The organism is Nonomuraea phyllanthi (genome assembly GCF_006334985.2).
GTDB lineage: Bacteria > Actinomycetota > Actinomycetes > Streptosporangiales > Streptosporangiaceae > Nonomuraea > Nonomuraea phyllanthi.
The window spans coordinates 1-57,470 of record NZ_VDLX02000033.1 but is presented as its reverse complement, the minus strand read 5'-3'; the positions used below and the strand labels follow the sequence as shown (position 1 = coordinate 57,470).

Here is a 57,470-nt window from a genome sequence, read left to right as displayed (position 1 = left end):
AGCAGGACGACGCCGGCCGCGGTGGAGACGAAGCGGAAGGGACCCTCACCATGGCTGCGCCGAGAGGCGGACCGGCGCGTGGCCGGCCCGCCGTCACGGGTCTTCAGATGGGTGGTCATCGGGGTGTCAGGAGATCGCCTCGACAGCGGTACGGACCTTGGTGAGCAGCTCGCCGGCCAGCGGGGCGTAGCCCAGCTCGGTCAGCGCCGCCTGCCCCTCGTCGCTGGCGGTGTAGGTCAGGAACGCCTTGACCACCTTGGACTCCTCGGCGGACAGGCCCTTCTCGCAGGTGATCTCGTACGTCACCAGCACGATCGGGTAGGCACCCGGGGTCTTGGTGGCGTAGTCGATCGACAGGGCCAGGTCGTTGCCGGTGCCCTTGATCTCGGCCGTCTCGACGGTCTTGGCCGCGCTCTCCGCGGTCAGCTCGACGTACTCGCCGGCGCCGTTGGCGACCTTGGCCTTCTGCAGCGAGGAGTTCTCGGCGTACGAGAGCTCGACGTAGCTGATCGCGCCCTCGGTGTCCTTCACCGACGCGGAGATGCCGTCGGAGCCCTTGGAGCCCTGGCCCTTGGCCTCGGCCGGCCACGCCTTGGCCGGCTCGTACGGCCAGCCGTCGGCGGCCGTGGCCTTGAGGAACTTGGTGAAGTTGTCGCTGGTGCCCGACTCGTCCGAGCGGTGGAAGGCCTGGATCGGCGTGGCGGGCAGCGTGGCGTCGGGGTTCTCGGCCTTGATGGCGGCGTCGTCCCACTTGGTGATCTTGCTGTTGAAGATCCCCGCGAGCGTCTTGGGCGACAGCTGCAGACCCTCGACGCCGGGCAGGTTGTAGACGACCGCGACAGGACCGGTGACCATCGGGATGTTGATCGCCTTGCCGGTCTTGCAGCGGGCGTCCGCCTGAGCGGGCTCGTCGTCCTTCAGCGCCGAGTCGGAGCCGGCGAACGCGACCGTGCCCTGGATGAACGCCTGCACGCCCGCGCCCGAGCCGCTGGGCTGGTAGTTGAGGGTGACACCGGGGTTCGTGGCCGTGAAGTTCTTCGTCCACTCGGTGATCGCGTTGGCCTGGGCCGAGGAGCCCGCGGCGTTGATCGTACCGCTCAGACCATTGTCATTGCCCGCGGCGGGCGCACTGGCGGCCGTGGTGCCGGCGCCGGTGGTGTTGTTGTCGGTGCCGCACGCAGCGAGGGAGAGCGCGCCGACGACGGCGACGGCGGCGAGCCGGCCTGCATACTTCACGGTTGGGTTTCCTCCCACTTGATCCTTAGTCGCCATGAAGCTATGCAGCGAAGGTGACTTGGACCCCCTGACAAGGGTGAACGTTCGGTGAACGCGCCCGGTCGCGGCCATGATGGGAGTTATGACGTATCGCGTATGCCTGGTGTGCATGGGGAACATCTGCCGGTCACCCATGGCGGAGGTGGTGCTCCGCCGGGCGCTCGCCGACCGCGGGCTGGCCGACCGGGTCACCGTCGACAGTGCCGGAACCGGCGGCTGGCACGCCGGCGACCCGATGGACGAGCGGGCGCTGGCCATCCTGAGCGAGCACGGGTACGACGGCACGGCCCACCGGGCCAGGCAGTTCACCCGCGACTGGTATGACCGTTACGACCTGGTGCTGGCCATGGACCGGGACAACCTGGCCAACCTGCGGCGGCTGGCGCCCGACTGGGTGGAGGTGCGGTTGTTCCGCTCGTTCGATCCGGCCGCCGGGGAGGGGGCGGAGGTGCCCGACCCCTACTACGGCGGCAGTGAGGGTTTCGAGGAGGTGCTCGCGCTGGTCGAGTCCGCCGCCGCGGGCGTGGCCGAGCACATCGCCGATGAGATCGACTGAGAGCCTGGGCTCGTCGCACGGGTGGCGGCGGGTGCGCGGCGTGCTGGACGACGGGCGCGAGGTGTTCGCCAAGACCGGGGCGGCCTCGGAGGTCTTCGCCTCGGAGGCGGCCGGGCTGCGCTGGCTGGGCGAGGCCATCGCGGTGCCCGAGGTGGTGGAGGTGGGTCCCGACCGGCTGGTGCTGTCGTGGGTACGCGAGGAGGCGCCCGGCGCGGCGGCGGCCGAGCGGTTCGGGCGTGCGCTGGCCGGGATGCATCGGGCGGGGGCCGGCGGGTTCGGCGCGCCGTGGCCCGGGTTCATCGCCGAGCTGCCGATGGACAACTCGCCCGCGCCCGACTGGCCGTCCTTCTACGCCTCCCGCCGGGTGCTGCCCTTCCTGCGGCAGGCCCGGCTGCCCGCCTCCGACGTGGCGCTCGTCGAGCGGGCCGTGGAGCGGTTCGCCGCGGTGGCGGGGCCCGCCGAGCCGCCCGCGCGCATCCACGGCGACCTGTGGAGCGGGAACGTGCTGTGGTCCGGCGGGTCGGCGGTGCTGGTCGATCCGGCCGCGCACGGCGGGCACCGGGAGACGGACCTCGCCATGCTGGCGCTGTTCGGGCTGCCGTACCTCGACCGGGTGCTGGGGGCCTACCACGAGGAGTTCCCGCTGGCGGAGGGGTGGCGCGCGCGGGTGCCGCTGCACCAGCTGCATCCGCTGCTCGTGCACGTGGTGCTGTTCGGCGGGTCCTACCGCGAGGGGCTCATGGACGCCGTACGGCGGGTGCTGGCGCTCTGAGACGCGCCGGGAGGCTGCCCGGCGCGCTGAAGGGAGGCGCGGCTATCGCGGGATGCCGTTGAGGCGGTCGATCACCTCGTCGTGCAGGATGCCGTTGGTGCAGACCAGGCTGCCGCCCTCCAGCCCGCGCACCCCGGCCACGTCGGTCCAGCGGCCCCCGGCCTCCTCGACGATCACCGTCAGCGCCGCCATGTCCCACGGCGACAGCTCGGGCTCGGCCGACAGGTCCACCGATCCCTCGGCGACCATCATGTGCGACCAGAAGTCGCCGTACGCCCGGTTGCGCCAGCAGACACGGCCGAGGTCGAGGAAGTTGTCGAGCCGGCCGGTCTTCTCCCACCCGCCGAAGCTGGAGTAGGAGAACGACGCGTCCTCCAGGGACGACACCGAGGAGACCCGCATCCTGGACGCCTTGGCCAGGCTCTTGCCGGTCCACGCGCCGCCCTCGGTCGCCGCCCACCAGCGCCGGCCGAGCGCCGGGGCCGACACCAGGCCGACCACGACCCGGCCGTACTCCATGAGCGCGATCAGCGTGGCCCACACCGGGACGCCGCGCACGTAGTTCTTGGTGCCGTCGATCGGGTCGATGATCCACGAACGGGCGCCCCAGCCGGTCTTGCCGAACTCCTCGCCCACCACCGCGTCGCGCGGCCTCGCACGGCGCAGCGTGCCCCGGATGGCCTCCTCCACGGCGCGGTCGGCGTCGCTGACCGGCGTCAGATCGGGCTTGGTGTCGACCTTGAGGTCGACCGCCTTGAACCGCCGCATGGTCAGATCATCGGCGGCGTCCGCCATGACATGCGCGAGGCGAAGATCATCGCTATAACCCTGCACGGTCGCCAACGCTACCGGAATTGTCCCCAGTGCTCCGGCTTCCGGTCGGGGGTAAAGCGGACTTTTCCGTGAGACTGGGCAAGAACTGCTGTTTCGCCGTCAAGGTAAAAGGGCGTCCAGACAGCCCAGATCGGTCATTCCACTGTTTGAGTTACGGGCCCGTGGAAAATGTGGGTCAGGGCGTGTCGTCCAGGGTGCCTTCGCGGCTGGAGAGCAGGCGGCGCAGGGATTCGAGCCGGGCCGGGTCGGCGTTTCCGGCGGCGACCCAGGCGTCAAGGGCGCACTCGGCGCCGAGGTGGGTGCAGCCCTTCGGGCACTCCACCGTGCCCTCCACCAGGTCGGGAAAGGCGGCCAGCACGGTCTCGGCCGACACGTGCGCCAGGCCGAAGCTGCGCACGCCCGGCGTGTCGATGATCCAGCCGCCCTCCGGCAGCTCCAGCGCGACCGCGGAGGTGGAGGTGTGGCGGCCGCGGCCGGTCACGGCGTTGACCTGGGCGACGGCCCGGTTGGCATCCGGCACCAGGGCGTTGACCAGGGTGGACTTGCCGACGCCCGAGTGGCCGACCAGGACGCTGACGCGGCCCGCGAGGTGGTCGTGGAGCTCCTCCAGCGAGCCGCCCTTGTGCACGACCACGTGGGCGATGCCCAGGGGCTCGTAGAGGGCGACCAGCTCGTCGGGCGGGGCGAGGTCGGACTTGGTGAGGCAGAGCAGGGTGTCGATCTCGGCGTCGAAGGCGGCCACCAGGATGCGGTCGATCATGCGGGGCCGCGGCGGCGGGTCGGCCAGGGCGGTGACGATGACGAGCTGGTCGGCGTTGGCCACGACCGGGCGCTCGATGCCGTCGGTGTCGTCGGTGTCGTCGGCCGAGCGGCGCAGCATCGACGTGCGCGGCTCCACGCGTACGACTCTGGCCAGGGTGTCGGGGCGGCCGGAGACGTCGCCCACCAGGGCCACCCGGTCGCCCACGACGATGCCCTTGCGGCCCAGCTCCCTGGCCTTCATGGCCACCACGAGACGTCGTTGCGCCTGCTGGCGGCGTTTCTGCGCCGAGCCCTTCGGGCGCTCGGGCTCGACCAGCGTGGTGTAGCGGCCACGGTCGACGGCCACCACGAACCCCTCGACGGCGTCCTCGTGGGCAGGGCGGATCCGGGTCCGCGGCCTGGAGCCCCTGCCCGGCCTGACCCGTACGTCGTCCTCGTCGTACTCCCGCCTCTTCAGCGGTCTGCTCCCATGTGCTCGCTCACTTCCCCGGGCACGCGGACATGGCGCCGTGCCGGTGGATCTCGTGGTCGCCATGCGGGCGGGGGACCCTCGTGCGCCGCCCTTTTCCGACGTGCCCGGCGATTCCCCCGCGAAACTCCCCCGCGAGACCGGCCATGGGACCCGCCGTCATCGGGCGTCCAGCATCGCCGTCCACATCTGGACGAAGTCGGGCAGGGTCTTGGCGGTCGTCGCGATGTTCTCCACCTCGACGCCGGGCACCCGGAGGCCGATCACCGCCCCGGCCGTGGCCATGCGGTGGTCGTCGTAGCTGTGGAAGGTGCCGCCGTGCAGCGGGCGGGGGCGGATGACCAGGCCGTCGTCGGTCTCCTCCGCGTCGCCGCCCAGGCGGCCGATCTCGGTGGCCAGCGCGGCCAGCCGGTCGGTCTCGTGGCCGCGCAGGTGGGCCACGCCCCTGATGCGGCTCGGCGTGCTCGCGAGCGCGGCCAGGGCGGCGATGGTCGGGGTCAGCTCGCCCACCTCGTGGAGGTCGGCGTCGATGCCGGCGACCTCGCCCGACGCGCGCCCGGTGACCACCAGGTCGGCGCCGTCGGGGGAGCGGGTGACGGTGGCGCCCATGGCGGTCAGCAGGCCGCGCAGGGCGTCGCCCGGCTGGGTGGTGGCGGCGGGCCAGGCCGGGATGGTGACCGTGCCGCCGGTGACCAGGGCGGCGGCGAGGAACGGGGCCGCGTTGGACAGGTCGGGCTCAACGGTCAGGTCTCCGGCCGCGATCGGGCCCGGCTCGACGCGCCACACGTCGCGCTCGCCGTCGTCGACCGTGACGCCCGCCGCCCTGAGCATCTCGACGGTCATCTCGATGTGCGGCTGCGAGGGCACGGGCGGGCCGACGTGGCGGATCGTGATGCCCTTCTCGAACCGCGGCGCCGTCAGCAGCAGCCCGGACACGAACTGCGACGAGCCCGAGGCGTCCAGCGTGACCTCGCCGCCCGCCAGCGGCCCGGTGATCGTGAACGGGAGCGCGTCGTTGTCGACCCTGGCCCCGAGCGAGCGCAGGGCGTCGAGGATCGGGCCCATCGGTCGCTTGCGCGCGTGCGGGTCGCCGTCGAAGGAGACCGGGCCGTCGGCCAGCGCGGCCACCGGCGGGACGAACCGCATGACCGTGCCCGCCAGCCCGGCGTCGATGCGCGCGCCGCCCCGGATCGGGCCCGGCGTCACCCGCCAGTCGACCCCCGCGCCGCTCTCGCCCTCGGACACCAGCGTGGCGCCCAGGGCGCGCAGGGCCGACACCATCAGGTCGGCGTCGCGGCTGCGCAGCGCCCGGCGCACCACGCCGGGGCCGTCGGCGAGCGCGGCCAGGACGAGCGCGCGGTTGGTCACCGACTTGGAGCCGGGCAGAGACACGGTGGCGGTGACGGGAGCGGTCGCCGCGGGCGCGGGCCAGTGCGGAACGGACATGGTCAAAGACTACTGGGAGTGGCGGACCGGGTGAGAGGCGCGCGGAGGCAAACATGCGAGCGAAAGCCGTACGTGGCAGTGTGGGGTCATGTGCGGTAGATACGCCTCGGCGCGCAAGAAGCACGAGCTGCTGGAGGAGTTCCAGGTCGAGCAGGACGCCGACGCGGACAAGGAGCTCGGCGCCGACTACAACGTCGCGCCCACCAAGAACGTCTACGCGGTGCTCAGCCGGGTGCCCGAGCAGGCCGACCGGGCGGTGCGGCAGCTGCGGATCATGAAGTGGGGCCTGGTGCCCGCGTGGGCGAAGGACCCGTCGATCGGGTCGCGGCTGATCAACGCCAGGATCGAGACGGTGGCCGAGAAGCCGTCGTTCCGCCGCGCGTTCGCCAAGCGCAGGTGCCTGCTCCCGGCCGACGGCTACTTCGAGTGGATGCCCGTCGAGGGCGAAAAGAAGAAGAAGCAGCCGTACTTCATCCATCCCGAGGACGGCGGGGTGCTGGCGATGGCCGGCCTGTACGAGTTCTGGAAGGACCCGTCGCGGGCTGACGACGACCCGCACAAATGGCTGGTGACCTGCACCGTCATCACCACGGACGCGGAGGACGAGCTGGGCCGCATCCACGACAGGATGCCCATGATGATCGAGCCGGAGCGCTGGCAGGAGTGGCTCGACCCCAAGCTCACCGACGTCGAGCAGGCTTCGCGGCTGCTGGTGCCCGCCGACCAGTCACGGCTCACGGCGTACCCGGTCTCGACCGACGTCAACAACGTCAGAAACAACGGCCCGGACCTCATCAAACCGCTGCCGGAAGAGGAGGAGGGCGCCCTTTTCTAAAGGTGTAAGAAGCACGGTAAGTGGGCATTCGGTGAGGAAAGCGATGCATCCGTTTACTCGGTGTCACCGCCAATAAATGCCCCTAATTGCGCCGGGCGGGACAACCGGGGAGTCCTCGCCGCGGGTTGCCGTGATTCACCCGGAGGTGCGGATTCGTGGACGTCACGACCGCTCGTGAGCGGCTGCAAGACATGCTCGCGGAACTGGACCGATCGATCAGGGTCCTGCGGGGCGATCCCGTCGGCGTACGCGAGCGATCGGCGGCCGACGCGGGCGCCGACCTGACCGACAACGACCGCGCGCAGGCCATGCTGACCGCGGCCACCGCGCAGCGCCGGGCCGTGGTCGAGGCGATGAGGCGGCTGGAGGACGGCGTGTACGGCCGGTGCGTCGACTGCGCCCAGCCGGTGCCGGAAGGGCGGCTGGAGGCCCGCCCCGAGGCCGCCCGGTGCGTGCAGTGCCAGGGCAAGCGGGAGCGGCGCCGCTGAGGTGCCGGACGAGCCGGCGGACACGAAGAACGCCCGCTCGCCCGGAGGTCAGTGCTTGCGGCAGCTGGCGACCAGGTGGATGCCGACTGTGTCGTCGTCGTCCGGGTGGGCCTCCAGCTCCGTGCGTACCAGATAGTTGAGCGCCCGCGCGTCGGACCCGAGCACGTGGTCGACCGTGGACGGCGACAGCACCGTGCGCGGCCGCATCCACTCCACCTCCAGCCCGGCGCCCACCAGCAGCTCCCGCAGCTGCCCGCTGCTGAAGCAGCGCGTGATGCTGCCGTCGGGCCACGGCACCAGCATGACCTCGCCGGTCTGCCGCAGGTGCTGCCACTGGCCCTGCTCGGCCAGGATCGCCATGCCGAGCACCAGCGAGTCGACGCACACCAGCGCCCGCCCGCCCGGCCGCAACACCCGGGCCACGTCGTTCATCGCCGACTCGGCCATCAGTTCGATCGACAGCGCCCGCTCCTCGGCGAGCACCGCGTCGACGCTCGCGTCGGGCAGGAACGCCAGGTCGTCGGCGCGTACGTGACGGACCCGGTCGGCGTCCCGCAATCGGGACTGTCCTTCGGCGGTGCGGCGGAAGTCGAGCACCTCGATCACCTTGTGCCCCGCCCTGGCGGCCTGGCCGGACCAGCGTCCCCGGCCACCGGAGAGATCAAGGATGACGGAGGGTTGGCCAGGGAGCCATCGGTTGAGTTGTTCGGCGGCGACGGCGCGATAGAAGGTCCAGTACGGCCCGAGCGTCCCTGAGCCGTTCAGTTCCTCGGCCGGAATGGGCAGCACACGCGACTCCTGGGTCCGGAAAAAGGGCTACCAGCCGGTACGTATGGACGTTCCCCGCACCGGGTCCTTCGTACCTTCTATCTTGCGGGAACAGACAAGGGCGCGGGTGTGTTGCGACGAGCATGCTCACTGTTGTAAGACCCCTCCCCGCCGACCGGCGACTCACCGGCCAGCGGGTATCCTCCCCTGAGTACGGTGTTCCGCAACAGCCGGCCACCGGTGATCTTAGGGGGGTGGGTCCGGTGCCCGCGACAGGCGCGGAGACGCTGGAGCAGCGAGGCGAGCGATTCGAGCGCGACGTGATGCCGTATCTCGAGCAGCTCTACTCCGCCGCGCTCCGGATGACCCGGAATCCCGCGGACGCGGAGGACCTGCTGCAGGAGACCTTCGCCAAGGCGTTCGCGTCGTTCCATCAGTTCCAGCAGGGCACCAACCTCAAGGCGTGGCTCTACCGGATCCTGACGAACACGTTCATCAACAGCTATCGCAAGAAGCAGCGTGAGCCGAAACAGTCCGGCACGGAGGAGATCGAGGACTGGCAGCTCGCGCGGGCCGAGTCCCACACCTCGAGCGGCCTGAAGTCCGCCGAGGTCGAGGCGCTCGAGCACCTGCCCGACGGCGACATCAAGCAGGCGCTGGCGGCCCTGCCCGAGGAGTTCAGGATCGCCGTCTACCTGGCCGATGTCGAGGGCTTCCCCTACAAGGAGATCGCCGACATCATGGGCACTCCGATCGGCACCGTGATGTCGAGACTGCACAGGGGGCGCAGGCAGCTCCGGGGCCTCCTTGAGGACTATGCTCGCGAGCGGGGCCTGGTCCCGGCGGAGGGATCGAAATGAGCTGTGGCAAGCCGCATGACACCGACTGTCGTGAGGTGCTCGACAAGGTCTACGCCTATCTCGACGGCGAGCTGACCGAGACAGACGTCGTGGAGATCCGCGTCCATCTCGACGAGTGCGGCCCGTGCCTCAAGGAATACGACCTCGACAAGGTGGTCAAGGCGCTCGTCCACAAGCACTGCGGCTGCGACCCGGTCCCGGCGGACCTGCGCTCCAAGGTGCTGGCCCGCATCGCGCAGGTAAGGTCGGAGCTGTCCGACTAAGATTCACTCCATGCGTGTGTTGGTGACCGGAGGCGCCGGCTTCATCGGGTCCAATCTCGTCGACCGGCTGCTCGCCGAGGGCCATCACGTCGACGTCGTCGACGACCTGTCGTCGGGTTCCACCGCCAACCTGACCGGGGCGGCCGAGAGCGACCGGTTCCGGCTGCACGTGCTCGACGTGCTCCATCCCGACCTGAGCGGCCTGGTGGCCGAGCTGCAGCCGGAGGTCGTCTGCCATCTGGCCGCGCAGATCAGCGTGCGCAAGAGCGTGGCCGACCCGCGACACGACGCCAGGGTCAACGTCGAGGGCATCGCGTCCGTGCTGTCCGCCGCCCAGGAGGGCCGCGCGCGCAAGGTCGTGTTCGCCTCCTCCGTGGCCGTCTACGGCCGGCCCGCCACGATCCCCGTGCCCGGCGACGCGTCCCCCGACCCGCGCTCGCCGTACGCCGCGTCGAAGCTGAGCGGCGAGACCTACCTCGCCGCGTTCCGCGCGCTGCACGGCATCGAATACACCACGCTGGTGCTCTCCAACGTCTACGGCCCGCGCCAGTCGCCCGACGGCGAGGCCGGCGTGGTCTCCATCTTCACCGACGCGCTGCTCAACGGCACGCCCACGGTCGTCTACGGCGACGGCTCCCAGACCCGCGACTACGTCTACGTCGACGACGTGGTCGACGGGTTCGTCCGGGCGTGCGGCCAGCGCGGCGACGGGCGCAGGTTCAACCTCGGCACCGGCATCCAGACCACCGACCGCAGGCTCCACTCGCTGATCGCCGACGCGGCGGGCGCCCCCGACCACCCGGGCTTCGCGCCGCCGCGCCTCGGCGATCTGCCGGCCATGGCGGTCGACCCGGTGCCCGCCCACGAGGAGCTGGGCTGGGAGCCGCAGACCGACCTCTCGACCGGGGTGAAGAAAACAGTCGAATGGGCGAGAAATCATCGCATGTCGTAGTGGCATGATTACGCTTTGCTTGCGATTTCCGACTCGGCCCGTACGGCCACGCCGTCTTCTGTAGCGTGAGCTACCAGTAGACGACGTGGAGGCGTGTGGATGTTCAAGGTAACGGTCGCCCGGCTGCTCACGGCCATCCTGTTGGTCACTCCGGTGATCATGCTGATCGGGGGAGCGCTGCCCCCAGGGGTGTCCTGGACCTGATCTCCGTAGGGGGCCGCAATGCGTGACCTGCCGTGGCCAGCAAGGGTCTATCTGGTCGCCGTGATCGGGGCGGCGGCCGCTCTCATCGTGCGCAGCGTGGTCGTGTCCGGGGCCCCCGTGGCCCCGGCCGACCTCGACGTCCTGCTCGTGCTCGCCCTGCTGTTCCTGGTGTGCGAGTCGATGCCGACGCTGCTCAACGTCGAGCAGTTCGCCGTGTCGGTCAGCTTCTCCGCTTCGCTCGCGGCCGTGGTGCTGCTCGGCCCTGAGGGAGCGGCGCTGGTGGGGCTGACCGCGGTGGTGAGCGTGCGCCCCGGGCTGCCGCTGATCAAGCGGCTGTTCAACGGCGCCCAGTTCGCCATCTGCGGCTACGTGGCCGGGTGGGTCTACGAGGCGTTCGACGGCCAGGTCGGGGTGCCCCAGGTCAACGCGTTCGACGACCTCATCGGCCCCTACGCGGCGGCCACCGCCGTGTTCGTGCCGCTCAACATCGTGCTCACGCTGACCATGATCGGGCTGGCCACGCGGGTGCGGGCCACCGAGGTGCCGATGCGCGGCATGGGCCAGTTCCTGCTGTCCTACCTGGGCTACGGCACGTTCGGGCTGCTCGTCGCCGGGCTCTGGGCGACCGTGCAGTCGATCTCGGCGGTGCTCGTGCTGCTGCCGCTGTTCGTGGCGCGGTGGGCGTTCGGCCAGTATCACGCGCAGCAGCGCTCGTACGACGCCACGATCGCGGCGCTCTGCCAGGCCGTGGAGACGAAGGACTACTACACGAGGGGCCACTGCACGCGGGTCTCGCTGGCCTCCTCGATGATCGCCCAGGAGATCGGCATGGGCCCCGAGCGCGTGCGGGCCATCCGCTACGCCGGCATGCTCCACGACGTGGGCAAGCTCGGCGTGCCGACCAAGGTGCTGCAGAAGGACGGCCCGCTCACCGAGGAGGAGTTCGCCGCCATCCAGCTCCACCCCATGCGCGGGCTGGAGATCGTACGCGGCATCGGGTTCCTCGACGAGGCGTACGCCGGGATCATGCACCACCACGAGCGCCACGACGGCACCGGCTACCCGATGGGGCTGGCAGGCGACGAGATCCCCGAGTTCGCCAAGGTGATCGCGGTGGCCGACGCGTTCGACTCGATGACCTCCGACCGCTCCTACCGCGGCGCCAGGCCCGTCCCCGAGGCGCTCGCCGAGCTGCGCAAGACGGCCGGCACCCACTTCGACCCGGTCATGGTCGCGGCCTTCATCCGCGCCCTCGACCGGGAGCCGTGGCAGCCGCCGCGCCGGGTGGAGGCGCCGCCGCCCGACGAGAAGCCGATCAAGGACCACGACGATCCGACCATGCCCATCGAGGTCGTGACCGGGCAATGATCACCACAGAGCGGCCGAGGCGCGCCGAACACTCCCTGAACACGGTTCTGCGCCGGTTCGACTCCGGCCAGCTGCTGCTCATCTGCGCGGCGGGGCTGGTCGCCGTCGCGGGCATCGGCCACACCGCCGCCGTCGGGCTCGACCGCGCCGAGATCGCGCTCGGGTTCGGCGCGCTGATCGCGGTCGGCGAGCTGGCCAGGCTCACCATGCCGGGCAACAGGGAGGTCGCGCCCATCGGCGCCGCCGCCGCCCTCGGCTACACGCTGCTGCTCGACCTCAGCCAGCACCCGTTGCGCCACTCCGCGCTGCAGGTCGTGGCCGTGATCGCGGTCGGGATGCTGGCCGGGGCGCTGCCGCACCTGGCGGTCGGCCGCCCGCCCCGGCTCGACGCGATGGCGCGCCGGCTGCTCACCGGCGCGCTGCTGGCCTTCGCCTTCCGGCCGCTGGCCGGCCCGCTCTTCGAGCTGACGAAGCCGCCGACCAGCACCTGGTGGCCGGCGCTCGTCGTGATGGTGGCGCTCATCGCGCTCACCCTGATGATCGACGTGCTGATCGCCGCGCTGCTGCGCGCCGAACAGCTGCGCACCGCGTTCAGGGTGGCCGTGCGCGACGAGCTCAACATGGCCTTCCCGCTGGGCGCGGCCGTGGCCTCGTCGGGCGTGCTGCTGGCGCTGGCCACGCACAGCATGGACCTCGTCGCGCTGCTGGTCTTCGCCGCGCCGCTGCTGGTCACGCAGGTGGCCTTCAGGAAGTACGCCGGGATCCGCGCCACCTACCTGCAGACCGTGCGCGCCCTGTCGCGGGTCACCGAGGTCGGCGGCTACGTCGAGCCGGGGCACTCGCGCCGGGTGAGCCGCCTGGCCGTGGCGATCGGCCGGGAGCTGGGCATGGCCGAGCCCGAGCTGCTGGAGCTGGAGTACGCCTCGCTGATGCACGACATCGGCCAGCTCTCGCTGCGCGACCCGATCCCCGGCGGCGCCACCGTGCTCACCGAGCCCGAGCAGGCGCGGCGCATCGCGGAACTGGGCGCCGAGGTGATCAGGCAGACCGGCGTGCTCGACCGGGTGGCCGACGTGGTCAGGCGGCAGTGCGACCCGATCAGCGACGACCCGCCGCTGTCGAGCCGCATCATCAAGGTCGCCAACGCCTACGACGACCTCGTGGGCCCCTCGACCGACCGCGACCGCGCCGGCGCCGCGCTGGAGCGCATCCGGCAGTCGTCCGGCAGCGCGTACGACCCCCACGCGATCGAGGCGCTCACCCGGGTCATCGGCCGCGGCCGGGTCTAGCTCGTACAACCGTTCCCGGAGTTCCTCCCGCTCACCTTTGTGGGGTTCCTACAGATCGCGCTCGCCGGATCGGTGGTTTCGGTGGAAAGGAGGCGAGCCGGTCACGGCCTTAGGGTTGTCGAGTGCTTACTGAGACGCTCGGACCTGTCCTGATCGCCAACCGAGGGGAGATCGCGCGGCGGATCATCCGCACGGTCAAGCGGCTGGGGCTGCGCGCCATCGCCGTGCACTCGGAGGCCGACGGCGACCTGCCGTTCGTGCGCGAGGCCGACGAGGCCGTGCTGATCGGCCCCGCCAGCCCCGCGCAGAGCTACCTCGACGTCGGCAAGGTGCTGGAGGCCGCCCGCGCGACCGGCGCCAGGGCGATTCACCCGGGATACGGGTTCCTCGCGGAGAACTCCGCGTTCGCCAGGGCCGTCATCGACGCCGGGCTGGTGTGGATCGGGCCCGCGCCCGAGGCCATCGACAAGATGGGCGACAAGATCAACGCCCGTAACCTCATGGAGAGCGCCGGGGTGCCGGTCGCCGCGGGCACCCGCGAGCCGGTCACCGACCTGTCGCTGGCGCTCAAGGCCGCCGAGTCCATCGGCTACCCGGTCATGGTCAAGACCGCGGGCGGCGGTGGCGGCATCGGCATGAGCGTGGCCCACGACGACGAGGGCCTGGCCAAGGCGTTCGAGCAGGCGGCCAGGGCGGCGGCGAGGTTCGCGGGCGACGCGCTCGACGGCCCCGCCGTGCTGCTGGAGCGCTACATCGAGCGGGCCCGCCACGTCGAGGTGCAGATCCTCGGCCTGCCCGACGGCCGCGTGCTGGCGCTCGGCGAGCGCGACTGCTCGGTGCAGCGCCGACACCAGAAGGTCGTCGAGGAGTCGCCGTCCCCGGGCATCACCCCCGAGCTGCGCGAGCGCATGCTGGCCGCCGCGGCGCGGGCCGGCGAGGCCGTCGGCTACCTCGGCGCGGGCACGGTCGAGTGCCTGGTCGACGCCGACGCGCAGGACTTCGTCTTCCTGGAGATGAACACCCGGCTGCAGGTGGAGCACCCGGTCACCGAGCTCGTCACCGGGCTCGACCTGGTGGAGCTGCAGCTGCGCGTGGCGGCGGGCGAGAGCCCCGAGGTGCGGGCCGCGACCTCCGGGCACGCGATCGAGTTCCGGGTCTATGCGGAGGACCCCAAGCGGTTCTTCCCCGGCCCCGGCACGATCACGACCTGGGAGGAGCCGGAGGGCGAGGGCGTGCGCGTCGACTCGGGCTACGCTGCGGGCAACACGGTCACGCCGTTCTACGACCCGCTCATGGCCAAGCTCTGCGTCTACGGCGAGACCCGCGCGGAGGCGCTGGAGCGGGGACGCAAGGCGGTCGACGCGTTCGTCGTCGAAGGCCCCAAGAACAACCTGCCGTTCTGCGCGGAGCTGCTGGACAACGCCGAGTTCGTCACGGGCGACTACGACACGGGCCTGATCGCGCGTATGCGGGGTCTAAGGTGAACACATTGGTGAAAGAGGGGAGTTCCGGTGGCTGAGGTACGCGCCGAGATGGTGGCGAACGTGTGGAAGGTCGTCGTCAGCGAGGGCGACACCGTCTCCGATGGCGACACGCTGGTCATCCTCGAGTCGATGAAGATGGAGATCCCGGTGATGGCCGAGGACGACGGCGTGGTGGCGCAGCTCAAGGTGGCCGAGGGCGACGTGATCCAGGAAGGCGACCTGATCGCCGTCATCGAATAGCAGCCCGCTCCCTCGCCCTCGCCAGGAACGCGGCGCGATCGACCACGATGCGTTCGATGGTGCCGCGGCCCACGACGGAATGCCGGTCGTGGGCCTCGAAGGCGAAGACCAGCCGCCGCCCGTCGACCTCCGTGAGCTCGACCCCGATCTGCACGTGCGTGCCCAGCGGGCTGGCGGCCAGGTGCTCCAGCTCCACCCGGGTGCCCACGGTCGTCTGGCCAGGCTCCAGGTGCTGCTCCACGGCCCTGACGGTCGCCGCCTCGGCCAGCGCGAGCAGGCGGGGAGTGGCGAGCACCGGCACGTCCCCGCTGTGCATCCGCTTCGCGGTGTCCTCCATCTCGACCATGATGAGCTGCTGGGAGCGAAGGCCCGGAGCGAGTGTCATGGGAGCAGCCTACTCAGGGACCGCTGACTTCCCGGAAACGCGGACAAGTGCGAGCATAAGGCCGCAGGATAGGGTTTGTACGGCTTGAGGCATATAAGTGGCATGTGAGACAGGTGAGTCGTACACTCTCGGAGTTCCGTGACCACTGTGTTACCTGTCCGCGACACAAGTTCGCTTTGTTGGAGAGCCGCGGGGTGCGAGAGGTTACAGACGTAGGGGGGTAACGGGGGAGACATGGTGGCCCAAGGGACGACGCTGGCGGGGCGTTATCGGCTGGATACCCGCATCGGCGCCGGTGGCATGGGCGAGGTGTGGCGCGGCGAGGACATCGTCCTGGCCCGCACCGTCGCCGTCAAAGTGCTGCTTCCCGGCCGTACGGAGGACCCCGGGTTCGTCGCTCGCTTTCAGGGGGAAGCGCGGGCGATGGCCACGATCAACCACTCCGGCGTCGTGGACGTCTACGACTACGGGGTCAGCGGCGACACCGTCTACCTCGTGATGAAGTTCGTCGACGGCGAGCCGCTCGACCGCTTACTGTCCAGGCTGGGCCGGATCCCGCCACAGCCGGCCATGGAACTCATCGCCCAGGCCGCGTCGGCCCTGCAGGCCGTCCACGACCAGGGCATCGTGCACCGCGACGTCAAGCCGGGCAACCTGCTCGTGCAGCGCGACGGCACGCTGGTGCTGACCGACTTCGGCATCGCCCGCTCCGACATGGCCAACCGGCTCACCGACGCCGGCATGGTGCTCGGCACCGCCGCCTACTGCGCCCCCGAGCAGGCCGAGGGCGCGCCCGTCACGCCCGCCGTGGACATCTACGCGCTCGGCGTGGTCGCGTACGAGTGCCTGGTGGGGCAGCGGCCGTTCGACGGCGACAGCGCCGTCACGATCGCGCTCAAGCACATCCGCGAGACGCCGCCGCCGCTGCCCGCCGAGATCCCCCCGGCGGTGCGCACGCTGGTCGAGGTCGCGCTGTCCAAGGATCCGGCCAGGCGCTACCCGTCGGCCAGGGCGATGAGCGAGGCGGCCAGGGCCATCGCCAACGGGCAGACCCCGGCGGTCCCCGAGCAGGCACTGGCTCCCGCGCCGTCCACCGGGACCGTGCCACCGGTGGAGTCGTACCAGACGGGGATGCACCAGGCGCGCCCGCAGGAGGAGACCACGACGGTCTCCGACCGGCGCGGGGGCGGCCGCCGGGCCGCCAAGGCTCCGCGCAGGACCGGGTTGATCATGGGTGTCGCCGCCGCGGTGGTGCTCGGCGCCGGCGCCACGGCGATCGCGCTCACGGGCATGACGCCCGGGCCGGTCATGGTCACCGAAGCTCCACAGGGCAACCGCGAGGACATCCCCGAAACGACCGCGCCGCCCACGAAGACTCAGGAGCCCACGGAGGAGCCGACGCGGGAACCCGAGCGGACGATCACCCGTCCGACGACCCGGGTCACGGAGCCGAAGCCGACCAGGGAGCCGACGAAGACGCCGACCAGCACGCCGAGCGTCACCAAGACGCCGACCAGTACGCCCTCGGGCACCCCCAGCAGCACTCCCACGCCGAGCGTCAAGAAGGTGCGGATGCCGAAGGTGGTCGGCCTGCCGTTCCTGCAGGGCCAGGAGCGGGTGGCCGCGGCGGGGTTCGAGGACATCAAGCCCGACGACAGGACCTCCACCCGCAACGGCATGCGCTGCGGCAAGATCAGCGAGACCAGGCCGGGCGCCGGGACGGCATGGGACGTGACCAAGGAGGTGACGCTCGTCGTCGTCGACGGCGTGTGCCCGGAGAACAGCCCGAGCCCGTCCGTCAGCGCCACGCCCAAGTCGTAGGGCTCACACCCCCGTCGTGTTGCGGGGGTAGGCGACCTGCGGGTCGGTCGCGATGTTCACCATGTAGGGGATGCCGGAGTCGAACGCCCTGCGCAGCGCCGGCCCGATCTCCGACGGCTTGGTGACCAGCTCGCCGCCCCCGCCCAGTGCGGTCACGACCTGGTCGTAGCGGCACTGCGGCTGGAGCTCGGCGGCCACGTCGTAGCCGTACAGGAGCTGCATGGGGTGCTTCTCCAGGCCCCACATGCCGTTGTTGCCGCAGACCATGACGACCGGAAGGCGGTGGCGGACGAGGGTGTCGACGTCCATCAGCGAGAAGCCGGCGGCGCCGTCGCCGAGCAGCAGCACCACCTGCGAGGACGGCCTGGCCAGGCGGGCGGCGATGGAGTAGCCGAGGCCGGTGCCGAGGCAGCCGTAGGGGCCCGGGTCGAGCCAGTTGCCCGGCTGCTTCGGCTCGACGTACTTGCCCGCGTAGGAGACGAAGTCGCCGCCGTCGCCGATCACCACGGCGTCGTCGGCCAGGACCCTGCCCAGCTCGCCGTACACGCGCATGGGGTGGATCGGGTCGGACTCGGAGGCCAGCAGCTCGGCGTCCTTCGCGGTGGCCGCGGCGGCGGCGTCGGCCAGCTTCGACAGCCAGGAGGAGTAGGCGTCGGGCTTGACCCCGGCGTCGCCGCAGGCGGCGCCGAGACTCCACAGCACCACCGACAGGTCGCCCGCGGCGGACGCGGCCGGCTGCATGTGGGTGGCCAGCTGCGAGGGCGCGTCGGCGATGTGCACGACACGGGCCAGCGGCGCCCCCTCCTTGCCGCCGAACCAGCCGTAGCCGAGCCGGAAGTCGAGCGGGGTGCCGACCACGATGACCAGGTCGGCCTGGCCGAAGGCGAGGCCCCGGGCGCGGGTGACGAGCAGCTCGTGGCCCGAGGGCAGGATGCCGCGGCCCTGGCCGTTGGGGATGACCGGCAGCCGCCAGGTCTCGGCGAAGTCGCGGGCGGCCTCCTCGGCGCGGTCCATCCACACGTCGGAGCCGAACACCAGCACCGGCCGCTCGGCCTCGGCCAGCAGGCGGGCGATGGAGGCCAGGTCGTCGGGGTCGGGCTCCAGCGGCGACGGCGACTGCGTGCGCACCTCGTGGGCCGGCGAGGGCGAGAACAGGTGGTCCATGGCGACGTCGAGGAAGACCGGGCCGCGGTGCGGCGCGACCGCCGTGCGGAAGGCCACCTCGACGTCCTGGCCGACGGACTCGGCGTCGGTCGCGGTGAACGACAGCTTGGTGATCGGCTTGAGCAAAGGCGGGTGGTCCAGCTCCTGGAGCGCGCCGCTGCCCCAGCGCGACTGGGGTGCCCGGCCGCCCATGACGACCACGGGGGAGCCGTTGAAGTGGGCGGTCGCGACACCGCTGACGCCGTTGGTGATGCCGGGGCCCGCCGTCAGCACGGCCAGCCCGGGACTGCGGGTCAGCCTGGCCGTCGCCTCGGCCGCGAAGACCGCGCTCTGCTCGTGGCGGACGTCGAGGATCCGCATGCCCTCGTGCACGGCGCCGTCGTAGAGCGGGAAGACGTGCCCTCCCGAGAGGGTGAACATGGTCTCGACGCCGTAGGCCTTGGACACGGCGACGGCGGCGTCACCGGCGTGCTTCGCAGACTCCATGCCCGGAACTTACCAACCCCTCACCAGAGTAAACAGATCTCAAGGATCTTCACTCACAGCAGACGAACACGTGGCCGCTGGGCGCCCTCGCGAGGATCTTCCGCTTCGCCTCGGGGCGCTGCTCGATGTTGACGTCGGTCTCCGCCGCCTCCACCGTCGCGTCATAGGCGGCCGGCGGAACCTCCAGGACGACGTCGCCCGCCGTCCGCACCACCGCCTTGACGTCGGTGGGCACGCTGGTGAACGACAGCTTCACGTCTCCCGCGCCGACCTCCACGTCGGCCCGCTCGACGTCGAGCCTGTACGCAGCGACGCTCCCCGTGCCGCTCCTGGCCCAGAAGGCGCCGGTGATGTCGTCGGCCTCGATGTCGCCGGAGACGGAGGACAGGCGCAGCTTGCCGAAGAGGTCGCTGACGGAGAGGTTGCCACCGGTCGTGTCGGCCTCCAGGTCGGTCTCGGGCGGGATGAACACCAAGTAGTCGGCCCGGCAGACGGGGCCGCCGGGCTGGTCGGAGCCGGGGCACACGGCGCCGAGCCGCAGGGTGCCGGTCTTGGCGTCCCAGAGGTCGGTGACGTCCGGGCGGCCCCGCGACCACCGCAGCACCCTCTGGACCAGCAGGGCGCCTGCTCTGCCCGGAATGATGTCCAGGCTCACCTGGTCGCCCGCGGCGACCTCGATCCGCAGGCTCTTCCCGTCGAAGGGGATGGAGCGCTCCGCGACGTCCGTCGGCGTCCTGGCGTCGGCGAAGGTGCGCCAGAGCCCCATCGTGGACAGCAGCAGCGCGACCACGGTCGCCAGGGCGCCCGCCACCCGCCAGGCGGTTCTCACGGCAGGCTCCTGATCTTGAGGAACTGCAGCACGGCCAGGACCCGCCGGTGGTCGCCCTCGGCCGGCGACAGGTCGAGCTTGGTGAAGATGTTGCCGATGTGCTTGCCCACCGCGCCCTCGCTGAGCACCAGGGCCTGGCCGATGCCGGCGTTGGAGCGGCCCTCCGCCATCAGTTTGAGCACCTCGTGCTCCCTGGGCGTCAGCCGTTCGAGCGGGTCGCTGTTGCCGCGCAGCAGGAGCTGGGCGACCACCTCGGGATCGAGCGCGGTGCCGCCGGCGGCCACCCTGCGCAGCGCGTCGATGAACTCCGTCACGTCGGCCACCCGGTCCTTGAGCAGGTAGCCGACGCCGCCCGTCGCCGCGGAGGCGAGGAGCTGGGCGGCGTAGCGCTCCTCGACGTACTGGGAGAGCACCAGGACCGCCAGGCCGGGCTGCTGGCGGCGCAGCACGAGCGCGGCCCGCAGGCCCTCGTCGGTGTGCGTGGGCGGCATCCTGACGTCGGTGATGACCAGCTCGGGCCGGTGCTCCTCGGCCGCCCGCAACAGCCCCTCGGCCTCGTCCACGGCGGCCACCACCTGCATGCCGGAGGCGTCCAGGAGCCGGATCAGACCCTCGCGCAGCAGTACGGAGTCCTCGGCCAGCACTACTCGCACGGCAGGTCCACCTCGATCGTCGTCGGGCCGCCCAGGGGGCTGGACAGCCGGAGTCTCCCGTCCACCGAGTCGACCCGCTGGGCCAGGCCGCGCAGCCCCGTGCCGCCGTCCATCCGGGCGCCGCCGCAGCCGTCGTCGTAGACGAGCACGTGCAGGCGCTCGCGCTCGCGCCGCACGCTCACCTCGGCCTTGGTGGCCGCGGCGTGCTTGGCGATGTTGGTCAGTGCTTCGGACACGATGAAGAACGCCACCGCCTCGATGGTCGGAGTGACACGCCGCTCGATGTCGACGTGGAGTTTCACGGGGAACGGCGCGCGGGCCGCCACGCCGGACAGCGCCGCGTCCAGGCCCTGGTCGTTCAGCACGGCCGGGTGCAGGCCGCGGACGAAGTCGCGCAGCTCCTTCAGCGCCTGCTTGGCCTCCTCATGGGCCTGCGCGATGGCCTCGCGGGCCGGCTCGGGCAGGTCGGTGAGGGTGGCCCTGGCCAGGCCCAGGTTCATGGCCAGGGAGACCAGCCGCTGCTGGGCGCCGTCGTGCAGGTCGCGCTCGATCCTGCGCCGTTCGGCGTCGGCCGCGTCGATCACGCCCGCCCGGCTCTCGGTCAGCGTCTCGATCCGCTGGCCCAGCTCCGAACGGCTCGGCCCGAGCAGCGTGCGCGCCACCGACAGGTCCAGCGCCGCCATGCCGCGCGCCAGCACCGGCGCGAGCAGCAGCAGCACGAACCCGATCACCATGTAGACGGCGATCACCTTCCCGTTCCTGAGGTCGAACACGAACTCCAGCGGCGGCGGCTGGAACTTCTTCGGCAGGAACGCCAGCAGCCCCACCACCGCGCCTCCCCACGCCAGCGCCACGAGCAGCGCGCCCGCCACGCCCACGAACGGGGACAGCAGGTGGTAGCCGATCTGCCGCCACGTGGCCGGGCTGCGCCAGCTGCTCGGGGAGCGCACGGGCGGGATACGCGCGTCGAGGAACGCCTCGAACCTGGAGCGCTGCACCCCCGTGAACCGCGGCACGCTGCGCATCAGCAGCGGCGGCCACGCGACCAGGAGGACTGTCAGCCCGCCGAGCAGCACGGCGACCGGCAGCCCGATCATCACGTGGGACGTGTCGAGCCAGGCGCGGGCCGACCACGGGCGGGGGACCTTCATGCCCCCACGGTATTGAGCCGGGTGCGGGTCGCGAAATGGGCCTGGTGTGGGGGTGGATGGTGGGGTTTTCCCCACCCCTCACAAGGCCGCCCTGAACCCGGCGGGGTCGAACCCGCCGCCCAGCATGGCGCCGAGCCCGTCATGCGCGACCTCGGCGAACTCCTCCCGGCCGAGCTCCCCCGCCCCGTCCGGCAGCACGCCGGCCAGCGGCCGGGCGGCCAGCATCTCCAGGTCGGCCACGCAGCTCCGCTCGGCCACCCCCGGCTCGGCCGGCCACCGCCCGATCACCACCCCGACCGGCTCGACGCCCCGATGGGCCAGCGCCTCCAGCGTGAGCGCGGCCTGGTTGACGGCCCCCCGCCCGACCCCCACCACGACGAGCACCTGCGCGCCCAGGGCACGCGCGAGGTCGGCCACGGTCCCGCCGTCCTCGTCGAACCGCTCGAGCACCCCTCCCGTGCCTTCGACGACGACCAACCGGCTGCTCTCGGCCAGCTCCCTCACCAGCCGCCCGACATCGAGCAGGGACACGGGGGCCGCTCCGCTCACCCGTGCGGCGGCGGCCGGTGACAGCGGCTCGGAGAACCGCCGCGTCTCGAAGGTGGTGGTGACCCCGGACAGCTCGATGACACGATCGACGTCTCCGACCTCGTCCGGGCAGGCACCGGTCTGCGCGGGCTTCACCACGGCGACCGAGGACCCGCGCCGCAGCGCCAGCGCCGCGAGCGCCGCCACGACCACGGTCTTGCCCACCCCGGACCCGGTCCCGGTGACGACGAGCACACTCATGCACCAAGCCTAGAAGCCACCGAAGAACAGAACCCGCAAGCCGAGGGCGCCGAAAGAGCAGAACCCACAACGCGAGGCCTCCCGCAGGGGAGGACCCGCAACGCGAGGCCCCACCGAGGACAGAACCCACAACGCGAGGCCCCACCGAGGACGGAACCTGCAACGTGAGGGCTCACCGAAGAAGCCGGCCCACGTCTCGCTCGTAACGGCGAGCGCCACGTGAGCCTTCACGACCGGCCATGACAGAGGGCGACCACCTACGGCGCGTGCGGTCAACCCGGCTCTGCCGTAACCCTGAATCCTAAGGACGCCTAAGACGGGTGACGAACTTGTAGCGGTCGCCGCGGTAGAGGGATTGGGCCCATTCGACGGGATGGCCGTCGGCGTCGAAGGCGTGGCGGGTGAGGAGCAGCATGGGGAGGCCGACGTCGACGCCGAGGGCCTTGGCGTCGTACGGGGTGGCCAGCACGGTCTCGATGATCTCCTCGGCGTCCGTCAGGCGCACGTTGTAGGCGTTGTGCAGCGTCTCGTACAGCGAGGCGTGCACCTCCAGCTCGCGCCGCAGCCGCGGGAAGCGGCGTGCCGACAGGTGCGTGGTGTCGATGGAGACCGGCTCCCCGTTGGCCAGCCTGAGCCGGTGGATGCGCAGCACCCGGCCGCCGGGGTTGATGGCCAGCCGCCTGGCCAGGGCCTCGTCGGCGGTGATGTAGCCGATCTCCAGGATCTTGGTGTCGGGCTCCAGGCCCGCCGTGCGCAGGTCGCCGATGTACGAGGTGAGCTGGAGCACCTGGGCGACCTTCGGCTGGGCCACGAACGTGCCCTTGCCCTGGATGCGCAGCAGCCGCCCCTCCACCACCAGCTCGGTCAGCGCCTGCCTGACCGTGGTGCGGGAGGTCTCGAAGCGGACGGCGAGCGTGCGCTCCGGCGGCAGCGCCGTGCCGGGCGCCAGCGTCTTGACGAGCTCCAGGAGGCTGCGTTTGACGTCGTAGTACTTCGGTACGCGGGGGCCGTCGTCGGTCACGCTCTCACCTTCACTTCTGCCACGGCGGTGAGGGCGTGTCTGGTCACCGCGAGATCATCGGAACTCACTTCGGCCCGAGCGGTCAACCGGCAGCCGTGGCGGTCGGCCGGCACCGGGCGGGCACGGCGGCCGGCACGCACGGATCCGGGCAGCTCAGGCTGATGGTGAAGGATATCCACAGCAGTGCGCGCGATCGCAACCGAGGCAGGTGCGTGACCTGTGTCGTGGTGGAACCACCTGGCCGTGTCGATCACCTCCGTACTGCCGTGTCCTTGGTCAGAGCGGTAGAGGTAGTGTGACGGTTTTCACAATATGAGATTCCCGATATGTCTGGTTGGCTGCACGACGCCGTATCTGCGGTCACTGTGCGAGAGAGCAGGTCAGTGAGCGGGCGCGCGATCGTGCCGTGCGGAGTCCTGCCCGCGCCGGTGGGCGCGCATTCCCACAGGGGGTCGGTTTGGTCGTCGCGGGGAAAACCACGCATGATGCACCTGTGCCGACACTCAGCGACCTCGTAGCCCGCCACACCGCGCTCGACGAGGCGGATCTCGACTGGCTGCACTCGCTGGTCTCCGACTGGCAGCTGCTGGCCGACCTGTCCTTCGCCGACCTCATCCTGTGGGCGCCGCTGCTGGGCGAGGGCGGCTGGATCGCGATCGCCCAGATGCGCCCCACCACGGGCCCCACCGTCTACCACGACGACATCGTCGGCTCCGTCGCGGTCAAGGGCGAGCGCCAGCTCATCGACACCGCCTGGGAGGAGCGCCGGATCTGCCGCGAGGGCGATCCCGACTGGTCCACGGGCGTGCCGGTGCGCGAGGAGACCATCCCGGTGCGGCGGAGCGTCGAGGGCGGCGAGGGGCGCTTCCTGGGAGTGATCCAGCGCTCCACGAACCTCTCCTCCGCGCGTACCCCGTCCCGCCTGGAGCTGACCTACCTCCAGAGCGCGTCCGACCTGGCGCAGATGGTGGCCGAGGGGCGCTTCCCGTTCTCGGGCGAGGAGCCGATCCTGGTGCGCTCGCCGCGCGTCGGCGACGGCCTGCTGAGGCTCGACCGGGCCGGGCGCGTCACGTACGCGTCGCCGAACGCGCTGTCCGCCTACCGGCGGCTCGGCCTCCACGCCGACCTGGTCGGGGCCGAGCTGGGCCGGGTCACCGCGACGCTGTGCTACTCGGACGAGCCGATCAACGAGGACCTCATGATCGTGGCCAGCGGGCGCGCGGCCAAGGAGACGGAGGTCGAGTCGGGCGGCACGATCGTGCAGCTCAGAGCGATCCCGCTGATCGTCGGCGGCGGCCGCATCGGCGCGCTCGTGCTCATCAGGGACGTGACCGAGCTGCGCCGGCGCGAGCGCGAGCTGATGACCAAGGACGCCACCATCCGCGAGATCCACCACCGGGTGAAGAACAACCTGCAGACCGTGGCGGCGCTGCTCCGCCTCCAGGCCAGGCGGCTGCAGGTGCCCGAGGGCCGCGAGGCGCTGGAGGAGGCGGTACGCCGGGTCGGGTCCATCGCGATCGTCCACGAGACGCTGTCGCACGCGCCGGAGGAGTTCGTGGACTTCGACGAGATCGCCGACCGCGTGATCGCCATGACGGGTGAGGTGTCGGCGGCCGAGGCGGCCGTCACGCCGAAGCGGGTCGGCGGGTTCGGCGTGCTGCCCTCGCTCATCGCGACGCCGCTGGCCATGGCGCTGACCGAGCTGCTGCAGAACGCCGTGCAGCACGGGCGGCCGAAGCGGCTGGAAGTGGTGGTCGAGCCGGCGCTCGACCGGCTGAAGGTCACGGTGTGGGACGACGGCCGGGGGCTGCCCGCCGGGTTCGACCTGGAGGGCTCCACCAGCCTGGGGCTGCAGATCGTCCGTACGCTGGTCGAGGGGGAGCTGTCGGGCCGGCTGGCCATCCAGCCCCGGCTCGAAGGGGGCACGGAGGTGACGTTGTCGATCCCGCTCCCGGCGGCCTGACCGGGCCGCGCGAGGGCTACGGGCGATGCTTGGGGGTGCGGATCAGCGGCTGGGGCCGCGTGGTGCGCACGATGCTGGTCGGGCATGGAGCCCGGCGGCGGCGCGATGCGGGCCAGGTGCTGAGTCGGGCGGTGGTGCGGTGCGGGTCAGGCGCTGAGGCGGGCCCGGTGGCGAGCGGTGCGGCGCTTGAGCGCGCGGCGCTCGTCCTCGCTCAGGCCGCCCCAGACGCCGGCGTCCTGGCCGGACTCCAGGGCCCACTTCAGGCACGCGTCGACGGCCGGGCAGGATCGGCAGACCTGCTTGGCCTCCTCGATCTGCATGAGTGCCGGGCCGGTGTTGCCGATCGGGAAGAACAGCTCGGGGTCCACGTCACGGCAGGCAGCTCGGTGGCGCCAGTCCATGCGTCCACTCCTTAGTAGATGAAGCCTGTGGTGGCTCCGTGCGGCTACTACTTTGTGAAGAGTTTCACTAGCTCGCGCGAACAATTACCCGGACCTGTCAGGACCGGGCATGCCCGTGCGAGACGCTGGAGGAACCTCGGGGTTGTTAAAGGTCCTACGTTCCGACGTCAGTCTTGAGACTGTCAGCCACGCTGAGTGCACGCAAGAGGGTTGGCGCGAAGTTTTGGCTGTTATGGATGTCGGATGCGTCACACAATGACCGATTGTAACCATCTAGACGAAAACTTGTAACGCGTGGGGAGTCGACCGAAATGTCACTGTTTCGCGTTCGCCCAGGTAGTCCCCGTCCAGCTGGAAGGCCACGGGGCGGTCCGCGGTGAGCGTGAACTCGGGCTCGTCATGGAGTTGCACGAGGTGCCGGCCGCGCGGAAGGCTGTCACTCTCCGTGAGCATCTGCCGGATCAACGGCGCGAGCGCGAGCGGCCCCATGCGGCGCAGCCCCAGGAGGTCGAGCCCGGTGTCGAACCCGGCCCACGGGGTCGGCGTGACGGGCGTGGCGCCGACGTACGTCCACGGCGAGGTGTTGGAGATGATCGCCATGAACACGCCCTCGGCGGCCGGGATGCCGGGGCCGGTCAGGGTCATCGCCGGATGTCGCTTGTCCGTGGCCAGATAGTGCCGTAGAGCGGTGTTCACATACCGTGCCGGGGAAGCCTTTCGGCCGGTGCCTCTCAGGCCCTCAACGGCCCGTACAACCTCGGCGTCGTATCCCATCCCCGAGCAGAACGTGAAGTAGCGGCTCTGGCCCTCCCACAGCGCCTGGCCCAGGCCCACGGTCTTGCGCCGGCCGTCGCGCAGCGCCTCCAGCACCGCGCCCGTGGCCTCCACCGGGTCGTTGGGCAGCCCCAGCGCGCGGGCGAACACGTTGGCGCTGCCGCCGGGGATGACGATGAGCGCGGGCCGGCCCGAGCTCGGGTCGTCGGACGGGACCTCGTGGCCGTTCACCGGGTTGAGCAGGCCGTTGACGGCCTCGTTGATCGTGCCGTCGCCGCCGAGCACCGCCACCACGTCGTAGCCCTTGGCCCGCGCGGTGGCGGCCAGCGCCGCGGCGTGACCGCGGTAGCCGGTCTCCTCGACCGCCAGCTCCACGGCAGCGCCCAGCGCGCGGATCAGCACGTCGCGCGTGCGGGTGTTGGTGGTCGTGGCCTTGGGGTTGACCAGCAGCATGGCGCGCATATCGCCAGCGTATCCGCTGGCCGGGAGCGTTCTCATCGGCCGAACGGCCCTTTCCCGCACCGCGAGATCCGGGAGGTAGGGTACGGGCGTGAGCAGTCGTCCGGCCACCCTCGTCATCGCCGCCGCCATCGTCGCCCTGGAGGGCCTGGTGGCGCTCGGGCTCGGGATCTACGTCGCGGTGGAGACCCTGGTCAGCACTCCCGGCAACCTGACCACCGCGCTCGCCGAGTCGGCCTTCGGCCTGCTGATCGGCGCCGGGCTGCTCTGGGTTGCCTGGGGCGGGCTGTTCAAGATGGAGCGGTGGGGGCGGTCGCCCGGCGTGCTGACCCAGATCTTCATGCTGCCGATAGCCATCACGCTCATCCAGTCGGACCAGGCGCAGCTCGGCATCCCGCTGATCGTGGTCGCCCTGGCCGGGCTCGCGGCGCTGCTGGCGCCCCCCACCACCCACGCGCTCTACGGCGACGGCTAGTCTTCGGCGGTCAGGCCCTCGCGCAGCTGTGCGAGCGTGCGGGCCAGCAGGCGCGAGACGTGCATCTGCGAGATGCCCAGCTCGGTGGCGATCTGCGACTGCGTCATGTTGCCGAAGAAGCGCAGCAGCAGGATGCGCTTCTCGCGGGGCGGCAGGCGCTCCAGCAGCGGCTTGAGCGACTCGCGGTATTCGACGCCCTCGAGCGACTCGTCCACGATGCCGAGCGAGTCGGACACCGCGGGGGCGTCGTCGTCGCCGGAGTCGGGCGCGTCGAGAGAGACGGTCGAGTACGCGTTGGCCGACTCGAGGCCCTCGAGCACCTCCTCCTCGGTCATCTTGAGGTAGGAGGCCAGCTCGGCCACGGTCGGCGCGCGGCCCTCGCGCTGCGACAGATCGCTGATCGCCTTGGTCAGCGAGAGCTTCAGCTCCTGCAGGCGGCGCGGCACGCGCACCGCCCACCCCTTGTCGCGGAAGTGGCGCTTGATCTCGCCGACGATGGTGGGCGTGGCGTACGTCGAGAACTCCACGCCCCGGTTGAGGTCGAAGCGGTCGATCGACTTGATCAGGCCGATGGTGGCGACCTGCGTCAGGTCGTCGAGCCACTCGCCTCTGTTGCGGAAGCGGCGGGCGAGGTATTCGACCAGCGGAAGGTGAAGCTCGACCAGCTCATCCCTGATGCGCTGGCGGCGCGGCTCCTCGGGGCCCAACTCGGCCAGCTCGGCGAAGAGCATGCGGGCACGGACCCGGTCGGGCACGGCGTGTTCGCTGGTGGCCATGGCTCCAGTCCTTTCCGTCACGCCGGCCCCGCCGTCCTCTGGGCCGCGCCTCGGCGCTTACGCAGGACGATGGCCATGCGATCAGGGGAGTCGGTCACCGCGTCGACGTCGTCGGCCAGCGCGGTCAGCACCATCCAGGCGAAGTCGTCGCGCTTGGGAGCTGAGCTGCCGACGGTGGCCACCTCGACCCGGACCTGCATCTCCTGCCCGGTCAGCTCGAACTCGGCGGTGAGGTCGGTGCCCGGCACCGCCTCGGTGAGCAGCATGGCGCACGCCTCGTCGACCGCGATCCGCAGATCCTCGATCTCGTCGAGCGTGAAGTCAAGCCGCGCCGCCAGCCCGGCAGTGGCCGTACGCAGCACAGACAGGTAGGCGCTCGCGGCGGGGAGCCTGATGCTCACCACGTCGCGGATGCCCTCCACGCCCTCCGCGCGCGTCTCGGTTTCCTCGGTCACGTTCCTCCTCGCGTTAACGACGCCAACTGCAACTTACCGCCCCTGGGAGGTGCTTGGACGATTCAGACTCGCCATCAACGGAAAAGGCTCTGCGCGGCCGTAGCCACGCAGAGCCTTATGTGCCGATTTAGGCCGCCTTGGTCTCCCAGAAGATCTTGGCGATTTCGTCGATCTTGCCCAGCAGGTCCTCCGCCTTCGCGACGTCGACCGTGCCCTTGGCGCCGGCGGCGCCCGCGAGCTTCGTGGCGTCCCAGAAGAGCTGGTGGAGCTGAGGGTACTGCTCGAGGTGCGGCGGCTTGAAGTAGTCGGTCCACAGCACCCACAGGTGGTGCTTGACCAGCTCGGCCCGCTCCTCCTTGATGGTCAGCGCGCGGGCGCGGAAGACAGGGTCCTCGTTGCCGGCGTACTTTTCCATGATCGCCTTGACCGACTCGGCCTCGATGCGGGCCTGAGCGGGGTCGTACACCCCGCAGGGCAGGTCGCAGTGAGCGGAGACGACCTGCTTGGGTCGTAGCAGTCGTGCGAGCATCAGAGAGTCCTTCCTTGATGCTGAATCAGCTTGGTCCACAACCGACCTTACTCGGCCCCCGGAGGCCCACGGGGGAGGGGGATCCCCGTGCCCGGCGGGCCTTACGCTTGGGCTCATGAGAGTGCGGGTCGAGGGCGATTCGATGTGGCCCGCGCTGGTCCCCGGCGACTGGCTCCTCGTCCGCAGGAACGCCGCCGTCCGGCCGGGCGACGTCGTCGTGGCCAGGCTTCCCGGCGAGCCGGACCGGCTGATCGTGAAGCGGGCCCGGTGGCGCGAGGCGGGCGGGTGGTGGCTGGAGAGCGACAACCAGCGGGCCGCCGGGCGGCGCGACAGCTGGGACTTCGGGCCCGTGCCGGACATCGTGGGACGGGTCGTGCTGCGCTACTGGCCGCTGCTGCGACGGCGCCCCTGAGAGGACGGCGGGTCAGGCGCCGTTGCGCCGGCGGGCGCGGAAGGCGGCCACGTTGGCGCGGCTGGCGCAGCGGGGGGAGCAGTAGCGGCGGGAGCGGTTGGACGAGGTGTCCAGGAACGCCTGGCCACAGCGCGGCTCCAGGCACCGGCCGAGCCGGTCCACGCCCAGCTCCGCCACCACCGAGGCCAGCCCCATCGCCGAGCGGGCCGCGTCGTCCTCGGCCAGGTGCAGGTGCCAGCCCCGGCCGTCGTGGTCGGTGAGCTGGGGGCGTACGGGATAGCGCACGAGCAGGGCGTTGAGCCGCGCGACCGCGGCCTGCTCGTCGCCCGCGGCGGCGTCGTCGAACACGGCGGCCAGCTCGTCCCGCAGCGGCCGCAGGGCGGGCGGCGGATCGGGATCGTTGACCAGGCGCAGGGCCCACTCGGCGTAAGAGGTGAGGTCCATGCCGGAGTATTACACGAGGAATCGGCTGAGGTCCCTGTGGAGGAGTTCCGAGCTTCCTGTGAAGGAGAGGAGCGCGCCCCCGAGCCTGCGGGGCGCGCTCCCGAACGGGTACGGGCGGTGGGTCACTCCTCGGGGTGGAGGACGCGGTGCAGGAAGGCGCGGGTGCGCTCCTGACGCGGGTCGCCGATCACCTGCGCGGGCTCGCCGTCCTCGACGACCACGCCCCCGTCCATGAACACCACCCGGTCGGCCACCTCACGCGCGAACCCCATCTCGTGGGTGACCACGAGCATGGTCATCCCCTCCTCCGCCAGCTTGCGCATGACGGTGAGGACGTCCCCGACGAGCTCCGGGTCGAGCGCCGAGGTGGGCTCGTCGAACAGCATCAGGTCGGGGTTCATGGCCAGTGCCCTGGCGATCGCCACGCGTTGCTGCTGACCGCCGGACAGCTGACCCGGCAGGGCGTCGCACTTGGCGCCGACGCCGACCTTGTCCAGGTTCTCCCTGGCGACGACCTCGGCCTCGCGCCTGCCCCGCTTCAGCACCCGCTGCTGGGCGATCATCACGTTCTGCAGCGCGGTCATGTGCGGGAACAGGTTGAACTGCTGGAACACCATGCCGATGTGCCGTCTGATGGCGTCGATGTCCACGTCGGGGTCGGTCACCTCGACCCCGCTCACGAACACCTTGCCCCTGGTGGGCTGCTCCAGCAGGTTCACGCAGCGCAGAAGGGTCGACTTGCCCGAACCCGACGGGCCGATGACGCAGACCACCTGGCCGGGCTCGACGGCGAGGTCGATGCCCTTGAGCACCTCGTTCCTGCCGAAGTGCTTGTGCAGGTCCCTGAGCTCGATCGCGTGCGTCATCGGTTCCTCCCCTTACGTCCCTCCAGCCGGGAGGCAAGATATCCCAGCGGAATCGTGACGAGCAGGTACGTCAGGCCCGCGACCATGATGGGTGTGGCGTTGGCGTGCTCGGAGGCCAGGTCGTTGCCGAACTTGGCCAGCTCGACGTACTCGCCGGACACGCCCAGGAACAGCACCAGCGACGAGTCCTTGAGCAGGGCGACGAACTGGTTGGTGGTCGGCGGGATGACCATCCTGACGGCCTGCGGGATCACCACGGTGACCTGTGCCCTCGTGGCCGACATGCCGAGCGACCTCGCGGCCTCGGTCTGCCCCTTCGGCACGGCCTGCAGGCCCGCGCGGAAGACCTCCGCCTGGTACGCCGACCCGACCAGGCCCAGCCCCAGGATGCCCTGGCCGTACGTGCCGAAGGGCACCTCGAAGCCGGGCAGCGCCAGCGGCAGGAACACGATCAACAGGAAGATCAGCAGCGCGGGCAGCCCGCGGAAGATCTCGATGTAGACGATCGCGATCCAGCGGTACGGGCGGACCTGGGAGAGCCGCATGAGCGCGAGCACCAGTCCTGCCACGAACGAGAAGATGAACCCCCCGACCGCGTAGATGATCGTGTTGCGCAGCGCGACGGTGAACAGCTCCGGCAGTGCCGCGCCCGCGACCTCCGGCTTGGCGAAGTTCTGGGCCAGGCTGCCCCAGTCGGCGTACAGCACGACCGCGACGAGCGCGACGATCAGGACGACGTACTGGATGCCCCGGCTGATCTGCTGCTTCTTCCGAGGGCTGAGCCTGGCACGGGCAGGCTCAGCCGTCTTCGGCTGGTCGGCCATGGATCAGCCCAGCTCACCGGGCTTCTTGCCGAACCACTTCACGTAGATCTTCTCGTAGGTGCCGTCTTGCTTGGCCTTGGCGATCTCTTCATTGATCGTCTTGAGCAGCACCGGGTCGGCGCCCTTCTTCAGGCCGATGCCGTACTGCTCGCCGGTGTCGAGGCTGGCGACCAGCTCGAACTTCTCGGCGATCTCCGGCTTCTTCAGCCAGGTGAGCACGACCGGCAGGTCCTGCACGATCACGTCGGCCTGGCCGGCCTGCAGGGCCAGCAGTTCCTTGGCGGAGTCGGCGTACTCGGTGGGGTTGAAGCCGTTCTTCTTGACGTAGTCGAGGCCGGTGGTGCTGGCCTGGGCGCCCAGCTTGAGGTTCTTGGCCTTGACGTCCTCCAGCGACTTGGCGCCCGTGCCCTTCTTGGCGAGCAGCGCCTGCGTGGCGTCGAAGTACGGGTCGGAGAAGTCGATGTTCTTCTGCCGCTCGGGGGTGATCGTCATGCCGGCGGCGGCCACGTCGCACTTGCCGGCCGCCATGGCCGCGCCGCTCTTGATGACGGCGAAGTCGATGTCGACGATGTTCTGGGTCACGCCCAGCTTCTTCGCGGCCAGGTCGACGATGTCCACGTCGAACCCGACGATCTTGCCGCTGTCGTCCTTGAACTGGAACGGCTCGTACGGGATGTTCGTGCAGACCGTGAGCTTGCCGGGCTGGACGAGCTTGACACCGGCGTCGCCCGCGCTGGAGGCGCTCGCGCTGGTCGTGCCGGAGCTCGAGCCGGAGTCGCCGCTGCCGCACGCGGACAGCGTGAGAGCAGCGATCAAGGCGAGCGCGCCGGCGGCGTAGCCACGGCGGCCCTTGGGGCTGAGGGCCATGTACGGCCTCCTCGAAGTGAAATGCCACGAAACTTGCTTTTTGTGCAGTTTAAATGGGGTTTCGCAGCGGTCCGTCATCAGACATTTAACGATGCGTCAACGGAACGGCGTCGGCGGCGACACCGAACACCGTCTCACCATGTGGCACTATGGGGAGACGGGTGACCCCCGTACCCCTCCTTGATGATCGACGCGGATGATCGACGAGGGGATTCTGGCAGCTACCGAAGCCAGCCCGCTCGCGCTCTTCCGCAGATGGTTTCGTCCGCTCCCGATGACTACAGGGGTCGCTGTGGCTGTCACACCTGCTTCCGCTTCCGCATCCGCCACGTCCGCATCCGTGGCCGATCTCGATCTCGATCCGGCCTTCGCGCTGCACCGCGGCGGCAAGCTCGAGGTCCGCTCCACCGTTCCCGTCCGCGACGCGGACGACCTCTCGCTCGCCTACACGCCCGGCGTCGCCCGCGTCTGCACCGCCATCGCCGAGACTCCGGCGCTGGCCGACGACTACACCTGGGTCTCCAACGTGGTCGCCGTCGTCTCCGACGGCACCGCCGTGCTCGGCCTCGGCGACATCGGCCCCTCGGCCGCCATGCCGGTCATGGAGGGCAAGGCGCTGCTGTTCAAGCAGTTCGCGAACGTGGACGCCGTGCCGCTCTGCCTCGACTGCACCGACGTCGACGACCTGGTCGAGACCGTCGCGCGCCTCGCGCCGTCGTTCGGCGGCATCAACCTCGAGGACATCAGCGCACCGCGCTGCTTCGAGGTCGAAGACCGCCTCCGCGCCCGGCTCGACATCCCGGTCTTCCACGACGACCAGCACGGCACCGCCATCGTCGCGCTGGCCGCCCTCCAGAACGCCGCCCGCCTGACCGGCCGCTCGCTCGGCGACCTGCGCGCCGTGGTGGCCGGGGCGGGCGCGTCCGGCGTCGCCGTCACCCGCATCCTGCTGGAGGCCGGCATCGGCGACATCGCGGTCTCCGACTCCAAGGGCATGATCTACGCGGGCAGGGAGGGCCTCAACCCCGTCAAGGAGGCCCTCGCCCGCGACACCAACCGCGCTGGCCACACCGGTTCCACGGAGGACGCGCTGGCCGGGGCCGACGTGTTCGTCGGGCTGTCGGGCTCCACCGTCTCGGAGGCCGCCATCGCCTCCATGGCGCCCGACGCCGTCGTCTTCGCCCTGTCCAACCCCACGCCCGAGGTCCACCCCGAGGCGGCCGCCAGGCACGCCAGGGTCGTCGCCACCGGCCGCTCCGACTTCCCCAACCAGATCAACAACGTGCTGGCCTTCCCCGGGGTGTTCAGGGGCGCCCTCGACGTGCGCGCCTCCGCCATCACCGAGAACATGAAGGTGGCCGCGGCCCGCGCCCTGGCCGGCGTCGTCGGCGACGACCTGTCGGCCACGTACGTCATCCCCAGCCCCTTCGACGAGCGCGTCGCCCCCGCCGTGACGGCCGCCGTCGCGGCCCAGGCCCGCGCCGACGGGGTCGCCCGCCGCTGACGGCTCCTCTTGCGTGTCCCTTTTACGGGGACCTCCCGGTTTGCCCGCACTTCTACGGGTAGGGGAGGTCCCCGTTCGCATGGCATGAGGAAGTCTTTGGGGAAGTGGCACTCAACCTTTACGTAAGGTGATATAACTGTAGCTCTCTGTAAGGGTACGGGCGCCCACTCCTGTGATGAGGAGAGCGATGAAACGCGAGCCGAACGCACTGCTCCGGCAGCTCATCGCGGAGGCGGGCTTCTCCCACAAGGGGCTTGCCAGGTGCCTCAACGATTGGGGAGCTACGCGTGGCACTCCGGGCCTCAAATACGACCACAGTTCGGTGCTGCGCTGGATCGGCGGGCAGAGGCCACGCGATCCCGTGCCGGGCCTGCTCACCGAGATCTTCGCGATGCGACTCGGCCGGCCGGTTACCGCGGAGGACCTCGGCATGCCCGCCGGCCTCACGCCTCTCGCGCTCGGACAGGAGTTCACGCACACGTGGCAGGAGGGGATCGCGACCGTGACGGCGCTGTGGCGGGCCGACGTGGAGAGACGGAGGTTCCTGATCGACTCGACGTTCGCGATAGGAGCGGGCTCCGTGGGAGCCGTTCGCTGGCTGACGTCCCCATCCGAGGGACACCTGGGCGGCACGGGCAGCCGGCGCGTGGGCCGCGCCGACGTGGCCGCCATCCGAGAGGTCACCCGGTCGTTCGGGGAGCTGGACAACCGCTTCGGCAGCGGCCGCGTCCGCTCCTCCGTGGTGAGATACCTCGACACCGCCGTCTCGCCGCTGCTCAAGGACGGCCTGTACGACGACGACACCGGCAGGCAGCTGGCCGCCGCGGCCGCCGAGCTGACCCGCCTGGCCGGCTGGATGGCCTACGACATGGAGCAGCACGGCCTCGCCCAGCGCTACCTCATCCAGGCGCTCCGCCTCGCCAGAGGCGCCGACGACCACACGCTCGGCGGCGAGATCCTGGCCGGGATGGCGCACCAGGCCATCTACATGGGCCAGTCGGCCCACGCCCTCGACCTGGCCAGGGCCGCCCAGCAGTCCGCCCGCCGCGCCGGTGTCCACACCCTGCTCGCCTCCGCCCAGGTCCTGGAGGCCCACGCCCACGCCGGCCTCGGCGACGCCCGAGCCTGCGGCGTCTCCCTGCACGCGGCCGAGCAGGCCTTCGACGCCCGCAGGCCCTCCGACGAGCCCGCGTGGCTCAGCTACTTCGACGAGGCCTACCTGTCGGCCAAGTTCGCCCACTGCTTCCGCGACCTGGGAGAGGGCGAGCGAGCCGTCCGCCAGGCCCGGCGCTCGCTCGACATGGACGGCCGCTACGTGCGCGGGCGCATGTTCAACCTGTCGCTGCTGGCGGCGGGGCTCATGCAGTGCGGGGAGCTGGAGGAGGCGTGCGCCGCCGCCGGCGACGCCTTCGCGCTGGCGGGCGAGCTGCAGTCGGCGCGGTCACGGTCCTACGTGGCCGACCTGCGGCGGCGGCTGGAGCCGTACCGGAGCGAGCGGCCCGTACAACTGCTGCGGGAGCGTACACGCGAGCTCACCGCGGTCTGACGGCCCCTGCGGGGGCTGGCGAGTGCGGAGACACGACGGCCCGGGGCGCGCGCCTTTGAGCCCTTGCGCGCGCCCCGGGCCGTCCGTTCACCTCAGCAGCCGGTCGTGAGGGCTACTTCAGAAGCTCGCCGTGGGGGCCGACGATCTTCTTGGTCTGGGCGTAGTTGGCCTTGTTGTACACGTCGGCCACCTCACCGTCGAAGATGGCCGAGCTGATGTAGTCGATCCGGCCGTTCTTGTCGTTGTCGTGGAACATGCTGGTCACGCCGTTGACGTAGCCGGTGCGCTTGGCGTTGCTGTACTTGATGAGCCACGGGCCACCGTCGGCGCCCTCGGTCATGGAGCACTTGAGCAGCTGGTGCGTCTCCACCTTGAACATGTTGACCTGGTAGCTCTTGGTGGAGGTCTTGCCGGCGCACCACTTCGGCGTCACGCCGGTGAACGCCTTGTCGCCGTCGGGGTGCGGGGCGGAGGGGTAGCCGAACGCGGTGGTCTGCTGGCCCAGCGGCTGGTTCCAGGCGACACCCTGGCCACCGACCACGTCACCGAGCCGGCCCATGTCCTTGGCGATGCCGATGATGTAGTGGGCCTCGTAGTACTTACGCGAGGTGCCGGGCTTGACCCACTTCTGCGTGTAGTAGTGGGTGATGGTGTAGTTGCCGAGCTTGTCGCTGCCCTTGGTGCCGAGACCCTTGTAGGCGTCCTGCTCCGCCTTGGTCACCTGCTCCACGACGGGCTCGCCGAACTTGCGGCCCTGGCCCTTGCCGATCTTGGCCGCCTTGTAGACGTCCTCCTTGACCTCGACCTTCTCCACGACGGCGCCGGGGTAGTCGGGACCGACGAGGTCGGCCGGCTTGTCCGCACCCTGCGACCAGCAGTCGCCGAGGTTGAGCTGGCACTTGGCGAACTCCGCGGCGCTGATCTCGCGCGGCTTCACCCACTTGTCGCCCGCCCACGCCTTGAAGTCCCTGTGGGAGACCTCCTTCTCGCCTCCCAGCGTGAAGCCGTTATGCACGGCCACGAAGGCGAAGTCGCCGTCGTAGTCGTCGTACGTGTCCAGGTCGTAAGCCGTGAAGGCGTACGCGCCGACGTACACACCCCAGGGGGCCTTGCCCTGGTAGTAGCCGGGCACGAAGATCCACTTGTCGTAGGCGTCGTCCTTGCCGTTGGCGAAGACGCAGTGGCCGGCGGTGGCGACCAGGTTGCGGTTCCTGGACTGGATGGAGGTGGCCGAGCACCAGCGGTAGTGGCCTTCCTTGTCGAGGAAGAAGACCTTGCCGATGGTCTTGGGCAGGTTGACGTTCTTGGTCGGGCTGGCCTTGGCGGTGGTGGTCGGACCTGTCATGCCGGGCTTGCCGTCGGGGAGGCCCTGGCTTCCGGAGGAGACCAGCTTGGGCACGCTCGCGGTGTCCAGGCGATATTGGGTGGCCTTGCGCAGGGCGGCGCCGTTGGAGTCGAGCCAGAAGGCGGCGGCACCGTACGCGTCGGCGGGCTTGGGCTGGAGGTTGTCGCTGGACCAGCTGGGGGCGGCGCTGGCCGGGGCGGCGAGGGCGGCGGCGCTCAGGCCGACGGCGGCTAGGGGGATGAGCAGGCGCTTCACGGGAGGCTCCACAGTTGTCAAAAAGGACGTAAAGACCCTATCGACACTTCAGTCACTCTGGTAGGGAAAGTTGCGAGATCTACACCAAAAGGCCAAAGGGCCCGGCTGGATGCCGAGCCCTTTGGTTTGAGCTACTGAACGACGAACAAGTCTTCGTTCCGATCGCAGCGAACTACGGGATGAGCTTGCCGCTCGCCGAGGCCGCAGCGGCCTTGTAGACGACGTTGGTCTCGCCGTCGAAGTAGGCCGTGGTGATCGTGTCGTAGCGCTTGTTGTCGTCGGTGTCCGCGATGAGGCTGGTGACACCGTTGACGTAGCCGAGACGCTTGGCGTTGCTGTACTTGTACAGCCAGGGGCCACCGTCGTAGCCGGCGGTCACGGAGCACTTCAGGGACTGCTGCTCCTCGACCTTCTTGGACGGGATCAGCAGAGCCTTCTTGGCGGTCTTGCCGTAGCACCACTTCGGCGTCACACCGGTGTACGGCTTGTTGCCGTCCAGGTGCGGGCCGTAGGGGTAGCCGAAGGTACGGACGTACTTGCCGGACGGCTGGTTCCACGCGAAGCCCTGCCCACCAACGTTGTCGCCGAGGCGGCCAACGCTCTTGAGCGCGTGCTGGATGATGTAGAAGTCCGTGCGGAAGTACTTCTTGGCCGAGCCCGGCTTCACCCACCACTGCACGTAGTAGTGCGTGATGGTGGAGTTGCCGCGCCTGTCCAGCTTGACGGTGCCGAGGCCCTTGTTGTTCAGGTACTCGACGGCCTCCTTGTAGGTCACGTTCTCGACGATGGGCTCGCCGAACTTGCGACCCTGGCCCTTGCCAACGCCAGCGGCCTTGTACTGGGCCTCCTTGACCTCGACCTTGGTGACCTCAGCGCCGGGGTAGTCCGGACCCGCCGGCTCGGCGTCCTTGGCCTTCTGCGCCCAGTAGAAGTCCTGGTTGGTCGGGTCGAGGCGGCCCTTGCGGAACTCCTCCTGCGAAACCTCGACGTCCTTGGCGTCCTTCTCGCCCTCGTAGGCGTCGAACTCGGCCTTGGTGACCTTCTTCGGCTGGTACATCGCGCCGCCGATGCCGTCGTAGACGGTGACGAACGCGTAGTCGCGGTCGAAGTCCTCGTACACGTCGAAGTCGTAGTGGGTGAAGGCCTGCTTACCCACGTAGACGCCCCAAGGAGCCTTGCCCTGGTAGTAACCCGGGACGAAGACCCAGCGCGACACGACCTCGTCGTTGGCGGCGATGTCGTACACGCAGTGGCCGGCCGTGGCGACCAGGTTGCGGTAGGTCGACTGGATCGAGGTGCCGGAGCACCAGTACAGCTTGCCGTCGCGGCCCTCGAAGAAGACCTTACCGATGGTCTTCGGCAGGTTCACGTTCTGAACCTTGACGGTGGTCTTCTTCTCCTCGCCGATGGGAGCGGTCGACCCCGGCTTGGTGTCCGAGGTATAGCCGCCCTTGGAGGAGATCTTCGTGACCTCGAGGTTGTCCGGGTTGAAGGCCACAGCGCCACGGAGAGCGGCGTTGTTGGACTTGGTCCAGAACTCGAGGGTCTCGACCGCCTTGGCCTGGCTCGCGGCCAGAGCGTCGCTGGCAACGGTGTCGTCGGCCTGGGCGGTGCTGGCCAGACCAGCAGCCAGCAGACCAGTGGCCAGAATGGCGCCACCGGCCGGGAGGAGGATGCGCTTCACGGTAACTCCTTGCGCTGTCGTGGAACGCCTCTTGCGTCCCATGCGTCAGTAAAGGGATAGCCAGGAACATACAGTGTTGATCTTGCTCACCGGAAGCCGCTTTGACGGGAAAACAGGCGACAGGCCGGGCGTGACCGTTCTGTGATGTTTAGGCGACTGATGCGCAGGAGTTGAAGGAAGTCGACCTTGATGGCATTTGCCCTGATCAACATAAGCGCGTGGTAAGTGTGGTTCGCGTGACTCTGATGTCCTCCCGGTCTGGGTCGAGCGGCAGGTGTGGCGCAGATCACATTGGATCAATGGCACCGTATGGGCGCGCCATGCGTCCAAAGCGCCTTCATCTTCGGTGAAAACGCGAAGGGGCCCGGCAGGATGCCGGGCCCCTCGCTGTAACGGGTGATACGAACGGTCTAAGCCCGGTCGCTATCCGTCACTCAGACAACCTTGCCGGACCACGCGGCCGCGGCGGCCTTGTAGACGACGTTGGTCTCGCCGTCGAAGTACGGCGACGAGATGTAGTCCACGCGGCCGTTGCCGTCCTGGTCGTTGAAGGTGCTGATGACACCGTTCAGGTAACCGAGACGCTTGGCGTTGCTGTACTTGTACAGCCACGGACCACCGTCGGCGCCCTCGGTCATGGCGCACTTGAGCGCCATGTGCTCCTCGATCTTCTTGGCAGCAGAACCCTGCAGCTTCTTCGTGGTCTTGCCGTAGCACCACTTCGGAGTAATGCCGGTGTAGTTCTTGTTGCCGTCGGGGTGAGGAGCGGCCGGGTAGCCGAACACGCGGACGTACTTACCGGTCGGCTGGTTCCACGCGAAGCCCTGGCCGCCGACGTTGTCACCGAGACGCCCCGCGTCCTTGGCGAAGCCCTCGATGATGTAGAAGACGGTCTTGTAGAACTTCGTGTCGGAGCCAGGCTTCTGCCACTGCTGGACGTAGTAGTGCGTGATGGTCCAGTTGCCGCGGCGGTCCTGGACCACCTTGGCGGGGTACTTCGCCGGGTCCTTGGCCTGGTTCGCCTTGTAGGCGGCGGCCTGGGGGTCGGTCACGATCTCGGTGACGGGCTCACCGAACTTGCGGCCGTTGCCCTTGCCGACCCGGGCGGCCTTGTAGGTGGCCTCGGAGACCTCGACCTTGGCGACCACGGCGCCGGGGTAGTCGGGACCGCTCGCCTCAGGCGCGGAGCCCCTCTTCACCCAGTACGCCTCGGTCGACGTCGGGTCGAGCTTGCCCTTACGGAACTCCTCGCGGCTGATCTCGACGTCCTTGGCGTCCTTGACGCCCTCGTACTTGTCGAACTCAGCCTTGGTGACCTTCTTGGGCGTGCCGCTGCCGAGCTTGACGCCGTTGTAGACGGTCACGAACGCGTAGTCGCGGTCGTAGTCCTCGTACACGTCGAAGTCGTAGTGGGTGAAGGCCTGCTTGCCCACGTAGATGCCCCAGGGGGACTTGCCCTGGTAGTAACCGGGGACGAAGACCCACTTGGACATGGTGTCCGAGTTGGTGGCCGTGTCGTACACGCAGTGACCGGCGGTGGCGACCAGGTTGCGGTACTTCGACTGGATCGAAGTGGCGGAGCACCACCGCTTCTCGCCCTTGCTGTTGACGAAGAACACCTTGCCGATGGTCTTCGGCATGTTCACGTTCTGGACCTTGGCGGAGGTCTTCTTCTCTTCGCCGATAGGAGCGGTCGACCCGGGCTTGGTGTCGGAGCTGTAGCCGCCCTTGCTCTGCAGCCTGGCGACGTCCGACTTGTCCCAGACGTTGGACTCCTTGGCGGCCTTGAGAGCAGCGCCGTTGTTCTCGGCCCAGAACTGGGCAATGGCCTTGGCGTTCGCCGCGCTCGCCGCCATCTGGTCGGAGGCGACGTCGCTAGCGGCCTGGGCGTTGCCGGCGAGGCCGGCAGCCAGAAGGCCGGTAGCCAGAACTGCGCCACCGGCGGGGATGAGGATGCGCTTCAAGGGAACTGCTCCTTGCTCTGTCGTGGGTCGCAACTTGCGTCCCATGCGTCAGTAAAGGGATAGCAAGGAACATAGCGTGGTGATCTCCGCAGGTGGAACCCGCTTTGCAGGATCCGGCATAGCGCCCCGGCGCCGTTACCTTCTCGTGACATGTCAGATGTTTTCGCGCCTCGTGATCGAGTCGTCACGTTTTCGCAGGGTATTGAAGGATTGTGATAGATGGGACTAGAGTGCCGTTAGCGGTTCGCCACATACCGTTACCGGCATAATGTGACTCAGATCACAGGAACCGGATGGGGCGCCAGATCCGTCTAACTCGGTCCAAAAGCATCCAGGTGATCTTCAGGGCCGGGTTCAGGGCGCTCGGGAAGGCAACAGCCACCCGTCAGCGCAGTCGCTCGGCGATGTGCTCGGCTTGGGGGACGCCCATGGGCGCGAGAATGTCGAGCGCCATCCGGAAGTGACATGCGGCCTCATCCCGTCGTCCGAGGCGGTCGTGCGCTTCACCCAGGGCGCCCTGGGCGAGCCCTTGTAAGTAGGGATCGGTGATGTCGTCGGCTATGTCCCGAGCGATGGTGTAGGTCTGCAATGCCTCATGGGCGTCTCCAACCGCAAGGTGGCAGCGGCCCAGGTCCATCAAGATCTCGCATTCGGCGGTCTTGTCGCCTCCCTCTCTGATGAGAGCAAGTGCCCGCAGATGCAGATCCAGGGACTCGGCGAGACGGCCCTGAACGCGGTAGACCCGGCCGATCCCGTTGAGGGCACTCGCCTCGAACCTGCACTGGCCGATCTCCCGGTTCAGGCGAACGGCGTGTTCGAAGCAATCCAGCGCCATCGCCGAGTCGCCCAGGCTGTCGTACACGTCTCCGAGCAACGTGAGTGTGTAGCCTTCGTCGCTGCGGTTGCCGTCAGCGCGGTCGAAGGCCAGGCATTCACGGAGGCTGGACAGCGCCTCCTCCAGACGCCCGACGCGAAGGTAGGCGATTCCCAGCGCGACGGTCGCCAAGATCTGCCCTCGCTTGTTCTGCAACTGGCGGTACAGGCCGACCGCCCCCGAACTGTCGGCAATCGCCTGATGGAACTCTCCTATCCATAGGCGGCTGTATCCGATCCGGTAGAGCGAATAGGCCTCACCCATGGGATCTCCAACCGTCCGGCTCAGATCCAGGGCATGCTGCTGGTAGTCGATGCCTTCCCGCACGTGCCCGGCCATGAGATGGGCCATGCCCAGGGCATTCAGAATGCGCCCTTCACCGTCCTGGTCCTTCACCTGCCGTACCGCCTCCAGCGCCGTTCGGAGGCCGGCAAGCCAGTCGTCGATCCGGTTCCTGAGGTAGAAGAAGTAGTCCAGCAGCTCCACGAGCTGCCAGACGTGGGCGTTGTAACCGTGTCGTACGGCATGGTCGACGGTGGACAACAGCATGGGGTAGCGGAGCTCGAGCCACGCGGAGGCCGAGTCGAACCCGTCGAACACCGGCAGTTCGTGAACAGGTTCCGGACATCTAAGGGTGTGGGAGAGCGTAGAGGGATAAATGTGGTTCATCGCCGCCTTGACGGCGTGCAGGAGCCAGTCGAACAGCCGAGACAAGGCGCTGAGCCGGAGCCGCTCACTGTCATGAGCATCGCTGAGCTCGCGCGCGAAGAGCCACACGAGATCGTGCAGCACGTAGCGTCCGCTGACGTCACGTGAGATCAGGTGGGCGTTCATGAGCGCGTTGAGGGCTGAGCCGATGTCGTTCCGGGGCTCTCCTGCCATGACGATGATCTCGTCGATGCCGATGTTCGGGCCGGGATGCAGGCCCATCATGCGGAACGTCCGTCGCGCGGTTGCTCCGAGCCCCTCGTATGACAACCGGAAGGCGTGCCGGACACCGACGCGAGGGTCACCTTCGATGTCCAGTGCGGTCAGCCGGTCCTGGCCGACGAAGGCGGTGACGAAGTCGCTGATGGACAGGCTCGGCTGGCCCAGCAGATGCGCTGCCGCGAGGCGGAGGGCGAGCGGCAGGCACCCGCAGAGGCGGACCAGCGACTCTAGGGCCTCCTTCTCATGAGAGACGCGCTCGTCACCCAGGATGGTGGTCAACAACGCCATCGCCTCGTCGTCTGACATCACATCAAGGGTCAACATGTGGACGTCATGGGTGGCGGTGAGTCCGCGAAGAGAGTCGCGGCTGGTGACCACCACCTTGCAGCGGGAGGAGCCGGGTAGGAGCGGTCGGAGTTGTTCGGCGCCGGCGGCGTTGTCGAGCACGAGAAGCAGCCGCCGGTCCGCCAGGAGCGACCTGTACAGCGCCTCGCGTTCGGCTGTTCCGTGCGGAATCGCGTCCTGTGCCACACCGAGCCCGTACAGGAGCTGATGCAGAGCCTGCATGCTGGTCACCGGCTCGCCCGGGGAGTGGCCATGCAAGTCGATGTAGAGCTGCCCGTCCGTGAACCGGGACACGTGGTGATGCCCCCAGCGTGTCGCGAGCGCGGTCTTGCCGATGCCCGGCGCACCGGTGATGACGGCAATGGTCACGGCCGAAGGCTCGTCGGGCAGAATCCGGTCCAGCTCGCGCAGGCTGTCGCCGCGGCCGGTGAAGCGGACGATGTCGGCCGGCAACTGGCGAGGCAGCAAAGCACGCAGAGTGACGACTGAGCCCGGCTTCCCGGCTTGCACGGGCTTCGCGGTGAGGAGTTCCTGATGCAGCGCGTTCAGATCAGGTCCGGGGTCTATGCCAAGTTCTTGACGCAGGTGGCGGCGCCCGATCCGGTATTCCTCAAGAGCCTCCGCTGTTCGCCCCGAGCGGTGGAGCGCGGTCATCAGCTGACCACGTAACCGCTCCTGCAGGGGATGTTCCGCGACCAGATGCCGTAGCTCGCTGATGAGGTCCGTGTGTCGGTCCAAAGCGAGGTCGGCGTCGATCCGGCTCGCGAGAGCGGCGATGCGAAGCTCTTCCAGCGCGGCGCCCTCCGTGAGCACCAGTTCGTCTCGCGTCCCGGCCAGAGCGGCACCGCGCCACAGCGCCAGAACCTCGCGGAATTGGTCGGCCGCCCGAAGAGCGTCGCCCGCGGCCAGAGACGTCCGTGCCGCACGCGTTCCTGCGGTGAAGAGGGCGAGATCGGAACCGTTCGGTGGAACGTGGAGCTGATAGCCCGCCGGAGTGCCTGACAGGTGAGCCGGAGTGCTGAGCAGCCGCCGCAGCGACCAAAGGTGATTGTGCAGCAACTTACGGCCGGAGACCGAGATTTCCGTCCCCCATAGTGTGGCCAGCAACCGGTCGTGGGACACCACCTGATTGGCCTTGAGCACAAGGATGGCCAGGAGAGTCCGCTGCTTCTGCCCGACGATGGGGAAAGAACGCCCGTCGCGCCACAGATCCACTGGACCGAGGATCCGATACTCCACGTGCCCTCCTGCAGCTGCGAGCCGATCTCGGCGCGAAGGATCCGCGGATGCCGCCCCGGGCCTGAACCGGGTTTCAGCAGCTGGAACTCCTGAATATCAGATCGCGGCGACAAGATCGAGAGTTACCACGGTCAAGATCGAGAGCGCTGGGCCGCATCCTGCCGTCGACACATGTGGCCTGGTGGTGTGGCGACCTCAGGTAAGACGCTCAGGGCCCGCACACCTGGATCGAGGCGTTGATCAATTGTTCAGGATGGCGATGCGCAGCGGACTGGCTCGATCGATTTTCCGGGTGGGGTGGGTTCTCCTCATCACGCTGTCTGGACAGTTGGTGGCTGTTCCCGGTACGGCTCAGGCCCAGGAGAGCGTAGGAGGCGCAGCGCCGCTTGCTGTCGGATCAGCCGAAGTCCCCAGACAGATGGCAGGAACGGTGGCAGGTCTGCCGTCGCTGGTGCCGGCGGTGGCGACGCGGACGTCCCCGGCATCGACGTCGAAGGAAGGAGATGGGAGGACCACGAAGGGCGCGTTACCTCTGGAGCGACGGGCGGGCGACGAGCCCTCGGTTCCGCAGAGCGGGCGCCGACTTCCCCGAGGGACGCAGCGCGCCGAGCAGTTGGATGCCGGATGCTGCTCGCCGGTCGTCGAAGAGCGCTCACCCTTGGATTGGACGTTGGCCGACACACTGACGCCGTTGCTCATGGTGAAGGCCGACAGCGCCAACGGCATGGACTTCACCTTCGAGGTCTGTGACGACGGATCGATGCTGAAGGGATGCTTCTCCTCCCAGGTTCAGAGCGACGTCCACTACTGGCGAGTCCCCGCGGGCAAGCTGAAGTGGGGCCGGCAGTACTTCTGGCAGGTGACGGTCAAGGACCGCGGCACGCTGGCGCAGACGGTTTCGAGCGTCGGCAACTTCACCACCGGCGTGCGCCAGCCGGCGGTGAGCTCCCGTCTGGCAGCACGTGGGCCCGACGGTCAGGAGTTCGATCAGGTCACGGGCAACTACACGACTACGATGACGGACGTACAGGTCGCCGTAGCCGGGCCGCCGCTGTCAGTGGTGCGCGCTTACAACACCTTCGATCCTCGTAGCAATGGGATGTTCGGGGTCGGGTGGTCAACGCGGTGGGACATGAAGATCGTCCGCGAGGACTCCGCTCTGTTGGTGACCCAGCCGGATGGTCGTGTGCTGCGGTTCGGTGCGAACGGTGACGGCACCTACCAGCCGCCGTCCGGCTGGTATGCCACACTCGCCGAACTGAGCAGCGGCGGTTGGCGTCTGATGGACAAATCCGCTACCTCCTACGTGTTCGATGTGAACGGTCGGTTGACCAAGGTCACCGACAGCCGGGGGCGCGGCCAGGACCTGAGTTACGACACATCGGGCAAACTCACCTCGGTAACCGCTGCAGGAGGCCGATCGCTGCGTTTCGCCTGGACCGGTGGCCACGTCACCAGCGTGTCCACTGATCCGGTCGACGGCAAGGCGCTGACCTGGACGTACGCATACGACACCGACCGCCTCGCGACCGTGTGCACCCCCTCTCCCGAGCCGGCGTGCACGCGATACGAGTACGGCAGCGGCTCGAACTACCGCACGGTTGTCCTGGACTCGGGACCGTACGGATACTGGCGGCTGAACGAGGCCGCGGGCACCGGGACGGCTGCGGACCTCGGCTGGGGTGCGGGCTCGGCGAATCTGTCAACAGCCACTCTGGGGCAACCGGGCGCGCTGGCCGGAACGGTCGATGCCTCTGCCGCCTTCAAGAGCGCCGGCATGAAATTGCAGCCCAACGCGGTCGGCCGGTTGGCCGGCCAGGCGTCAGTGGAGGCATGGTTCAAGACCACCAAGCCCGGAACGGTGTTCTCGGCCGGCCTGGCAGGTTCCGCGGACTCGGCCCTGTACATCGGCACCGACGGAAAGCTGCGTGCTCAGTTCCTGGCGCGAGCAACAGAAGACGACACCCGGTTGTTCACGCCGATCACCACCACCGGCACCGTCAACGACGGTGAATGGCACCACGCGGTGCTGACCGCGGACAACGGCACCGACCGGCTCTACCTGGACGGGCAACTGGTCGGCAGCCTGTCATCGCCGCGCTACATCTACTGGCAGGAGGACGCGCGCTTCGCCTCTGGTCCGCTCAACTGGCGCATGCCCGCCGGCAGCGACGGCAACTTCGCTCTGAACGGGCAGCTCGACGAGGCGGCACTGTATGACCGGGCGTTGACACAGGCCGAAGTTCAGGCGCACTACGCGGCGGCCAGATCCGACGCACGCAACAAGCTGACCACGGTGACCGTCCCCTCAGGCAGGGTGTGGGTGAGCAATACCTATGACCCGGCCACAGATCGCATCAAGATCCACACCGACCAGAACGGCGGTACCTGGCAGATCGGTGAACCGGTCGTCGACCTGGCCAAGGGTACGTCAACGATCACGGTGATCGACCCGAACAACGCAAAGCTGATCACGGTTCACGACATCTGGCGGGGTTACCGGCTCGTGCAACAGACCGATCAGGTGGGTGAGAAGACGCGTTACCAGTACGACACGGGTGGGTTCCTCTCGCAGATGGTTGACGCGAACGGGAACGCCACGCGGCAGAGCCACGACAAGCGCGGCAACGCCATCAGTCAGACCACCTGTCGCAGAGCCGATCAGTGCCAGACCAGTTACGCCTCGTACTACCTGAACAAGAACGACAGGTTCGACCCACGCAACGATCGGCGGACCAGCCTCCGCGACAGCCGCTCCTCTTCCGCGACTGACGACACCTACGCCACCACGTGGGAGTACAACAGCCACGGCGAGCAGACCAAGCAGACCAGCCCGGCCACGACCGACTTCCCCGACGGCCGCTCGGTCAGCATCGCCTACACCGACGGCACAGAAGCGGCGGTCGGCGGCGGCACCACCCCGCCCGGCCTGATCGCCTCCCAGACCGACCCGCGCGGCAACACCTGGACCTACCGCTACACCGCGGCCGGTGACCTGGCCGAGCAGCGTGACCCCGAAGGGTTACAGGTGGAGCTGACCTACGACGCGCTGGGCCGGCTGCGGGAGAAGTCGGAGGTGTCGCAGGCCCATCCGGACGGGGTCGAGTTCGCCTTCACCTACGACGAACTGGGGCGACTGGCGACGCAGACCGAGCCGGGCGTCAAGAACGAGGTATCCGGCGTCACCCACACCAAGCGCACCACGTACGCCTATGACCCGGACGGCAACAAGCTCAGTGAGACCGTCACCGACCTGACGGGCGGGGACGCCGAGCGCGCCACCGTCTACGCCTACGACGACCACGGTCACGTCGAGACCGTCACCGATCCCGAGGGCGGCGTGGTCCGCCAGAGCTGGAACACCCTCGGCAGCCTCGCAACGGTGACAGACGCCAAGGGCGCGGTCGTCGAATACGGTTACAGCCCGCGCGGCGAGCTGGCCTCCAAGACGCTGAAGGGCTGGACCGGCAGCCCGGTCGACCCCCAGCCGGCCCAGGACGTGGTGCTGGAGTCGTTCGGTTACGACGCCGGTGGCCGCCTGGCCGCGCAGTCGGACGCCATGGGACGCAAGACCACGTTCACGTACTTCGGTGACAACCTGCTCGCCAAGAAGATCGCCGACGGCGTCAAGCTGAACGGCTCCACCACCGCCAGAAACGTGGTCGTGGAGGAGCACACCTACGACGCGGCGGGCCACCGGACCAGGCTCGTCACCGGCGGCGGGAAGGTGACGACCGACTACGTCTACGACGCCGCCGGCCTGCTCACCTCGCAGACGTTCGACCCCGGCGACCTGGACCGGAAGACCGTCTTCACCCACGACGCCAACGGCAACACGATCAAGACCGCTCGTACGGGCGCCGGATCCTCCCGCACCGAGGTCACCGAGTTCACCTACAACAAGACCAACCTCGTCACCAGGACGACCGTCGAGAACGGCGACACGGACCTGGTCTCCACCGTCACCTACGACGATCGCGGCCTGGCCGTCGCCTCCACCGATCCGCGCGGCAACGCGGACGGTGCCGACAAGGCCGACTACACGACCGAGATGCGCTATGACGCGCTGGGCCGCCTGGTGGAGGCGACCGGCCCGCAGGTCAAGGTAGATAAGGCCGGTACGGCCGATGACGCGCACCCCACCGCGCGCTTCGGCTACGACACCCTCGGCGCCAAGACTCACGAGACGGATGCCGAAGGCCGCACCGTGACCTCGACCTTCGACAAGGCCGGCCGCGTGACCAGCCGGCGTGCCCCCAGCTACACCCCGCCCGGCGGCACCGCCGTCACCCCGACAACCGCCTACGCCTACGACAAGGCCGGCCAGCTGATCTCCACCACCGATCCGCGCGGCTACACGAAGACCTTCGACTACGACAAGCTCGGCCGCCAGGTCCGCGTCACCGACCCCGCCCCTGAGGGCCAGGCGGCGGGCACGTGGGTGAGCGAGTACGACCTGGCCGGGGAGACACTGGCGACCGTCGACCCGACGGGTGCCCGGAGCGAGGCCACCTACGACGACCTCGGGCGGCAGATCACCGCCACGCAGATCGAGCGCAAGCCCGCCACGACGAGCTTCACCACCACGATGGAGTACGACGACGCGGGCCGGCTGCTCAAGCAGACCGCCCCCGGCAGCAAGACCACGACCTACGATGTGAACGCCGCGGGCGAGGTCAAGGCGGTGACCGACCCGCTGACCAACCAGACGACCATGGCCTACGACCTGGCCGGGCGGCTGACCAAGACGACCGACGCGAACGGCAACGCCACCACCGCCGAATACGACCTGGCCGGACGCAAGACCACGGTCAAGGACCTGGACGCCGGCGGCACCGTACTGCGTACCTATGGGTACGGCTACGATGAGGCAGGCAACCAGACCAGCACCACCTCACCCGAGGGACACGTCACCAAGCAGACGTTCGACGCGCTGAGCCGTCCCACCTCGCTCATCGAGCCGGTCTCCGCCGACACCTCGATCACCACGACCTTCGGTTACGACGCCACCGGCGCCCGCACCCGCCTCACCGACGGCCGCGGCAACGCCACCTGGACCACCTACAACAGCCTCGGCCTGGTCGAGACGGTGACCGAGCCGTCCACCACCACCCACCCTGATGCGGCCGACCGCACCTGGACCCAGATCTACGACCAGGCCGGCAACCAGGTCGCCACCATCCAGCCGGGCGGCGTGCGCATCGACCGCACCTTCGACCACCTGGGCCGTCTCACCAAGGAGACCGGCGCAGGCGGGGGCGCCGCCACCGCGGAGCGCACCTTCGGCTACGACCTGGCCGGCCGCCCCACGACCGCCGGGGATCTCACCGTCGACTTCAACGACCGCGGCCTGCCGCTGAAGGTCTCGCGCGGCGCCACGCAGGAGACCGCCTACGGCTACGACGAGCTCGGCAACCCGACCCAGCGCACCGACGCGGCCGGCACGTCCACCTTCACCTGGGACAAGGCCGGCCGCCTCGCCACCGCCACCGATCCTGTCACCGGCCGCACCCTCACCTACGGGTACGACCCGGCCAGCCGCCTGAAGACCATCACCGCCACCAGCGGCCAGGCCAGCACCCAGACCATCGGCTACGACGACCTGGACCGGGTCACGAGCCAGACGCTGAAGAACGGCTCCGGCACCCAGCTCGCCAAGATCGCCTACGGTTGGGACAAGGACGACAACCTCACCACCAAGACCACCGCCGGAACGGCCGGTGCGGGCACCAACACCTACACCTACGACCACGCCAACCGCCTGACCTCGTGGACCGCCCCCGGCGGCTCCACCACCGCGTATGAGTGGGACGCCGCCGGCAACCGCACCAAGGCCGGGGACAAGACGTTCACCTACGACGAGCGCAACCGCCTCACCTCCGGCGACGGCACCGACTACACCTACACCCCGCGCGGCACCCTGGCCGCCAGCACCAAGGCCGGCGCCACCACGCAGTACACCTTCGACGCCTTCGGCCGGCTCATCGCCGACGGCGACAGCCTCTACAGCTACGACGCCCTCGACCGCCTCACCAGCCGGGTCAGCGGAACCGCCAAGCAGACGTTCGCCTACTCCGGCCTCGGCAACGACCTGGCCGCCATCGCCGACAGCGGCGGCGCCGTCCAGGCCACGTACGCCCGAGATGCCGCCGGCGGCCTGCTCGGCCTGAAGGAGGGCGCCGGCGCAGCGGTGGCGGCGCTGAGCGACCTGCACGGGGACCTGGTCGCCACCTTCACCACCAGCCTGCAGACCTCCACCGCCTACGACCCGTTCGGCGCCGTCACCGCTCAGACCGGCACCAAGACCGGCCTCGGTTACCAGGGCGAGTACACCGATCCGGACACCGGCAAGGTCAACATGCACGCCCGCTGGTACCAGCCCGGCACCGGCACCTTCACCAGTCGCGACACCGCGACCCTCACCCCCCACCCCTCCGTGCAGGCCAACCGCTACGCCTACGCCAACGCCTCACCCCTGACCGGCACCGACCGCACCGGCCACGCCACCGAAGCGATCGTGCCGGGTGGCTCGCTCAGAGAAGCCGGCCCGGGCTACAACGGATGCATCATGAGCGGCAGCATCTGCCACGAGACTGACTCCCACGCGCGCTGGTGGAGCGACTTCGTCACCGCCCCCGGCTACGACTGGCTCTACGGCCCCGGCTTCTCGATGGACGAGCTTGCAAGGCTGAACTACGAGATCATGCCGAACGGAAGGCCCGTGCCGGAAGATATCGAGCAGGATTTTTGGGAGGTTTCCAGCGAAGCCCGTGAAGCATTCATGACGGCCTACTCGCCGACTCTCGACAGGATGCAGGTGCTCGAGGCGTGGATGGCGGCTGTGGTGGAGAACGGCGTCTCAACAGTGCTGGCGGCCAATTCTAGCGACCCGTGCTCGTGGTCCGGTCGGACGACGCCGCCGCCGACGCCTGACTCCTGCTTTGCCTCACCTTCGCACAAAGCGTTGATGAACGCTGCCAAGAAGTATCAGAAGTATCTTAAGGGTGCTCCGGAATGGGGTTTCAGTGACTGGGCGGCCTGGCAGGTGGACGAGGACTGGGGCAAGCTGAACAAATTTAAGCGGGACTGGGTTAGCCATTTTAAGGATGTCATCAAGGGAGCCGCTGCCTTCTTCAATATTCCCGCCGTAGTGCTTGGCGGCATAGCACTCATCGAGACCGGCAAGAAATGGGAGTCTCTGGAGAAACTTGCGGAACGAGTTCGCGCTATTGCACCTAATACGCTCATTGCAGGAGGCAAGTGGCTAGATACGACGCTCGGCGCGCTGAACATATCGATCAGAGCAGCGGCGAAAATGTTTGGGTACAACCCCGACGCACTGAACGCTGCAGAGGCCCGACTCCTGCTCAAGAGCCTTGCCGATCCTATTCAGTCTATATTCATGGCGGCGAAGTACGTTTCCGACCACCGCGATACCTACGTGCGTGCCAACCCTGGACCTGTGGGGCCATCCACCGAATCCCGGTGGGTCAAGACTTGGGGGAACATCGCCCAGAGTTACAATCCCGGCTACAGTAGTGGCGGTAAGGGATACGGCGAGTGGGTGATGAGCAATCGGGTCGAAGTGGCGCAGTTGCTCGGCTGTAAAACTATCTTTTGCTAGAACCTGATCTAACGAAGGGTATATAGAGTCGGATGCGAGTCGTCAAGGCTCTGGTCGCCGTCGTGGGGTACGCGTTCTCCCTGATTTGCGTCCTCTTCAGTTACGCGATCAAGCTTGAAAGTTACAGCGCGGCGGACCCGGGAAGCTACAACCCGATCGACCTTGGCAGCGTTATAGGTGCCACTATCGCCGCGCTGCTGGCTGTTGGCTTCACATTAGCAGCCACCACCGCAGTCCGGCGGTGGTGGGCTCTCGTGGCTTCGGCAGCCATCATCCTCTCAGCACTCGGAAGAATCGCGTTAATTTGGTACGAGGTGCTTGCTTGAAGGAGGTTTCTGCCTCACACGCAGGAACAAGCATGACAACCGCGATGCCGGCGTGACAATAGCGAGAAGCGGTCGCACGTGGTGCTCATGAGAGGCGCAGGCGTATCCACTCACACCGTTCATGCTCTTGATGCTGCTGGTTTGGTGATCTCGCCGATGTAGGCCATGATGATCCCCGATCATGTCCGAGCAGCCGATCCCGCCGAGCTCGCCCTCGATCGAGGAGATCGTGCGGCAGTTGACGGCGCTCCAAGCCGAAGTGGCCGAGGTCCGCGCCACCAACGTAAGGCTGCGCGAGTTGCTGACCCAGCGAGAGGCGGAGCTCGCCGCCGCGCATGAAAGGATCGCGCGCCAGGCGCAGGCGATTCGCGAGCAGGACGAGCTGATCAAGCAGTTGCGGGCCGAGGTCGTGGCCTTGCGGGGAACGGCTAGACCTCAACTCCGGCAACTCCAGGACACCGCCCTCGGCCAAGAAGGTGTGGAACCGTAAGAAGCGGGCCGAGGAGAAGAAGGAATCCTCGCGTGAGGTGTTCGGCCCCAAACGCCCGACGGGCGGGCAGCGCGGGCACAAGGGCTCGCGGATGGAGATGACGGCCACGCCTTCGCGGGTGGAGGTGATACCGGGCCCGAGCGCGTGCGGCGGATGCGGTAGCGCGTTCATGGCGGGCGGCACCGGCTCGGCGGATGGGACGGGCGGTTTCGTCCGGGCGCAGGTGACCGACCTGCCATCGGTCACACCGCAGACGGTGGAGTACCGGATGCCGGTTCGCCACTGCGGATGCGGGCATACCACGATCGCCCCGGCCCCCGACGGCGTCCAGCCGGGGCAGGCGAGCTACGGACCGGGTGTCAAGACGATGATCGCCCTGTTGGCGGAGATCGGGCACACCAGCATCGAGCGGACATCCCTGCTGATGGCACTGATGTTCAACCTGAACGTCTCAGGCGGGTTTGTCGCCAAGGTCGACGCTCGGCTGTCGGACCGGCTGGCGGGGTTCGAGGAGCAGGTCAAGGAGCATCTGCGCCGGGCGGAGGTGGCCGGGACCGATGAGACCCCGGTCTCGCTGGCCGGGAAGACGGCCTACATCTACGGCATGCACGATGGGAAGGTCGTCTGGTACGGGGCTGGGCTGAGTCGCGGGCACGAGACCATCAAGGGGTTCGATCTGCTGACCGGCTTCACGGCATCCTGGTCCGCGACGACTATGTCGGCTACCACTTCCTCGACAGCTTGCTCGCCGGGGTGCAGCTCTGCCTGGCCCACGTCATCCGTGATCTTCGCCGGTGCACCAGGCGGACGCGGTCCGCGGTGGATGGGCCGGCGGCCTGCTCGCCGTCCTGCAGGAGGCGATCCACACCGCCAACCACGCCATCCGCGCCGGGGCCGAGCGGCTGGACGTCGCCGTGATCGCCAGGTTCCGGGCTCGCTACCTGGAGCTGACCACGGAAGGGATCAAACTCAACCCCTGCCATCCGGGCCGGGACAAACCCCGGGCACGGGTGCTGGCCGAGCGTCTGCCAGGATGACTGAGCTTACGGCGTAGCCGTTCCAGCTCCTTTGCTGGGCGGCGATCCTGGACACCGCTATGATCTTGAACTCGCGCAGCTTCGCCAGCTCGGCGTCCCGATCCTGCACCCGGCTCTTCAGCTCGGCGACCTGCTGCTTGAACCGCTTGATCTGCGCCTCGCGCGGGTCGGAGATCTCCTCGGCGTCCCGCAGCCGGTCCCGGCGCTGCTCGAACTCCTCCAGCGCTCGTCGCGCCGCAGGCGGCGTCGATCTTTCCCAGCACCATGAGCGTGCGGTCCAGCTCGGGCCGCAGCTGGCGCTTCTCGCCGGCGGGGAAACGCACATTGGCCTGGAACGCCTCCAGTGTGTCGGCGCGGTCCTGCCAGGCGGGCCGGTGGCAGGGGTGATGCGTGGCCTGCGGGCACCGGGCCGAGTCACACATCCCGGCAGCGGCTTCTTGGCGTCCGGCGCACCCGTGGGCGAGAGATGCGGCCCATCCCATGGCCGGTAAAAGCTTCTGGCCTTAGCCTGGCGTTGACGAGATGCTCAGGAGGTGCTGGGGCTCATGTATGACGAGACCACCATCGGGGCCCGACTGCGAACCCTGAGGCGTTGGCGCGGTATGCGCCTGGTCGATCTGGCCGGACAGGCCGGGATGAGCAAGACTCACCTGTCCGACATCGAACGCGGCCGTAAGGCGCTCGACAGGCGCTCATACATCGCCGGCCTCGCCGCCGCACTGCGCGTCTCCGAGACCGACATCGTCGGCGGGCCGCACCTGACCGCCGACCCCGTCCAGGCCGGTCCTCACGGGGCGATCCCGCACCTGCGCATGGCGCTGCAGACCAACAGCCTGGATCAACCGCTCTGCGACCGCGCCCGTCCCCTGACAGAGCTTGTGGCCGAGCTGGGCGCCATCGAGACGATGCGGGTGCGGTGCGACTACGACGCGCTGGGCGGGCTCCTGCCGGACGTCGTCGACGAGCTGCACGTCCATACTGCTAACCCGGTCGATGAGGCCGCGCTCGGCCTGGCGCTGCGCGCGATGGTCGATGCGTGCGTGACCGCGACCCATCTCGCGAGCAACCTGGGCTACGGGGACCTCGCCCACTTGGCCGCCCGCCGTGCCTGGGAAGCCGCCGCCTGCCTGGACGAGCCGGTGGAGAAGGGCAAGGCTGCGTTCGTCTCCGTGCTGACCATGCCTAAGGTCGGGTCGGCCGGGTCCTGGGCCAGGTCGCTGACCGCTGCCGAGAGGGCCGCCGCGGCGCTCTCCCCGCATGCGGTGGAGCCGGTCGGAGTTCAGGTCCTCGGCATGATCACCCTGACGGCGTCGCTCTCCGCCGCCGCGATGAACAACCACTCGTCAGCGGCCGGCTGGCTGGATGAGGCCGCCGAGCTCGCCGCCCGGGTGCCGGACCGGCCGACCTCGGCGTGGATGCAGTTCTCGGCCACGAACGTGGGAGTGTGGCGAGTCGGCATCGGGGTGGAGTCTGGGGAGTCGGGCCGGGCGGTGGCCGAGCTCGCCCAGCGGGTGGACGAGACCCGGCTGGAGGGTGTGGGGTCGCGGCGGGCATCGTTCCTGGCCGACGTCGGGAGGGGCCTGGCGCGCGATCGGGGGACCCGGGATCTCGCGGTTCGTTACCTGCGGCGGGCCGAGAACGTCGCACCCCAGCGGATCCGAAACGACGCCCGCGTGCGGGAGACGGTCGCCGTTCTCCTGCAGCAGGCGACCAGTAGCGCGGGGGGCCGCGAGCTGCGCGGGATGGCCGCGCGCATGGGCGTCCCCCACTGAGTTCACGCCATTCCGCTCCAGCGGAATACGACCGTGATGGATTTCTTACTGTCTGTAGCCATGGAGACCGACAGGGCCACAGGCGCTCGCGAGCAGCTCGATCTGCTGCGCGTCGAACTAGCACGCCGCGGTTGGCACGCTGACCAGTGCGGCACCGAGCAGCGTCCGTTCCTGCGCGTCCGTAACCGGGCCGACCCGGAGCTCAGCGACTCCGTGGCCTGCCGGGGCGGCGTGTACTGCTGGAGCTGGGGTCCAGCGATCGGCGCGGTCGACGACGTCTCAGGGACGGCCGACCGGATCACGCATGTCCTGCGGGTGATCCTATGACCGGCGGCGAGCTGCAAGAACATCTCCAGGCCACGAACGGCGATCTCCGGCGGGTGGTGGCGCGGGCGGCGCTGCTGCTCGACGTGGCGGGCCGGCAGTTGTCCACGCTGCGCAGCACCTACCCGGTCTGGAGCATCGATCGGCAGCGCGATGACGCCGGCCGCGTGTGGTGGACGGCCATGCTGCGTACGCCGTTCACGGTCGAGATGGCGGCGGCCGGGATCTGGGAGACCGTGTGGCAGCCGGATGCCATCGCTCTGGCGGCGACGCTGGCCTGGCAGTCGGCTCTGCTCGACACCGTTCGTGCCGGGGCGCGGGGGCCGTGATGGTGGAGACGGTCGGCGCCGCGTACCGCCGGGCGGTGCGGCTGCTGGAGGTGTTAGAGAGCACCTATCCCGGCTGGGCCATCGCTGCGGACGGCGAGTGGTGGGTGGCCGAGTTGCGGCAGTTGCGTACGCAGCGGATGGCCGAGATCGGGATCGTCCAGTACGTGCGGCGCAAGAGCGGCGTGTCCCTTGGGATCGCGCTGCAACGGCAGGTGGAGCTGTTGCACAGTATCGGCCCTGCCGCTTTCCGCTAGCCCTCGGGCCCGGTTGCCGCCTACGGGCGGCGGATCCGGGGTTCCACGAATCCCCTGGGAGGCCGGCGGCCCCTGCCGGTCCCAGGGCTCATGAGCCGGCGCGGCGGCGGCCCGAGACCACGCCCAGCCGCCGCGCCACCCACCGGAGGTGGTCCACCTATGTGCGAGTGGACGCGGTTCACCCCGCGCAGCGTGCGGCTACGGGTGCACGCCACGTCGTGCTGCGGCGCGTACGAACTGGCCTCCGAGGGCGGCCAGTACTTCGTCCTGCGCCCCGACGGGGCTGGCGGACAGGAGGAAACCGGCCGTGGCCTGTACGCCTACGCCGCCCGAGTGTGGGCCGACCTTGCCGCCAACCACCAGAGATCGTGGAAGGCGGAGTTGTAGGGCCGTACATCCGAAGCACCACCGATCAGAAGGGATCACCACGATGCAGCGTCACAGCAGGGCCAAGGGCGACGACGATCAGCCACCACCCATCTGCGGCACGTGCCTGGGCGCGGGCGGTGAGTGGATCGAGCTCAACGGGCAGAAGGACAAGGAACGCAAGTGGGTCAGGTGCAAGGCTTGCAACGGAACAGGACGCAGATGACGGATCGGATCACGTGCCCGGAATGCCAGGGCCGCCGCGGGCAGCAGCTCGGGGATCTGTTCCTCGCGTGCCAGTTCTGCGGCGGCCGTGGCTGGGTCGGCGGCGACAACGAGCCGGCCGAGCGAGGCGATTGCCCACCGCCACCTCCGCGACCGGCCTGGCAGCACAAGGTGTGGTCCGACCCGTGGGTCTCCACAACGCTCGGATGCCGTGTGTGCCTGGGATCCGAGCAGATCGCGCACGTCGACGAGGAGGCCGGGACGCTCGTGACCCGGCCGTGCGTCTGCGTCGAACCGCCGGCAACCGCTGAGCCTTCGTGACGTACGCCCAGCGCTGGGCTATGACGAGGAAGGAAGATGGAGCTATGAGTTACAGCCGATGGAAGACCTTGCGCGAACGCAAGCTCGCAGCAGGTTTCACCGAGCCGGAGGACGTGGCCGAGGCTCGTCGCGAAATCCGGCTGTCCATGGCCCTGGCGAAGGCGGTGTACGAGCGGCGCACTGAGGTGCCCCGACCCTTCCGGACTCGGACCCAAGTAGGGTCAGAGACAGTCCGGAAAGGAAGCACGTGGCGAAGAAGCCGAGAATATATCCACCTGAGTTGCGAGCCGAAGTCGTGCAGGCCGTC

At 69.2% G+C, this 57,470-nt stretch carries 53 protein-coding genes and 1 pseudogene (1 of these 54 running past the window's edge); 28 read left to right on the top strand and 26 right to left on the bottom strand.

The genetic code is table 11. The features are described 5' to 3' along the window. Both pstC and pstS read right to left on the bottom strand, forming a co-directional pair. Positions 1–119, bottom strand: the 5' portion of a protein-coding gene (gene pstC / locus FH608_RS48545) for a phosphate ABC transporter permease subunit PstC (protein WP_139638003.1). It extends 862 nt beyond the left edge of the window; only the first 119 of its 981 coding nucleotides appear in the window; it begins with the start codon at positions 117–119; the stop codon falls past the left edge of the window. A gap of 7 nt (positions 120–126) precedes the next feature. After that, a complete protein-coding gene (gene pstS / locus FH608_RS48540) occupies positions 127–1,236 on the bottom strand; it encodes a phosphate ABC transporter substrate-binding protein PstS (protein ID WP_139638002.1) in 1,110 nt (369 codons plus the stop codon). Positions 1,237–1,357: 121 nt separating this feature from the next. On the opposite strand from pstS, the gene FH608_RS48535 reads away from it, so the two are divergent. Both FH608_RS48535 and FH608_RS48530 read left to right on the top strand, forming a co-directional pair. Further along, the gene (locus tag FH608_RS48535; protein ID WP_139638001.1) at positions 1,358–1,831 is read left to right on the top strand and encodes a low molecular weight protein-tyrosine-phosphatase; all 474 of its coding nucleotides are present in this window, start codon (positions 1,358–1,360) and stop codon (positions 1,829–1,831) included. Further along, positions 1,818–2,603 carry a fructosamine kinase family protein gene (locus FH608_RS48530; protein ID WP_139638000.1) on the top strand — a complete coding sequence of 262 codons (786 nt, stop codon included), beginning with the start codon at positions 1,818–1,820 and terminating at the stop codon, positions 2,601–2,603. Before FH608_RS48535 ends, FH608_RS48530 begins: the two co-directional genes overlap by 14 nt. 42 nt (positions 2,604–2,645) lie before the next feature. Here FH608_RS48530 and hisN read toward each other — a convergent pair whose 3' ends face one another. The 3 genes from hisN to aroA all read right to left on the bottom strand — a co-directional run bounded on the left by hisN (position 2,646) and on the right by aroA (position 6,114). After that, positions 2,646–3,437, bottom strand: coding sequence for a histidinol-phosphatase (gene hisN / locus FH608_RS48525; RefSeq protein WP_139637999.1), 792 nt, complete (start codon positions 3,435–3,437; stop codon positions 2,646–2,648). Positions 3,438–3,612: 175 nt separating this feature from the next. After that, positions 3,613–4,656 carry a ribosome small subunit-dependent GTPase A gene (gene rsgA / locus FH608_RS48520; protein ID WP_139638011.1) on the bottom strand — a complete coding sequence of 348 codons (1,044 nt, stop codon included), beginning with the start codon at positions 4,654–4,656 and terminating at the stop codon, positions 3,613–3,615. A gap of 171 nt (positions 4,657–4,827) precedes the next feature. Next, positions 4,828–6,114: a 3-phosphoshikimate 1-carboxyvinyltransferase gene (aroA, locus tag FH608_RS48515; protein ID WP_139637998.1), complete on the bottom strand. Its 1,287-nt coding sequence runs from the start codon at positions 6,112–6,114 to the stop codon at positions 4,828–4,830. An 88-nt stretch (positions 6,115–6,202) separates the two neighbouring features. Between aroA and FH608_RS48510 the strand changes: the two genes are divergently transcribed. Both FH608_RS48510 and FH608_RS48505 read left to right on the top strand, forming a co-directional pair. After that, positions 6,203–6,949 carry an SOS response-associated peptidase gene (locus tag FH608_RS48510; RefSeq protein WP_139637997.1) on the top strand — a complete coding sequence of 249 codons (747 nt, stop codon included), beginning with the start codon at positions 6,203–6,205 and terminating at the stop codon, positions 6,947–6,949. Between the two features lie 155 nt (positions 6,950–7,104). Then, positions 7,105–7,437 carry a TraR/DksA family transcriptional regulator gene (locus FH608_RS48505; protein ID WP_139637996.1) on the top strand — a complete coding sequence of 111 codons (333 nt, stop codon included), beginning with the start codon at positions 7,105–7,107 and terminating at the stop codon, positions 7,435–7,437. A 48-nt stretch (positions 7,438–7,485) separates the two neighbouring features. Here the strand turns inward: FH608_RS48505 and FH608_RS48500 are convergent, their stop codons facing one another. Then, a complete protein-coding gene (locus tag FH608_RS48500) occupies positions 7,486–8,226 on the bottom strand; it encodes a class I SAM-dependent methyltransferase (RefSeq protein ID WP_139637995.1) in 741 nt (246 codons plus the stop codon). 233 nt (positions 8,227–8,459) lie between these two features. Between FH608_RS48500 and FH608_RS48495 the strand changes: the two genes are divergently transcribed. From FH608_RS48495 to FH608_RS53590, 7 genes are all read left to right on the top strand, one after another. After that, on the top strand, positions 8,460–9,065 hold the full coding sequence (locus tag FH608_RS48495) for a sigma-70 family RNA polymerase sigma factor (protein ID WP_139637994.1): 606 nt from the start codon (positions 8,460–8,462) through the stop codon (positions 9,063–9,065). Further along, entirely contained in the window at positions 9,062–9,328 is a 267-nt protein-coding gene (gene rsrA, locus FH608_RS48490) for a mycothiol system anti-sigma-R factor (RefSeq protein ID WP_139637993.1), read from the top strand. The genes FH608_RS48495 and rsrA overlap by 4 nt, the downstream gene beginning before the upstream one ends. 10 nt (positions 9,329–9,338) lie before the next feature. Continuing rightward, positions 9,339–10,280 carry an NAD-dependent epimerase/dehydratase family protein gene (locus FH608_RS48485; RefSeq protein WP_139637992.1) on the top strand — a complete coding sequence of 314 codons (942 nt, stop codon included), beginning with the start codon at positions 9,339–9,341 and terminating at the stop codon, positions 10,278–10,280. A 222-nt stretch (positions 10,281–10,502) separates the two neighbouring features. Then, entirely contained in the window at positions 10,503–11,852 is a 1,350-nt protein-coding gene (locus tag FH608_RS48480; RefSeq protein WP_139637991.1) for an HD-GYP domain-containing protein, read from the top strand. Then, positions 11,849–13,141, top strand: a complete 1,293-nt coding sequence (locus FH608_RS48475) for an HD-GYP domain-containing protein (RefSeq protein ID WP_139637990.1) — start codon at positions 11,849–11,851, stop codon at positions 13,139–13,141. The genes FH608_RS48480 and FH608_RS48475 overlap by 4 nt, the downstream gene beginning before the upstream one ends. A 122-nt stretch (positions 13,142–13,263) precedes the next feature. After that, positions 13,264–14,625: an acetyl-CoA carboxylase biotin carboxylase subunit gene (locus FH608_RS48470; RefSeq protein WP_139637989.1), complete on the top strand. Its 1,362-nt coding sequence runs from the start codon at positions 13,264–13,266 to the stop codon at positions 14,623–14,625. Positions 14,626–14,652: 27 nt separating this feature from the next. Further along, positions 14,653–14,865: a biotin/lipoyl-binding carrier protein gene (locus FH608_RS53590; protein ID WP_139637988.1), complete on the top strand. Its 213-nt coding sequence runs from the start codon at positions 14,653–14,655 to the stop codon at positions 14,863–14,865. Here FH608_RS53590 and FH608_RS48460 read toward each other — a convergent pair. After that, positions 14,855–15,250, bottom strand: coding sequence for a thioesterase family protein (locus FH608_RS48460; RefSeq protein WP_226900557.1), 396 nt, complete (start codon positions 15,248–15,250; stop codon positions 14,855–14,857). The genes FH608_RS53590 and FH608_RS48460 overlap by 11 nt on opposite strands. A 234-nt stretch (positions 15,251–15,484) precedes the next feature. On the opposite strand from FH608_RS48460, the gene FH608_RS48455 reads away from it, so the two are divergent. Then, on the top strand, positions 15,485–17,071 hold the full coding sequence (locus FH608_RS48455; protein WP_139637987.1) for a serine/threonine protein kinase: 1,587 nt from the start codon (positions 15,485–15,487) through the stop codon (positions 17,069–17,071). A gap of 3 nt (positions 17,072–17,074) precedes the next feature. Here the strand turns inward: FH608_RS48455 and FH608_RS48450 are convergent, their stop codons facing one another. From FH608_RS48450 to FH608_RS48425, 6 genes are all read right to left on the bottom strand, one after another. After that, positions 17,075–18,721, bottom strand: coding sequence for an acetolactate synthase (locus FH608_RS48450; protein WP_139637986.1), 1,647 nt, complete (start codon positions 18,719–18,721; stop codon positions 17,075–17,077). Between the two features lie 49 nt (positions 18,722–18,770). Continuing rightward, positions 18,771–19,550 carry a DUF4097 family beta strand repeat-containing protein gene (locus tag FH608_RS48445; RefSeq protein WP_139637985.1) on the bottom strand — a complete coding sequence of 260 codons (780 nt, stop codon included), beginning with the start codon at positions 19,548–19,550 and terminating at the stop codon, positions 18,771–18,773. Further along, positions 19,547–20,203, bottom strand: a complete 657-nt coding sequence (locus FH608_RS48440) for a response regulator (protein ID WP_139637984.1) — start codon at positions 20,201–20,203, stop codon at positions 19,547–19,549. Before FH608_RS48440 ends, FH608_RS48445 begins: the two co-directional genes overlap by 4 nt. Beyond that, the gene (locus FH608_RS48435) at positions 20,194–21,354 is read right to left on the bottom strand and encodes a sensor histidine kinase (RefSeq protein WP_139637983.1); all 1,161 of its coding nucleotides are present in this window, start codon (positions 21,352–21,354) and stop codon (positions 20,194–20,196) included. The genes FH608_RS48440 and FH608_RS48435 overlap by 10 nt, the downstream gene beginning before the upstream one ends. 78 nt (positions 21,355–21,432) lie before the next feature. Next, on the bottom strand, positions 21,433–22,143 hold the full coding sequence (gene bioD, locus FH608_RS48430) for a dethiobiotin synthase (RefSeq protein WP_139637982.1): 711 nt from the start codon (positions 22,141–22,143) through the stop codon (positions 21,433–21,435). Between the two features lie 301 nt (positions 22,144–22,444). Continuing rightward, entirely contained in the window at positions 22,445–23,164 is a 720-nt protein-coding gene (locus tag FH608_RS48425) for a GntR family transcriptional regulator (protein ID WP_139637981.1), read from the bottom strand. Positions 23,165–23,657: 493 nt separating this feature from the next. Between FH608_RS48425 and FH608_RS48420 the strand changes: the two genes are divergently transcribed. Continuing rightward, a complete protein-coding gene (locus FH608_RS48420) occupies positions 23,658–25,127 on the top strand; it encodes a PAS domain-containing sensor histidine kinase (protein WP_139637980.1) in 1,470 nt (489 codons plus the stop codon). Between the two features lie 146 nt (positions 25,128–25,273). Here FH608_RS48420 and FH608_RS48415 read toward each other — a convergent pair whose 3' ends face one another. Together FH608_RS48415 and FH608_RS48410 are read right to left on the bottom strand one after the other, a co-directional pair. Then, entirely contained in the window at positions 25,274–25,528 is a 255-nt protein-coding gene (locus FH608_RS48415) for a WhiB family transcriptional regulator (protein ID WP_139637979.1), read from the bottom strand. Between the two features lie 273 nt (positions 25,529–25,801). Further along, positions 25,802–26,764: a diacylglycerol/lipid kinase family protein gene (locus FH608_RS48410; protein ID WP_139637978.1), complete on the bottom strand. Its 963-nt coding sequence runs from the start codon at positions 26,762–26,764 to the stop codon at positions 25,802–25,804. 88 nt (positions 26,765–26,852) lie between these two features. Here FH608_RS48410 and FH608_RS48405 point away from each other — a divergent pair, with 88 nt between their 5' ends. After that, entirely contained in the window at positions 26,853–27,236 is a 384-nt protein-coding gene (locus tag FH608_RS48405) for a hypothetical protein (protein ID WP_139637977.1), read from the top strand. Here the strand turns inward: FH608_RS48405 and FH608_RS48400 are convergent. The 3 genes from FH608_RS48400 to sodN form a co-directional block, all read right to left on the bottom strand. Continuing rightward, positions 27,233–28,012 (bottom strand): RNA polymerase sigma factor SigF, encoded by a 780-nt coding sequence (locus FH608_RS48400; RefSeq protein WP_176573444.1) that lies wholly within the window; start codon positions 28,010–28,012, stop codon positions 27,233–27,235. The genes FH608_RS48405 and FH608_RS48400 overlap by 4 nt on opposite strands. Before the next feature lie 17 nt (positions 28,013–28,029). After that, positions 28,030–28,467 carry an ATP-binding protein gene (locus tag FH608_RS48395; RefSeq protein ID WP_139637976.1) on the bottom strand — a complete coding sequence of 146 codons (438 nt, stop codon included), beginning with the start codon at positions 28,465–28,467 and terminating at the stop codon, positions 28,030–28,032. 127 nt (positions 28,468–28,594) lie between these two features. After that, a complete protein-coding gene (gene sodN, locus FH608_RS48390) occupies positions 28,595–28,996 on the bottom strand; it encodes a superoxide dismutase, Ni (protein WP_139637975.1) in 402 nt (133 codons plus the stop codon). Between the two features lie 115 nt (positions 28,997–29,111). Between sodN and FH608_RS48385 the strand changes: the two genes are divergently transcribed. Then, on the top strand, positions 29,112–29,408 hold the full coding sequence (locus tag FH608_RS48385) for a S24 family peptidase (RefSeq protein ID WP_139637974.1): 297 nt from the start codon (positions 29,112–29,114) through the stop codon (positions 29,406–29,408). Between the two features lie 12 nt (positions 29,409–29,420). On the opposite strand, the gene FH608_RS48380 is transcribed toward FH608_RS48385, so the two are convergent. The 4 genes from FH608_RS48380 to FH608_RS48365 all read right to left on the bottom strand — a co-directional run bounded on the left by FH608_RS48380 (position 29,421) and on the right by FH608_RS48365 (position 32,409). Then, a complete protein-coding gene (locus tag FH608_RS48380; protein WP_139637973.1) occupies positions 29,421–29,852 on the bottom strand; it encodes a CGNR zinc finger domain-containing protein in 432 nt (143 codons plus the stop codon). 122 nt (positions 29,853–29,974) lie between these two features. Then, positions 29,975–30,718, bottom strand: a complete 744-nt coding sequence (locus FH608_RS48375; RefSeq protein WP_139637972.1) for an amino acid ABC transporter ATP-binding protein — start codon at positions 30,716–30,718, stop codon at positions 29,975–29,977. Next, on the bottom strand, positions 30,715–31,542 hold the full coding sequence (locus tag FH608_RS48370; protein WP_139637971.1) for an amino acid ABC transporter permease: 828 nt from the start codon (positions 31,540–31,542) through the stop codon (positions 30,715–30,717). Before FH608_RS48370 ends, FH608_RS48375 begins: the two co-directional genes overlap by 4 nt. Before the next feature lie 3 nt (positions 31,543–31,545). After that, the gene (locus FH608_RS48365) at positions 31,546–32,409 is read right to left on the bottom strand and encodes an ABC transporter substrate-binding protein (protein WP_139637970.1); all 864 of its coding nucleotides are present in this window, start codon (positions 32,407–32,409) and stop codon (positions 31,546–31,548) included. 292 nt (positions 32,410–32,701) lie between these two features. Between FH608_RS48365 and FH608_RS48360 the strand changes: the two genes are divergently transcribed. Together FH608_RS48360 and FH608_RS48355 are read left to right on the top strand one after the other, a co-directional pair. Next, on the top strand, positions 32,702–33,913 hold the full coding sequence (locus tag FH608_RS48360) for an NAD(P)-dependent malic enzyme (RefSeq protein WP_193319055.1): 1,212 nt from the start codon (positions 32,702–32,704) through the stop codon (positions 33,911–33,913). Positions 33,914–34,100: 187 nt separating this feature from the next. Next, positions 34,101–35,459: a hypothetical protein gene (locus FH608_RS48355; protein ID WP_193319054.1), complete on the top strand. Its 1,359-nt coding sequence runs from the start codon at positions 34,101–34,103 to the stop codon at positions 35,457–35,459. 112 nt (positions 35,460–35,571) lie between these two features. Here FH608_RS48355 and FH608_RS48350 read toward each other — a convergent pair whose 3' ends face one another. From FH608_RS48350 to FH608_RS48335, 4 genes are all read right to left on the bottom strand, one after another. Then, a complete protein-coding gene (locus tag FH608_RS48350) occupies positions 35,572–37,059 on the bottom strand; it encodes a trypsin-like serine peptidase (RefSeq protein WP_139637967.1) in 1,488 nt (495 codons plus the stop codon). Positions 37,060–37,231: 172 nt separating this feature from the next. Beyond that, positions 37,232–38,743 carry a trypsin-like serine peptidase gene (locus FH608_RS48345; protein WP_139637966.1) on the bottom strand — a complete coding sequence of 504 codons (1,512 nt, stop codon included), beginning with the start codon at positions 38,741–38,743 and terminating at the stop codon, positions 37,232–37,234. Positions 38,744–39,177: 434 nt separating this feature from the next. Then, positions 39,178–40,707 carry a trypsin-like serine peptidase gene (locus FH608_RS48340; RefSeq protein ID WP_139637965.1) on the bottom strand — a complete coding sequence of 510 codons (1,530 nt, stop codon included), beginning with the start codon at positions 40,705–40,707 and terminating at the stop codon, positions 39,178–39,180. Between the two features lie 385 nt (positions 40,708–41,092). Next, positions 41,093–44,095, bottom strand: coding sequence for an AfsR/SARP family transcriptional regulator (locus FH608_RS48335; RefSeq protein ID WP_139637964.1), 3,003 nt, complete (start codon positions 44,093–44,095; stop codon positions 41,093–41,095). A gap of 253 nt (positions 44,096–44,348) precedes the next feature. Here FH608_RS48335 and FH608_RS48330 point away from each other — a divergent pair, with 253 nt between their 5' ends. The 11 genes and pseudogenes from FH608_RS48330 (at position 44,349) to FH608_RS52265 (ending at position 56,843) form a co-directional block, all read left to right on the top strand. Beyond that, positions 44,349–51,719 (top strand): LamG-like jellyroll fold domain-containing protein, encoded by a 7,371-nt coding sequence (locus tag FH608_RS48330; RefSeq protein WP_193319053.1) that lies wholly within the window; start codon positions 44,349–44,351, stop codon positions 51,717–51,719. A gap of 32 nt (positions 51,720–51,751) precedes the next feature. Beyond that, the gene (locus FH608_RS48325) at positions 51,752–52,045 is read left to right on the top strand and encodes a hypothetical protein (RefSeq protein ID WP_139637962.1); all 294 of its coding nucleotides are present in this window, start codon (positions 51,752–51,754) and stop codon (positions 52,043–52,045) included. A gap of 181 nt (positions 52,046–52,226) precedes the next feature. Next, positions 52,227–52,535 carry a hypothetical protein gene (locus FH608_RS48320; RefSeq protein ID WP_139637961.1) on the top strand — a complete coding sequence of 103 codons (309 nt, stop codon included), beginning with the start codon at positions 52,227–52,229 and terminating at the stop codon, positions 52,533–52,535. A 91-nt stretch (positions 52,536–52,626) separates the two neighbouring features. Further along, a pseudogene (locus FH608_RS54625) lies at positions 52,627–53,217 on the top strand (IS66 family transposase); the annotation flags it as partial. 112 nt (positions 53,218–53,329) lie between these two features. After that, positions 53,330–53,572 carry a hypothetical protein gene (locus tag FH608_RS53580; RefSeq protein WP_226900563.1) on the top strand — a complete coding sequence of 81 codons (243 nt, stop codon included), beginning with the start codon at positions 53,330–53,332 and terminating at the stop codon, positions 53,570–53,572. Between the two features lie 545 nt (positions 53,573–54,117). Beyond that, entirely contained in the window at positions 54,118–55,344 is a 1,227-nt protein-coding gene (locus FH608_RS48310; protein WP_139637959.1) for a helix-turn-helix domain-containing protein, read from the top strand. 60 nt (positions 55,345–55,404) lie between these two features. Continuing rightward, on the top strand, positions 55,405–55,671 hold the full coding sequence (locus FH608_RS48305; protein ID WP_139637958.1) for a hypothetical protein: 267 nt from the start codon (positions 55,405–55,407) through the stop codon (positions 55,669–55,671). Then, positions 55,668–55,997: a hypothetical protein gene (locus tag FH608_RS48300; RefSeq protein WP_139637957.1), complete on the top strand. Its 330-nt coding sequence runs from the start codon at positions 55,668–55,670 to the stop codon at positions 55,995–55,997. The genes FH608_RS48305 and FH608_RS48300 overlap by 4 nt, the downstream gene beginning before the upstream one ends. Continuing rightward, the gene (locus FH608_RS48295) at positions 55,997–56,251 is read left to right on the top strand and encodes a hypothetical protein (RefSeq protein WP_139637956.1); all 255 of its coding nucleotides are present in this window, start codon (positions 55,997–55,999) and stop codon (positions 56,249–56,251) included. Before FH608_RS48300 ends, FH608_RS48295 begins: the two co-directional genes overlap by 1 nt. Before the next feature lie 159 nt (positions 56,252–56,410). Then, positions 56,411–56,638, top strand: coding sequence for a hypothetical protein (locus tag FH608_RS48290; protein WP_139637955.1), 228 nt, complete (start codon positions 56,411–56,413; stop codon positions 56,636–56,638). A gap of 43 nt (positions 56,639–56,681) precedes the next feature. Further along, positions 56,682–56,843 carry a hypothetical protein gene (locus tag FH608_RS52265; RefSeq protein WP_153264833.1) on the top strand — a complete coding sequence of 54 codons (162 nt, stop codon included), beginning with the start codon at positions 56,682–56,684 and terminating at the stop codon, positions 56,841–56,843. Positions 56,844–57,470: the final 627 nt, after the last annotated feature.

Coding starts and splice junctions, on each gene's coding strand:
- FH608_RS48435 (WP_139637983.1), bottom strand. CDS start 21,354: ATGAAGGTCCCCCGCCCGTGGTCGGCCCGCGCCTGGCTCGACACGTCC.
- FH608_RS48535 (WP_139638001.1), top strand. CDS start 1,358: ATGACGTATCGCGTATGCCTGGTGTGCATGGGGAACATCTGCCGGTCA.
- FH608_RS48410 (WP_139637978.1), bottom strand. CDS start 26,764: ATGCGCGCCATGCTGCTGGTCAACCCCAAGGCCACGACCACCAACACC.
- FH608_RS48375 (WP_139637972.1), bottom strand. CDS start 30,718: ATGACGCACGCGATCGAGCTCAGGGACCTGCACAAGCACTTCGGCAGG.
- FH608_RS48460 (WP_226900557.1), bottom strand. CDS start 15,250: ATGACACTCGCTCCGGGCCTTCGCTCCCAGCAGCTCATCATGGTCGAG.
- FH608_RS48325 (WP_139637962.1), top strand. CDS start 51,752: ATGCGAGTCGTCAAGGCTCTGGTCGCCGTCGTGGGGTACGCGTTCTCC.
- FH608_RS48320 (WP_139637961.1), top strand. CDS start 52,227: ATGTCCGAGCAGCCGATCCCGCCGAGCTCGCCCTCGATCGAGGAGATC.
- FH608_RS48365 (WP_139637970.1), bottom strand. CDS start 32,409: ATGGCCCTCAGCCCCAAGGGCCGCCGTGGCTACGCCGCCGGCGCGCTC.
- FH608_RS48385 (WP_139637974.1), top strand. CDS start 29,112: ATGAGAGTGCGGGTCGAGGGCGATTCGATGTGGCCCGCGCTGGTCCCC.
- FH608_RS48475 (WP_139637990.1), top strand. CDS start 11,849: ATGATCACCACAGAGCGGCCGAGGCGCGCCGAACACTCCCTGAACACG.
- FH608_RS48295 (WP_139637956.1), top strand. CDS start 55,997: ATGGTGGAGACGGTCGGCGCCGCGTACCGCCGGGCGGTGCGGCTGCTG.
- FH608_RS48455 (WP_139637987.1), top strand. CDS start 15,485: ATGGTGGCCCAAGGGACGACGCTGGCGGGGCGTTATCGGCTGGATACC.
- FH608_RS48370 (WP_139637971.1), bottom strand. CDS start 31,542: ATGGCCGACCAGCCGAAGACGGCTGAGCCTGCCCGTGCCAGGCTCAGC.
- FH608_RS48300 (WP_139637957.1), top strand. CDS start 55,668: ATGACCGGCGGCGAGCTGCAAGAACATCTCCAGGCCACGAACGGCGAT.
- FH608_RS48330 (WP_193319053.1), top strand. CDS start 44,349: ATGGCGATGCGCAGCGGACTGGCTCGATCGATTTTCCGGGTGGGGTGG.
- FH608_RS48305 (WP_139637958.1), top strand. CDS start 55,405: ATGGAGACCGACAGGGCCACAGGCGCTCGCGAGCAGCTCGATCTGCTG.
- FH608_RS48400 (WP_176573444.1), bottom strand. CDS start 28,012: ATGGCCACCAGCGAACACGCCGTGCCCGACCGGGTCCGTGCCCGCATG.
- FH608_RS48415 (WP_139637979.1), bottom strand. CDS start 25,528: ATGGACTGGCGCCACCGAGCTGCCTGCCGTGACGTGGACCCCGAGCTG.
- FH608_RS48485 (WP_139637992.1), top strand. CDS start 9,339: ATGCGTGTGTTGGTGACCGGAGGCGCCGGCTTCATCGGGTCCAATCTC.
- FH608_RS48290 (WP_139637955.1), top strand. CDS start 56,411: ATGTGCGAGTGGACGCGGTTCACCCCGCGCAGCGTGCGGCTACGGGTG.
- FH608_RS48480 (WP_139637991.1), top strand. CDS start 10,503: ATGCGTGACCTGCCGTGGCCAGCAAGGGTCTATCTGGTCGCCGTGATC.
- FH608_RS48530 (WP_139638000.1), top strand. CDS start 1,818: ATGAGATCGACTGAGAGCCTGGGCTCGTCGCACGGGTGGCGGCGGGTG.
- FH608_RS48380 (WP_139637973.1), bottom strand. CDS start 29,852: ATGGACCTCACCTCTTACGCCGAGTGGGCCCTGCGCCTGGTCAACGAT.
- sodN (WP_139637975.1), bottom strand. CDS start 28,996: ATGCTCGCACGACTGCTACGACCCAAGCAGGTCGTCTCCGCTCACTGC.
- FH608_RS48355 (WP_193319054.1), top strand. CDS start 34,101: ATGAAACGCGAGCCGAACGCACTGCTCCGGCAGCTCATCGCGGAGGCG.
- bioD (WP_139637982.1), bottom strand. CDS start 22,143: ATGAGTGTGCTCGTCGTCACCGGGACCGGGTCCGGGGTGGGCAAGACC.
- FH608_RS48450 (WP_139637986.1), bottom strand. CDS start 18,721: ATGGAGTCTGCGAAGCACGCCGGTGACGCCGCCGTCGCCGTGTCCAAG.
- FH608_RS48510 (WP_139637997.1), top strand. CDS start 6,203: ATGTGCGGTAGATACGCCTCGGCGCGCAAGAAGCACGAGCTGCTGGAG.
- aroA (WP_139637998.1), bottom strand. CDS start 6,114: ATGTCCGTTCCGCACTGGCCCGCGCCCGCGGCGACCGCTCCCGTCACC.
- FH608_RS52265 (WP_153264833.1), top strand. CDS start 56,682: ATGCAGCGTCACAGCAGGGCCAAGGGCGACGACGATCAGCCACCACCC.
- FH608_RS48310 (WP_139637959.1), top strand. CDS start 54,118: ATGTATGACGAGACCACCATCGGGGCCCGACTGCGAACCCTGAGGCGT.
- rsrA (WP_139637993.1), top strand. CDS start 9,062: ATGAGCTGTGGCAAGCCGCATGACACCGACTGTCGTGAGGTGCTCGAC.